Annotated in this window: 63 protein-coding genes, 4 pseudogenes and 2 other annotated features; of the genes and pseudogenes, 58 read left to right on the plus strand and 9 right to left on the minus strand. The window is 40.4% G+C overall.

All coding sequences use genetic code 11. From position 1 onward, the window contains the following. The 5 genes and pseudogenes from HMPREF9965_RS0102145 to HMPREF9965_RS03720 all read left to right on the plus strand — a co-directional run. A pseudogene (locus HMPREF9965_RS0102145) lies at positions 1 to 494 on the plus strand (hypothetical protein); the annotation flags it as partial. 89 nt (positions 495 to 583) lie between these two features. Beyond that, positions 584 to 1549 carry a hypothetical protein gene (locus tag HMPREF9965_RS03705; RefSeq protein WP_000920281.1) on the plus strand — a complete coding sequence of 322 codons (966 nt, stop codon included), beginning with the start codon at positions 584 to 586 and terminating at the stop codon, positions 1547 to 1549. Between the two features lie 490 nt (positions 1550 to 2039). Then, positions 2040 to 2291 carry a hypothetical protein gene (locus HMPREF9965_RS03710; protein ID WP_000898370.1) on the plus strand — a complete coding sequence of 84 codons (252 nt, stop codon included), beginning with the start codon at positions 2040 to 2042 and terminating at the stop codon, positions 2289 to 2291. A 14-nt stretch (positions 2292 to 2305) separates the two neighbouring features. Continuing rightward, the gene (locus tag HMPREF9965_RS03715) at positions 2306 to 2848 is read left to right on the plus strand and encodes a DUF3592 domain-containing protein (protein ID WP_000206209.1); all 543 of its coding nucleotides are present in this window, start codon (positions 2306 to 2308) and stop codon (positions 2846 to 2848) included. A 380-nt stretch (positions 2849 to 3228) separates the two neighbouring features. Next, a complete protein-coding gene (locus HMPREF9965_RS03720; protein ID WP_000611724.1) occupies positions 3229 to 3999 on the plus strand; it encodes a TPM domain-containing protein in 771 nt (256 codons plus the stop codon). 133 nt (positions 4000 to 4132) lie between these two features. On the opposite strand, the gene yidA is transcribed toward HMPREF9965_RS03720, so the two are convergent. From yidA to HMPREF9965_RS0102150, 4 genes are all read right to left on the minus strand, one after another. After that, positions 4133 to 4939, minus strand: a complete 807-nt coding sequence (gene yidA / locus HMPREF9965_RS03725; RefSeq protein WP_000023533.1) for a sugar-phosphatase — start codon at positions 4937 to 4939, stop codon at positions 4133 to 4135. Positions 4940 to 4951: 12 nt separating this feature from the next. Next, entirely contained in the window at positions 4952 to 6256 is a 1305-nt protein-coding gene (locus HMPREF9965_RS03730) for an HD domain-containing protein (RefSeq protein ID WP_001003520.1), read from the minus strand. A 249-nt stretch (positions 6257 to 6505) separates the two neighbouring features. Beyond that, positions 6506 to 7630, minus strand: coding sequence for an AAA family ATPase (locus HMPREF9965_RS03735; protein ID WP_000169365.1), 1125 nt, complete (start codon positions 7628 to 7630; stop codon positions 6506 to 6508). Next, positions 7617 to 8390, minus strand: coding sequence for a DUF6414 family protein (locus tag HMPREF9965_RS0102150; protein WP_420497888.1), 774 nt, complete (start codon positions 8388 to 8390; stop codon positions 7617 to 7619). The genes HMPREF9965_RS03735 and HMPREF9965_RS0102150 overlap by 14 nt, the downstream gene beginning before the upstream one ends. A 116-nt stretch (positions 8391 to 8506) precedes the next feature. Between HMPREF9965_RS0102150 and HMPREF9965_RS03740 the strand changes: the two genes are divergently transcribed. After that, complete coding sequence (locus HMPREF9965_RS03740; protein ID WP_100199074.1) at positions 8507 to 8884, plus strand: DUF1934 domain-containing protein; 378 nt, start codon at positions 8507 to 8509, stop codon at positions 8882 to 8884. A gap of 23 nt (positions 8885 to 8907) precedes the next feature. Here HMPREF9965_RS03740 and HMPREF9965_RS03745 read toward each other — a convergent pair whose 3' ends face one another. Both HMPREF9965_RS03745 and HMPREF9965_RS03750 read right to left on the minus strand, forming a co-directional pair. Beyond that, the gene (locus tag HMPREF9965_RS03745) at positions 8908 to 9990 is read right to left on the minus strand and encodes a DEAD/DEAH box helicase (RefSeq protein ID WP_000850566.1); all 1083 of its coding nucleotides are present in this window, start codon (positions 9988 to 9990) and stop codon (positions 8908 to 8910) included. Next, positions 9987 to 10964 carry a Gfo/Idh/MocA family protein gene (locus tag HMPREF9965_RS03750; protein WP_000915874.1) on the minus strand — a complete coding sequence of 326 codons (978 nt, stop codon included), beginning with the start codon at positions 10962 to 10964 and terminating at the stop codon, positions 9987 to 9989. The genes HMPREF9965_RS03745 and HMPREF9965_RS03750 overlap by 4 nt, the downstream gene beginning before the upstream one ends. A gap of 155 nt (positions 10965 to 11119) precedes the next feature. Here HMPREF9965_RS03750 and HMPREF9965_RS03755 point away from each other — a divergent pair, with 155 nt between their 5' ends. From HMPREF9965_RS03755 to rpmA, 4 genes are all read left to right on the plus strand, one after another. Further along, entirely contained in the window at positions 11120 to 11806 is a 687-nt protein-coding gene (locus HMPREF9965_RS03755) for a YoaK family protein (protein WP_001238356.1), read from the plus strand. A gap of 64 nt (positions 11807 to 11870) precedes the next feature. After that, positions 11871 to 11990: a sequence feature (ribosomal protein L21 leader region), on the plus strand. Positions 11991 to 12024: 34 nt separating this feature from the next. Beyond that, entirely contained in the window at positions 12025 to 12339 is a 315-nt protein-coding gene (gene rplU, locus HMPREF9965_RS03760; RefSeq protein WP_000109141.1) for a 50S ribosomal protein L21, read from the plus strand. Between the two features lie 15 nt (positions 12340 to 12354). Further along, positions 12355 to 12699, plus strand: coding sequence for a ribosomal-processing cysteine protease Prp (locus tag HMPREF9965_RS03765; protein WP_000613697.1), 345 nt, complete (start codon positions 12355 to 12357; stop codon positions 12697 to 12699). Positions 12700 to 12715: 16 nt separating this feature from the next. Beyond that, positions 12716 to 13009 carry a 50S ribosomal protein L27 gene (gene rpmA / locus HMPREF9965_RS03770; protein WP_000916509.1) on the plus strand — a complete coding sequence of 98 codons (294 nt, stop codon included), beginning with the start codon at positions 12716 to 12718 and terminating at the stop codon, positions 13007 to 13009. A gap of 145 nt (positions 13010 to 13154) precedes the next feature. On the opposite strand, the pseudogene HMPREF9965_RS13295 reads toward rpmA, so the two are convergent. Beyond that, positions 13155 to 13250 (minus strand): annotated as a pseudogene (locus HMPREF9965_RS13295) (AraC family transcriptional regulator); the annotation flags it as partial. Between HMPREF9965_RS13295 and HMPREF9965_RS03775 the strand changes: the two are divergent. The 18 genes from HMPREF9965_RS03775 to HMPREF9965_RS03860 all read left to right on the plus strand — a co-directional run bounded on the left by HMPREF9965_RS03775 (position 13243) and on the right by HMPREF9965_RS03860 (position 28378). Beyond that, on the plus strand, positions 13243 to 14151 hold the full coding sequence (locus HMPREF9965_RS03775; RefSeq protein ID WP_001025728.1) for a LysR family transcriptional regulator: 909 nt from the start codon (positions 13243 to 13245) through the stop codon (positions 14149 to 14151). The pseudogene HMPREF9965_RS13295 and the gene HMPREF9965_RS03775 overlap by 8 nt on opposite strands. Next, positions 14148 to 14615, plus strand: a complete 468-nt coding sequence (gene lspA, locus HMPREF9965_RS03780) for a signal peptidase II (protein WP_000745681.1) — start codon at positions 14148 to 14150, stop codon at positions 14613 to 14615. Before HMPREF9965_RS03775 ends, lspA begins: the two co-directional genes overlap by 4 nt. Then, entirely contained in the window at positions 14599 to 15498 is a 900-nt protein-coding gene (locus tag HMPREF9965_RS03785) for an RluA family pseudouridine synthase (RefSeq protein ID WP_000403218.1), read from the plus strand. The genes lspA and HMPREF9965_RS03785 overlap by 17 nt, the downstream gene beginning before the upstream one ends. 101 nt (positions 15499 to 15599) lie before the next feature. Further along, positions 15600 to 16709 (plus strand): glutamate 5-kinase, encoded by a 1110-nt coding sequence (gene proB, locus HMPREF9965_RS03790; protein ID WP_000875758.1) that lies wholly within the window; start codon positions 15600 to 15602, stop codon positions 16707 to 16709. Positions 16710 to 16718: 9 nt separating this feature from the next. Then, positions 16719 to 17981 carry a glutamate-5-semialdehyde dehydrogenase gene (locus HMPREF9965_RS03795; RefSeq protein WP_000255266.1) on the plus strand — a complete coding sequence of 421 codons (1263 nt, stop codon included), beginning with the start codon at positions 16719 to 16721 and terminating at the stop codon, positions 17979 to 17981. 3 nt (positions 17982 to 17984) lie between these two features. Then, positions 17985 to 18782, plus strand: coding sequence for a pyrroline-5-carboxylate reductase (proC, locus tag HMPREF9965_RS03800; RefSeq protein ID WP_000689719.1), 798 nt, complete (start codon positions 17985 to 17987; stop codon positions 18780 to 18782). A gap of 120 nt (positions 18783 to 18902) precedes the next feature. Next, on the plus strand, positions 18903 to 19541 hold the full coding sequence (gene tmk / locus HMPREF9965_RS03805) for a dTMP kinase (RefSeq protein WP_000033383.1): 639 nt from the start codon (positions 18903 to 18905) through the stop codon (positions 19539 to 19541). Beyond that, positions 19538 to 20428, plus strand: a complete 891-nt coding sequence (locus tag HMPREF9965_RS03810; protein WP_000806703.1) for a DNA polymerase III subunit delta' — start codon at positions 19538 to 19540, stop codon at positions 20426 to 20428. The genes tmk and HMPREF9965_RS03810 overlap by 4 nt, the downstream gene beginning before the upstream one ends. 36 nt (positions 20429 to 20464) lie before the next feature. Beyond that, on the plus strand, positions 20465 to 20782 hold the full coding sequence (gene yabA / locus HMPREF9965_RS03815) for a DNA replication initiation control protein YabA (protein WP_000358229.1): 318 nt from the start codon (positions 20465 to 20467) through the stop codon (positions 20780 to 20782). A gap of 2 nt (positions 20783 to 20784) precedes the next feature. Beyond that, complete coding sequence (gene rsmI / locus HMPREF9965_RS03820; RefSeq protein WP_001166900.1) at positions 20785 to 21654, plus strand: 16S rRNA (cytidine(1402)-2'-O)-methyltransferase; 870 nt, start codon at positions 20785 to 20787, stop codon at positions 21652 to 21654. Between the two features lie 87 nt (positions 21655 to 21741). Next, a complete protein-coding gene (locus HMPREF9965_RS03825; RefSeq protein WP_000837900.1) occupies positions 21742 to 22689 on the plus strand; it encodes a hypothetical protein in 948 nt (315 codons plus the stop codon). A 157-nt stretch (positions 22690 to 22846) separates the two neighbouring features. Next, positions 22847 to 24181: a methylenetetrahydrofolate--tRNA-(uracil(54)-C(5))-methyltransferase (FADH(2)-oxidizing) TrmFO gene (gene trmFO / locus HMPREF9965_RS03830; RefSeq protein ID WP_000083713.1), complete on the plus strand. Its 1335-nt coding sequence runs from the start codon at positions 22847 to 22849 to the stop codon at positions 24179 to 24181. 83 nt (positions 24182 to 24264) lie between these two features. Next, on the plus strand, positions 24265 to 25002 hold the full coding sequence (gene pyrH, locus HMPREF9965_RS03835) for a UMP kinase (protein WP_000002990.1): 738 nt from the start codon (positions 24265 to 24267) through the stop codon (positions 25000 to 25002). A 7-nt stretch (positions 25003 to 25009) separates the two neighbouring features. After that, entirely contained in the window at positions 25010 to 25567 is a 558-nt protein-coding gene (frr, locus tag HMPREF9965_RS03840; protein WP_001262235.1) for a ribosome recycling factor, read from the plus strand. 59 nt (positions 25568 to 25626) lie between these two features. After that, positions 25627 to 26481 (plus strand): RNA-binding virulence regulatory protein CvfB, encoded by an 855-nt coding sequence (gene cvfB, locus HMPREF9965_RS03845; protein WP_001095437.1) that lies wholly within the window; start codon positions 25627 to 25629, stop codon positions 26479 to 26481. 11 nt (positions 26482 to 26492) lie between these two features. After that, positions 26493 to 27050: a GrpB family protein gene (locus tag HMPREF9965_RS03850; RefSeq protein ID WP_025170812.1), complete on the plus strand. Its 558-nt coding sequence runs from the start codon at positions 26493 to 26495 to the stop codon at positions 27048 to 27050. A gap of 45 nt (positions 27051 to 27095) precedes the next feature. Continuing rightward, on the plus strand, positions 27096 to 27311 hold the full coding sequence (locus HMPREF9965_RS03855) for a YozE family protein (protein WP_001232084.1): 216 nt from the start codon (positions 27096 to 27098) through the stop codon (positions 27309 to 27311). An 80-nt stretch (positions 27312 to 27391) separates the two neighbouring features. Beyond that, entirely contained in the window at positions 27392 to 28378 is a 987-nt protein-coding gene (locus tag HMPREF9965_RS03860; protein WP_000658169.1) for a PhoH family protein, read from the plus strand. 53 nt (positions 28379 to 28431) lie between these two features. Here the strand turns inward: HMPREF9965_RS03860 and ald are convergent, their stop codons facing one another. After that, entirely contained in the window at positions 28432 to 29544 is a 1113-nt protein-coding gene (gene ald / locus HMPREF9965_RS03865) for an alanine dehydrogenase (protein ID WP_000904687.1), read from the minus strand. Between the two features lie 179 nt (positions 29545 to 29723). On the opposite strand from ald, the gene HMPREF9965_RS03870 reads away from it, so the two are divergent. From HMPREF9965_RS03870 to HMPREF9965_RS04010, 29 genes and pseudogenes are all read left to right on the plus strand, one after another. Further along, complete coding sequence (locus HMPREF9965_RS03870; RefSeq protein ID WP_000443756.1) at positions 29724 to 30293, plus strand: GNAT family N-acetyltransferase; 570 nt, start codon at positions 29724 to 29726, stop codon at positions 30291 to 30293. Between the two features lie 66 nt (positions 30294 to 30359). Next, positions 30360 to 31010, plus strand: coding sequence for a helix-hairpin-helix domain-containing protein (locus tag HMPREF9965_RS03875; protein ID WP_000387316.1), 651 nt, complete (start codon positions 30360 to 30362; stop codon positions 31008 to 31010). Beyond that, positions 30994 to 33234 (plus strand): DNA internalization-related competence protein ComEC/Rec2, encoded by a 2241-nt coding sequence (locus HMPREF9965_RS03880; protein WP_000942454.1) that lies wholly within the window; start codon positions 30994 to 30996, stop codon positions 33232 to 33234. Before HMPREF9965_RS03875 ends, HMPREF9965_RS03880 begins: the two co-directional genes overlap by 17 nt. A 185-nt stretch (positions 33235 to 33419) precedes the next feature. After that, on the plus strand, positions 33420 to 33608 hold the full coding sequence (locus HMPREF9965_RS03885; protein ID WP_050542304.1) for a hypothetical protein: 189 nt from the start codon (positions 33420 to 33422) through the stop codon (positions 33606 to 33608). A 32-nt stretch (positions 33609 to 33640) separates the two neighbouring features. Next, positions 33641 to 34234 (plus strand): ABC transporter ATP-binding protein, encoded by a 594-nt coding sequence (locus HMPREF9965_RS03890; RefSeq protein WP_000631884.1) that lies wholly within the window; start codon positions 33641 to 33643, stop codon positions 34232 to 34234. After that, complete coding sequence (locus HMPREF9965_RS03895; protein ID WP_000652061.1) at positions 34231 to 35415, plus strand: hypothetical protein; 1185 nt, start codon at positions 34231 to 34233, stop codon at positions 35413 to 35415. Before HMPREF9965_RS03890 ends, HMPREF9965_RS03895 begins: the two co-directional genes overlap by 4 nt. Positions 35416 to 35569: 154 nt before the next feature. Continuing rightward, positions 35570 to 35701: a sequence feature (ribosomal protein L20 leader region), on the plus strand. Positions 35702 to 35716: 15 nt separating this feature from the next. Beyond that, positions 35717 to 36247 (plus strand): translation initiation factor IF-3, encoded by a 531-nt coding sequence (gene infC, locus HMPREF9965_RS03900; protein ID WP_000848184.1) that lies wholly within the window; start codon positions 35717 to 35719, stop codon positions 36245 to 36247. Between the two features lie 32 nt (positions 36248 to 36279). Then, positions 36280 to 36480, plus strand: coding sequence for a 50S ribosomal protein L35 (rpmI, locus tag HMPREF9965_RS03905; protein ID WP_001125942.1), 201 nt, complete (start codon positions 36280 to 36282; stop codon positions 36478 to 36480). 51 nt (positions 36481 to 36531) lie between these two features. After that, positions 36532 to 36891: a 50S ribosomal protein L20 gene (gene rplT / locus HMPREF9965_RS03910; protein WP_000124835.1), complete on the plus strand. Its 360-nt coding sequence runs from the start codon at positions 36532 to 36534 to the stop codon at positions 36889 to 36891. Positions 36892 to 36949: 58 nt separating this feature from the next. Then, positions 36950 to 37330 carry a VOC family protein gene (locus tag HMPREF9965_RS03915; protein WP_000157158.1) on the plus strand — a complete coding sequence of 127 codons (381 nt, stop codon included), beginning with the start codon at positions 36950 to 36952 and terminating at the stop codon, positions 37328 to 37330. Positions 37331 to 37576: 246 nt separating this feature from the next. After that, a complete protein-coding gene (locus tag HMPREF9965_RS03920) occupies positions 37577 to 38377 on the plus strand; it encodes a dihydroorotate dehydrogenase electron transfer subunit (protein WP_001070108.1) in 801 nt (266 codons plus the stop codon). Continuing rightward, positions 38340 to 39326 (plus strand): dihydroorotate dehydrogenase, encoded by a 987-nt coding sequence (locus HMPREF9965_RS03925; RefSeq protein ID WP_080566864.1) that lies wholly within the window; start codon positions 38340 to 38342, stop codon positions 39324 to 39326. Before HMPREF9965_RS03920 ends, HMPREF9965_RS03925 begins: the two co-directional genes overlap by 38 nt. A gap of 131 nt (positions 39327 to 39457) precedes the next feature. Next, positions 39458 to 41481, plus strand: a pseudogene (locus HMPREF9965_RS03935) (glucosaminidase domain-containing protein). 171 nt (positions 41482 to 41652) lie between these two features. Next, positions 41653 to 42496 (plus strand): annotated as a pseudogene (locus HMPREF9965_RS03940) (DNA/RNA non-specific endonuclease); the annotation flags it as partial. Positions 42497 to 42608: 112 nt separating this feature from the next. After that, positions 42609 to 43535: an aldo/keto reductase gene (locus tag HMPREF9965_RS03945; protein ID WP_001269450.1), complete on the plus strand. Its 927-nt coding sequence runs from the start codon at positions 42609 to 42611 to the stop codon at positions 43533 to 43535. A gap of 96 nt (positions 43536 to 43631) precedes the next feature. After that, positions 43632 to 43868: a DUF2829 domain-containing protein gene (locus HMPREF9965_RS03950; RefSeq protein WP_000141913.1), complete on the plus strand. Its 237-nt coding sequence runs from the start codon at positions 43632 to 43634 to the stop codon at positions 43866 to 43868. Beyond that, the gene (locus tag HMPREF9965_RS03955) at positions 43861 to 44559 is read left to right on the plus strand and encodes a 3-oxoacyl-ACP reductase (RefSeq protein ID WP_000198464.1); all 699 of its coding nucleotides are present in this window, start codon (positions 43861 to 43863) and stop codon (positions 44557 to 44559) included. Before HMPREF9965_RS03950 ends, HMPREF9965_RS03955 begins: the two co-directional genes overlap by 8 nt. A 42-nt stretch (positions 44560 to 44601) precedes the next feature. Continuing rightward, on the plus strand, positions 44602 to 44937 hold the full coding sequence (locus tag HMPREF9965_RS03960) for a hypothetical protein (protein WP_000434268.1): 336 nt from the start codon (positions 44602 to 44604) through the stop codon (positions 44935 to 44937). A 17-nt stretch (positions 44938 to 44954) separates the two neighbouring features. Then, the gene (locus HMPREF9965_RS03965) at positions 44955 to 45377 is read left to right on the plus strand and encodes an SMI1/KNR4 family protein (RefSeq protein ID WP_000942653.1); all 423 of its coding nucleotides are present in this window, start codon (positions 44955 to 44957) and stop codon (positions 45375 to 45377) included. A gap of 17 nt (positions 45378 to 45394) precedes the next feature. Further along, positions 45395 to 45550, plus strand: coding sequence for a hypothetical protein (locus HMPREF9965_RS13305; protein ID WP_004243103.1), 156 nt, complete (start codon positions 45395 to 45397; stop codon positions 45548 to 45550). Positions 45551 to 45791: 241 nt separating this feature from the next. Beyond that, positions 45792 to 46163, plus strand: coding sequence for an Imm51 family immunity protein (locus HMPREF9965_RS03970; protein ID WP_000568346.1), 372 nt, complete (start codon positions 45792 to 45794; stop codon positions 46161 to 46163). Between the two features lie 61 nt (positions 46164 to 46224). Next, complete coding sequence (locus HMPREF9965_RS03975) at positions 46225 to 46830, plus strand: DUF6707 family protein (protein ID WP_000766554.1); 606 nt, start codon at positions 46225 to 46227, stop codon at positions 46828 to 46830. Positions 46831 to 46869: 39 nt separating this feature from the next. After that, positions 46870 to 47358: an NUDIX hydrolase gene (locus tag HMPREF9965_RS03980; protein WP_000403177.1), complete on the plus strand. Its 489-nt coding sequence runs from the start codon at positions 46870 to 46872 to the stop codon at positions 47356 to 47358. Further along, positions 47358 to 48086, plus strand: coding sequence for a GNAT family N-acetyltransferase (locus HMPREF9965_RS03985; protein WP_000418696.1), 729 nt, complete (start codon positions 47358 to 47360; stop codon positions 48084 to 48086). Before HMPREF9965_RS03980 ends, HMPREF9965_RS03985 begins: the two co-directional genes overlap by 1 nt. A 41-nt stretch (positions 48087 to 48127) precedes the next feature. Further along, a complete protein-coding gene (locus tag HMPREF9965_RS03990) occupies positions 48128 to 49012 on the plus strand; it encodes a putative PEP-binding protein (protein WP_000795801.1) in 885 nt (294 codons plus the stop codon). Next, positions 48972 to 49412, plus strand: a complete 441-nt coding sequence (locus HMPREF9965_RS03995) for an ASCH domain-containing protein (RefSeq protein ID WP_000188808.1) — start codon at positions 48972 to 48974, stop codon at positions 49410 to 49412. The genes HMPREF9965_RS03990 and HMPREF9965_RS03995 overlap by 41 nt, the downstream gene beginning before the upstream one ends. A gap of 122 nt (positions 49413 to 49534) precedes the next feature. Next, complete coding sequence (locus HMPREF9965_RS04000; RefSeq protein ID WP_001149132.1) at positions 49535 to 52081, plus strand: M1 family metallopeptidase; 2547 nt, start codon at positions 49535 to 49537, stop codon at positions 52079 to 52081. Between the two features lie 109 nt (positions 52082 to 52190). After that, positions 52191 to 52865 carry a two-component system response regulator CiaR gene (gene ciaR, locus HMPREF9965_RS04005; RefSeq protein ID WP_000590630.1) on the plus strand — a complete coding sequence of 225 codons (675 nt, stop codon included), beginning with the start codon at positions 52191 to 52193 and terminating at the stop codon, positions 52863 to 52865. Between the two features lie 39 nt (positions 52866 to 52904). Beyond that, positions 52905 to 54191, plus strand: a complete 1287-nt coding sequence (locus tag HMPREF9965_RS04010) for a sensor histidine kinase (protein WP_050542305.1) — start codon at positions 52905 to 52907, stop codon at positions 54189 to 54191. A 63-nt stretch (positions 54192 to 54254) separates the two neighbouring features. Here HMPREF9965_RS04010 and HMPREF9965_RS04015 read toward each other — a convergent pair whose 3' ends face one another. Then, on the minus strand, positions 54255 to 54539 hold the full coding sequence (locus tag HMPREF9965_RS04015) for a DUF3270 domain-containing protein (protein WP_001111507.1): 285 nt from the start codon (positions 54537 to 54539) through the stop codon (positions 54255 to 54257). A 384-nt stretch (positions 54540 to 54923) separates the two neighbouring features. Between HMPREF9965_RS04015 and HMPREF9965_RS04020 the strand changes: the two genes are divergently transcribed. Further along, on the plus strand, positions 54924 to 55979 hold the full coding sequence (locus tag HMPREF9965_RS04020) for an ABC transporter permease (protein ID WP_000280284.1): 1056 nt from the start codon (positions 54924 to 54926) through the stop codon (positions 55977 to 55979). The last annotated feature ends 11 nt before the right edge of the window (positions 55980 to 55990 follow it).

The raw sequence follows: 55990 nt of genomic DNA on the forward strand, positions 1-55990 counted from the left end.
GGAGTTTACTGGACTAAAGTCATACACTAGTGATGTTTATATAAAAAATCAAGATGAAGTCAAAAAGTATGAAGTGGACTTAGATATTAATCAATCTGACATTAAGGGAGAGTATACAATAACACTTGGGGAGGATAAAGAAACTGTTCCTGTTACATATTCTAATGGTAAGTTAAATTATGAGTCAGAGATAAATCTTTTATTTGATGAAGAAATTCTAAATTTAATGGTTTCAAGAGATTATTTCGCTTCCTTAGATGTGGAAAAAACATTTAAGAGCGCAGAAACTGAATTGAGTGATATTATTTACCAACCAGAAAATCAATCAGAGTTATATAAAAAATAGTGGAAAAGTATAACCTTCCATCTGACACAAAACTTTCAGTTAGTCTTGGATATGGTACTATGACAGATACGATATACTACTAAGTTTAGAATCTAAAGAAAAATTGGTTCAAATCAGTGCTGCAATTTATTTAGTGAAAGGAAAGTAATTTTTTTAAGTCAATCAAAAAGATTATAAGTTAAAAAGAAACATAAATACTATTTTATAACTGATTTTTAATGAGCAACAGGAGACAGTATGTTAAAATCGAACAAGTGGATATTCCTTGCGATTTCCGTTCCCTTTATTATTATTGGTTTGTCATATTTGTTAATTAGGCAACCGATTGGGAACACTGGTAAGTTTATTCATGATCATGAAGATTCTATCAAGAGAGAAATTCTTGCTGACATAGACAGTCAAGGACAGTATATAATGTCAGTGACGCTTTTACCTGGTTCAGCGAGGGGGGCTTTTGATAATGGTGGGGATGTAGGCGGAAATTATCACATTTACTTTACAGCTTATGTTAATAATAATCGCAAGCAGTCAATGAAAGTAGAATTATACTTTCCTGATGCTGGTATAGGTCCTTTTACATTTATAAAACCAAATCCTTATAAATCTCCTGAAACTATGAAGAGATGGTACTTGTCAGTGCAAGAGGTATCAAGTGACCCCTCGTGGGATTGGAAGCGAGAGCAAGATAAATTGAATGAAACGATGAATAATCTTTTGAATGTTGCTGTTAGTAAAGGCAAGGATGCATCCAGACAAGTTCAAAAAGAAATTATGATTCGTTTTCTTAACAGATGGCTACAGGAACATGAGAAAAATTTCAAACTAGCTATCCAAACAGACCTGTATCGAAATGTCCCAGAATTGGAACAGAAATTAGGAAAGATTCAAAGTATAAGTGTAAGTGAATATCAAATGTATATTCCTTCGAGAGATAGCGACATTCGTTTTGATGTTAGATTTGAGAAATATCCTGAAGATGTAGCTACTATAACCGTTCGCTTGCATTCCCAAGGGGAACAATCAGTTTTTAAGGATCCCTCAGTAGCTGCAACTATTAGTTTTGAAAGAGAACGTTTTGCTATAAAAACTGAGTATGACTCCAAGCTATTTCCTATTTTTAATCAAAGTCGATTTGGTAATAGTAATGGAGAAATATCTTATGAACTCCCAAAAGATTATGAAAATCAATTCTTAATTCCTTAACTATCAAGCAAGCTATTGTGCTTGCTTTATCTTTATCTTTATCTTTATCTTCTATCTCACAAGATGCTAATTGTGTGTTATAAGAGTATATGGAAAGAGAAAAAGAGCAAATGACCTGCTCCCCAAAAGTGAGACAGAAAAATCTAACTTTTGGGTGTAGGTTATGATCGGTGTTTTTTTCTTGTCTTAAAATGGAAACCATTTCAGATGAAAATGGAGGTGTGGTATAATAAGAGAAAGTATAAGTGCTTATTTGAAGGGGAATTCCTCTCCTTATTTTGGGATTGGATTAAGTATTAGGATCTAGATTCCTGAGAAGAATAGTGATGTTTGAGTAAAGAAGGAAATAGAATGAAAATTTCTGGGTCAAGCGGTAACATTACTTTTGACTATGAAAATGGCTATGTTTTAAAAGCAGAGGGAGAGTTGTTGACTGGAGGTAGCTTTATTGTATATAGGTCAAGCATACAGAATTGGGAGCCACCATACAATGCTCTTCAATAAAACTGACGTAGATATCAAAAAAGATTTGGAGTTTTCACTAAGTTGGTCCTATGAAGGCAAAACTATTTTTGATAATCAAAAGATTAGCTATACTATCAAGGATAGTGGTGAGTTACCTTCTTACACAACCACGTTAATTTTGTTACCACTTAACTCAGAACAATTGGAGCTTGTTGACTCAATGTCAGATCCATCCAAGATGACACTTTCAATGTCTGATGTGAAGAGCGTAGAATAAGATAGGAGTTGAATGTGACAACAGAAACCATTTTATTTTTATTTGCTACCATCGTCATTCTTTTATCCTTGATCTTTTTATCGGGTACGTATTTCTATCTTTATTTTCGGGATAAAAAGATGGTACGTCTTGCCAAATCGTCTGTTAAGGGAACGGTTGTGGGCTATAGTAATTTTCAAGCTGGGAATCCTCCAATTGTTGAATATACGGTTAATGGAACTACTTATAGCAAGCCATTACGGTATTTTATAATCAAAACGATTTCGCTTCCATGGGGTCCCATAAGCACCTCTAATAAATTTACAAGAGAGGATATGTTGGCAAATTCCCTAACCTTTTATCGTAATTCCTTTATATCCTTTAATAACTTAATGCGTACGCATTTTCCGATCTATTCGAAGATGACGGTATGGTATGATCCTGAAAGACCAAACAGAGCTTATGTGGAACGATACTGTGGGATTAACAAGCTTTATAAATGGTTTGGGATCGGAAGTGCTATATTGTTAACCATGGTCTACGCCATTGTAGTACTTGCTTATTTGTTAGGGAGATGAGGTATAGATGTCAAGCGTTAGTATAGTTGAAGCAGAAGAAATAAACTTAAGTATTTATTGGTCAAATTTGAAAGCAACATTCAGTGCTGAGATACAATATTGTTAATAAAAAATTAGAACTAGTTTTCCTATATTTTTACGTTGATTAGGTGAGATAAATAGCTTATGATGAAACTACCTTTTACGATAGATTGATAGAAAGATGACTTTATCGAAGTAATTCTATTTAAAAAAAGAATATCGTTTATTCATATTCTTATTGAAATTGTAAATTTTCAACAGAAGGAAGGTTCTACTTTCATGATGAAAAAATAGCTTTAACCTTAATATCTTTTTTTACAATCCTGTTATTTTTTATTGGATCAGCTCAAGCAGATTTAGTGATACCAGATAAACCTTCTAATGGCATTTATGATCCAAACCATTATTTATCAGGGGTTGTTTCGGATAAATTACAAGAATTAAATAGCAAATCGGAAATTCAAATTGGTATTTATATTGTTGAGAGTCTAAATGGTGAATCTTTAGAAGAATTGTCAAATACTATAGCCAGATCTTGGAAAATCGGTTATTCGGATTCAAATAAGGGTGCATTATTACTGATTGCTATAAAAGATAGAAAGTTTCGGATTGAAACTTCTAATAATCTAGCTATTACATTGACTGATACAAAGGCTAAGAAAATATTAGATGCCTCTCGTGATAAGATGCGAGCCAAAGACTATGACGGAGCTGTTATTGATATAATCCAAAACATTTCCAATCAAGAGTATAAATTAACTGATGCACCTGTAATAGAGAGAAATTATTTACTTGAAATCGCAAAAGGTATATGGGATATAATAAAAAATATTTTGTTTATTTGTGGTATAATCCTATTTGTTTTTTTGATTGATTTTATTAAGTATGGTACTACTTCAAATAGAAAAAGAAGATCTAATAAATCATATGAGGGTAATGATAAATTATTCCCCTATGATGTTGCCTTTATTAATGATGGTTCACGGTCATGTAAGGCATTGAGAGATTTCCGTATTGAAAATATAGATAAGTATCCAAAGAAAAGTAGCAGTGATTCCTCATCGTCTTGGTCGAGTGACGATTGGTCAGGTGGTGGTTTTGATGGTGGAGGATCATCAAGTGATTGGTGATTTAGCATAGTTCATAGCGATTTGCCTACCTAGATGAGCGAACTTGATCATTTTAAAAAAATGATGGGATAGAAAAACTATTGATTTGAAAAAACCGCTCTGTTGAGCGGTTTTCGTCTATTCTTGCCTTTTGCTACAATACCCACGTACGAATAGCATGGGCAACGCCAGATTCGTCATTTGTTTTGGTGATGTATTTGGCGATTTTTTTGAGTTCTGGATTTCCATTTTCCATAACAACGGGGTTACCCACGACTTCCAGCATGGCGCGGTCATTTTCTTCGTCACCGATCGCCATGGTTTCATCTTTGGTTAATCCGAGTTTTTCAGCTAGGTGAGTGATGGCTGAACCCTTGTCTACATTCTTTTTAAGGAGTTCGAGGTAGAAAGGAGCTGATTTGTTAATAGAGTAGCGCTCGTAAAATTCGGCTGGAATCTTTTCAATCGCAGCATCGAGAATCTCTGGTTCATCGATAAACATACACTTGACAATTTCCTTGTCAGACATTTCTTCGGGAGTACGGTAGAAAATGGGCATGTTGACGAGGGTTGATTCGTGCACCGTGTATTTTCCGATATTGCGATTGGCAGTATAGATACCGTCCTTGGTAATAGCGTGCATGTGAACACCGAGTTTGCGACTGAGGAATTCCATATCTAGATAATCCTCATAGGTCAAGGATTCGCTGATAATCTCATGGCCAGTAGCAGTCTCTTGGACAAGGGCACCGTTGAAGGTCACTACATAGTCACCCTCGTCTCTTAACTGCAAGTCGTCCAGAAGTTTGGCAACACCTGCGATGGGACGACCCGTTGCAATCACGACTTTGACACCAGCTTGTTTGGCGTCTTGGATGGCAGAAAAGACTTCAGGAGTGATCTCCTTTTGACTGTTGACTAGGGTACCATCGATATCGACAGCGATTAGTTTAATACTCATATATTTCCTCTTCTAGTTTTTATTTGGGGTAAAATGATCGTTCTCAATTAAGTGTAAAAATTGCTGGGTAATGCTTGCGAAGATACTGTTTTGGTCCAACATTTCTTTTGGAAAATAGAAGCGATTGTCTCCGTGGCGACTGCCAGCAAGGGATTGAACGATAGGAGACAGGCTAGAGAGTTCTGCCAGTTCTCCATTTTTTTGTAAAATCTCAATCTGTGTCCGTGGATTTTCAGATTCGGGACGATAGATATCATAAGGAAGGTCAAAGTTCTTATGAATAGCAGTATAGTAGTCTGGATCAAATCCGATGTCTTCAACCAGTTGTCTCATGGTTGCGAGTCGGTCTTGGTCTTCTTGGGAAAAGGTGATGGATTTAAAGACCTTGCGATTGACAAAGCGTTGCGACAGGTCTGCGAGAATCTTGTCAGGACTGGTCATCCAGAGTTGGAAGTAGGTATTCATCACGCCGTCATCCAGAGCCAGATAGTCAGATAGAGTAACTTTCTTTTCAAAAAAAGGTAGCAAATGAGGAGAAGTGCGTGAAAAGAAGTCCTTGTCCTCAGGATAGAGTTCCTTGGCGCGTTTGAGAAGATTCTGCAGGAGAACTTCCATGGCGCGTGTTGCTGGGTGGAAATAAACCTGCATATACATCTGGTAACGACTGAGGACGTAGTCTTCGATGGCATGCATGCCATTGCGCTGAAAGGCGATCCCATTTTCGACTGGACGAATGACTCGAAGGATCCGTGTCAGGTCAAATTCTCCATAAGATGCTCCTGTAAAATAGGAGTCGCGCAAGAGATAGTCCATGCGGTCCGCATCAATCTGACTGGAAATGAGTTGCACGACCTGCTTGTTAGGATAGGTATGATCAATGACGCTGGCCACCTTTTCTGGGAAATCTGGCGCTACTTGTAGCAGGACTTGGTGAATCTCTGTCTCAGGACTTTGGATGATTTCCTGAGTAATGGCCTCATGATCTGTATCAAAGAGATGTTCAAAAGTATGTGAGTAGGCACCATGCCCAAGGTCATGAAGGAGCGCAGCGGTCATGGTCAAGAGAGACTCAGCAGGATCCCATTCTTCAGGATATTTTTCTTCAAAAATCTCCGTGATACGACGAGCTATCTCATAGACTCCCAAACAGTGGGAAAAGCGACTGTGCTCGCCACCATGGAAGGTATAGCTGGAAGTCCCTAATTGTTTGATACGGCGCAGACGTTGAAATTCTTTTGTATTGATCAAGTCATAGATGACCTGATTATTTACATGGATATAGTTGTGAACTGGGTCACGGAATACTTTTTCGTTCATATGACCATTATAGCATACCTCACCCAGCAGTCCAATAGCTAGAAAACCTCTAACCTCAATAAAATAGCGATTTTAAGGATCGCTATTTTTCTTTTTAATTTTTACTAAGTCCATCTGTTTAACAAGATATAATATCGGACATTATAGAACTGAACGAAGATAACCATCAAATACAACTACAAACAAGTAACGTAATTAGCCAAAGTTTTAAATAGCTAATCTTTTATTTGGAGAGAAATTTATTTATTTCTATTCTAAATGGTTTAATATTGTTTGGAAAATATATTCATCAATAAATTTATCTATAGCCCTAACGTTCTTAAGGTGCTGAGCATATTCCATTAAACGTTCTAACTCTCCAAATTCATCAATTATTTTTCTGTCCGAAGAATCTAAAATATTTATAGTTGTAGCATACCTGTTCTGAATTATTTTTTCTGAAATCTCCTTGGATAGCTCGCTAAACTCAACAACTAAATCAAACCTATTATATATTGGTTCGCCTAGCACCTCTTTGATATGGGCTACAGATAAGAAATTTGAGGTGCAGATAATAAGCCCATTTTCTAAATGAACTTCATAATTTCTATCGGAATAAATTCCCTCATCAAATAGTTGATAAAATGCACTATAGAATAAATTATTTGCTTTATCAAACTCATCTAAAAGAATAACATTACTTTGTCTATCGAGTAAATCTTTAGCAAATGAGCTGGAGGTATGACTAGCACCAAATAAATAATCAGAGAACGAGTTGTTTTGGTACATAGAAAATTGTTTTCTAAACAGCTCTTGCCCAATTATTTCAGCAATGAATTTAGCTGTTTCAGTTTTTCCTACCCCAGTTGGTCCGTAAAATAAAACAGTTAGAGGCTTTTTGTTGTTATAACCTTTAGCAGTTTTATATAAGCCCCTAGATAGAGCGTCTTTAACATTTTTTTGACCTAGTATTTTATCATCAAAATGTTTTTTAAATTGTTCTAGATGATTAATATCAAATGCTTTATACTCATATCTTTCTATTTTTAAATTATATTTTTTCGATTCTTTGAATATTTTTAAGATACTTTCGGGTGGATTCTGGGCAAATATATTAGATATCTTCATTGAGCTAAGTATTGATTTGAATCCGTTCAATCCAGAGTCACTTAGCCTGAAAAACTCTGCTGAAGATATGCTCATATTCTTTATTTCTCTTATTGGTTTGGGCGTAGTATCCATAGTTTCTCCACTCTGAGTAATTTTATGTGTGTGCTGTCGACTCTCGTAGTCTATTTCATCTAGTAACCCAGAAAGAGATATAGATCCTTTAGGAAGTTGAGATATAAAATAATCTTCTGGACAGTAATAAATTTTAACATTAGTTTTCGTCATTACTTACACCTGCCAGTAATACATCATAAACATCAACTTCTTCCTCAGAATTAACAGCTCCCTCGCCATTAGCTAATCTTGCGCCGTCTAGAATTTGAGTATTTTGCTCATTCTGAAATGAAAATTCTTGCGTCATATTTAAGTTGCTAAGATTCATTTTTCCAACCTTTACTACATGATAAGTCAGAGTCATTTTTACTAAATCAGATAAAGAGTATGATGATTTAAAAGATTTTAAATTGAAACGAAGAATTTTCTTCGTTTTGTCATTCTCTAATATCATTTCAAAATAGCCACGACCTTGGTTTAGGGCGGAATCCATTTTTTGAACATTCAGCTTAAAATCACCAGCATCAATTAAGCCTTCAGTCATGGTGAGATAGGGCGTCATCAATTTATAGTATGTCATTGAATCTTTAAATGCATAAACTTTTGCTGAGGAAAATTCCTGAATACCAGTTTTTATGGACGCGTCTTTAAAAATACCTAAATAGTCTGTTAAAACAGTATTAGTAACAGCTTGATTCAATAATTTTTCAGAATTATATCCCAAATTTCCACTTATTTCACCTTTTATTCCTAAGTTTAATAGTGAGAGTATTTTAGCCCCAACACCAATCGTTGATTCAGCTTCGGTATTACCTCTTGCCCTTGTTTCAGATTGTTTTACTAACTTTTCGATTATTTGGCCTTCATTATTCATATAAATTAGATCCGTTGCCGATTCTTCATCAAAGTAAACTATTCTAGTGAATTCGATATTATTTTCTTTTTTTTAGCCATATTTACCTCCCCTAAGATTTATATTTTCATTATAGCAAAATCCTGCTCTTTTTGGTAAAATAGTAGGACAAGAGACAAGAAAGAGGATTTGATGTGAAGATTCGGATGCGAAATAGGATTCAGTTTGATGAACAGTTGGAAGTGATTGACCAGCTCTATGACGTGGAAGTGCGTGAAAAGGGAGATTATAGCTATTTGCTTTTCTACAATGAGGAAAAGGAAAAAGTGGTTCTCAAGTTTCATGAAGAAGAACTGGTGATGACCCGTTTCTCGAGTCCCAAAACCATCATGCGTTTTCTAAAGGATAGTGATAGTTTGGCCTATATTCCGACTCCAATGGGGATGCAGGAGTTTATCATCCAAACGAGTCACTATAAACTGGATGGTCAAAAGATTGAATTAGCCTATCAACTGCAAAATCAAGAGGGGAATCCTTTTGCCAGCTATCAATTAGAAATTACTTGGGGATAAGAAAAGGTTGGCGCGAGCCAACCTTATTTGATATAAAGTTCTTGGTTTTTTAGGACAATTTCACGTACATTTGCAAACTTCTTGAGTTTTTTAAGTTCTTCTGGATGGGTTACGAGAGTGATAACATAACCCTCTTTGCCCATACGACCAGTACGTCCAGCGCGGTGAGTGTAGGTTTCAGTATCTCTTGGGACGTCAAAGTTTATGACACATTCTAGGCTATCGATATCAATTCCACGTGCCAAAAGGTCTGTTGCAAGGAGCAGGGTTAGTTGCTTGTCTTTAAACTTTTCTAAGATGACTTTTCTAAACTTGACATTGACATCACTAGCAAGAGAAACAGCCAAGATATCACGATACTGTAGCTTTTCTTCTGCACTTCCTAGATCTGACAAACTATTAAAGAAGACCAGACCACGAAAATCCTCTACATGAGCCAATTTTCGAAGCATGTCCACTCGGTGACGTTGGTCTACCTGCATGTAGAAATGTTGAATGTTGTCTAACTTTTGATCAGAGAGATCAATAGTGCGCGTGTTTGGTGCAATCTTTTCTTGATCAAACTTGGTCGTCGCACTCATGTAGATGAGTTGATGGTCACGAGGCGCGTAGTGGGTGATTTTCTCGACAAAGTGAATCTGAGAATCATCGAGCAATTGGTCAAATTCATCCAGGATGATGGTTTCCACATTCATCATCTTGATTTTTTTCAATTTAATCAACTCAAAGATGCGGCCGGGAGTTCCAATCAGAATTTCTGGTCCTTTTTTGAGGCGTTCAATCTGGCGTTTCTGACTTGAACCTGATAGGAAGAGCTGAGCTGTTAAACCGATGGCTTCTGCCCACGTTTTACACACGTCAAAAATCTGTCCAGCTAGTTCTGTATTTGGTGCTAGAATCAAGAGTTGCTGGGCTTTTTTCTTTTGTAGTCTGAGAAGACTTGGAAGTAAATAAGCTAGGGTCTTACCAGTTCCTGTTGGGCTTACTCCCAGGAGGTTTTCTCCAGCAAGAATAGGCTCAAATAGTTGAGTTTGAATGGGGGTAAATTCTTGGAAACCGAGTTGGTCACTCAATTCCTGCCATTCAGTCGGTAGTTTGGTTTTCATTTTTCTGCCTCAAATCTAATGCCAGCAGTCTGGCGCATGGTATATAGTAGCTCATGAACAGAACCTGCATCATCCAGCCAGTTCTGGTAGAGCGTCTGGTCTGGTTGCTGGATCATCTGTGCAAATGCAGCAACTTCCTGAGTCATCGTATGGGGAGCTTGTTGGATAGGTAGCTGGACTTGATTTCCTTGGTGGTCGCTAAAAATAGCTGAGCGGACATGTTCAATCGTGTTAAGGGTCAAGGTTCCATCTGCTGTGTAAATCTCACAAGGAAGATTGGAAGTGATGTTTTTCCCAGCCTTGATATGAACTTGAAAGTTAGGGTAGAAGAGGATACCGTCTCCATTTAGGTCAATGCTATTGTCAAGCTGTTGAGCCTGATAGGTCGCGTCCTGAGCTTTTCCAAAGAGGCGAATGGCAGCGTAGAGGGGATAAATACCCAAGTCCATAAGTGCTCCACCAGCAAAACGATCTGAAAAAACATTTGGCGTCTGCCCAGCCAACAAATCCGGCATCTTGGATGAATACTTAGCATAGTTGAAATCAGCGCCTAAGATTTGCTTGTCTGCTAAAAAATTCTTAATAGTAGTAAAGGCTTTCTCGTGGTAATTACGAGCTGCCTCAAAGATAAAACAATTATTTTTCTCAGCCGTTTGAATCAGATTCAGCCATTCTTGTGGCTGAGTGACAGCTGGCTTTTCAAGAATGACGTGCTTACCAGCAGACAAGGCAGCCTTGGCTTGAACAAAATGCAAGGAGTTTGGACTGGCGATATAGACCACATCAAAGGAAGTCTTAAAGAAGTCTTCTAATTGATCAAAGAGTTGGATATCCTGATAACGAGAAGCAAAAGTTGTTGCTGTTTCTAGCTTTCTAGAATAGACTGCGACCAGCTGGTATTCTCCGCTAGCATGGGCTGCTTCTATGAAATGATGGCTGATAGCGCCTGTTCCGATGACACCTAATTTAAGCATAAATACTCCTTTTCCGACTTCAAATCCTTCCTTCATTATAACATAGAAAAGAAGGACTATCCAACAGATGGTAAAAATTTTCAAATGGACTACGCATTTCTTGGAGAAAGTGGTACAATATTTAGATAAGTAGATGAAATGAGAAGGGGGAGAAAATGAGATTATTACCAATAAGAAAAATATCACGTCAGTCTAAGCGACTAGCGCTTTTTTTGACTTTTTGTGCAGGGTATGTCGATGCCTATACCTTTATCGTTCGAGGGAACACCCTTGTGGCTGGACAAACTGGGAATGTGGTTTTTCTTTCTGTAGGACTCATTCAGCAGAATGTCTCGGATGCCAGTGCCAAAGTAATGACCTTGTTTTCCTTTATGATGGGTGTTTTTTTTCTGACATTGTACAAGGAAAAACTACGAATTGTTAAAAAGCCGATTTTGTCCTTGATTCCACTTGCAATCCTGTCCCTAATTATAGGTTTTGTGCCGCAAACGGTTGATAATATCTATCTCGTACCGCCATTGGCCTTCTGTATGGGACTGGTAACAACTGCTTTTGGAGAAGTGTCTGGTATTGCCTATAATAATGCTTTTATGACAGGGAATATCAAACGAACCATGTTAGCTTTTGGGGATTATTTTCGGACCAAACATACGCCTTTCCTACGAGAGGGCTTGATTTTTGTTAGCTTGCTTAGCAGTTTTGTCTTTGGAGTCATTTTTTCGGCTTATTTGACGATTTACTATCAGGAGAAGACAATTCTAGGTATTCCTCTTATGATGAGTATCTTTTACTTCAGTATGCTTTTTGCTTCTTGGAGAAAAAAAGGGAAAGAAAAAGCTTAATTTTAATTGATTTTACTTGTAAGAAAAAAGAAGATGTGCTATACTTGAAGAGTTGACTATGCACAATCCTGTGCAACCGCACGAACATCGTTGCTCGTCGTATACAAAATTTAAACTTTGTTATGCTTAGAGCTCTTCTTTTAAGTGGTTCGTCCCACGATGCTAGGCGAGTCTTCACAAAAATACGGGGAAACCCTAAAAATCATAGGAGGTGCATAATGAGCACATACGCAATTATCAAAACTGGCGGAAAACAAGTTAAAGTTGAAGTTGGTCAAGCAGTTTACGTTGAAAAATTGAACGTTGAAGCTGGTCAAGAAGTTACTTTTAACGAAGTTGTTCTTGTTGGTGGTGAAAACACTGTTGTCGGAACTCCACTTGTTGCTGGAGCTACTGTAGTTGGAACTGTTGAAAAACAAGGAAAACAAAAGAAAGTTGTTACTTACAAGTACAAACCTAAAAAAGGTAGCCACCGTAAACAAGGTCACCGTCAACCATATACAAAAGTTGTCATCAACGCGATCAACGCTTAATTTTAAGGAGAACACATGATACAAGCAGTCTTTGAGAGAGCCGAAGATGGCGAGCTGAGGAGTGCGGAAATTACTGGACACGCCGAAAGTGGCGAATACGGCTTAGATGTCGTGTGTGCATCGGTTTCTACGCTTGCCATTAACTTTATCAATTCCATTGAGAAATTTGCAGGCTATGAACCAATCTTAGAATTAAACGAAGATGAAGGTGGCTATCTAAAGGTTGAAATACCAGCGGATCTTCCTTCGCACCAGAGAGAAATGACGCAGTTATTCTTCGAATCATTTTTCTTAGGTATGGCAAACTTATCGGAGAACTCTTCTGAGTTCGTCCAAACCAGAGTTATCACAGAAAACTAACACGGAGGAAAACATTATGTTAAAAATGACTCTTAACAACTTGCAACTTTTCGCCCACAAAAAAGGTGGAGGTTCTACATCAAACGGACGTGATTCACAAGCGAAACGTCTTGGGGCTAAAGCAGCTGACGGACAAACTGTAACAGGTGGGTCAATCCTTTACCGTCAACGTGGTACACACATCTACCCAGGTGTAAACGTTGGACGTGGTGGAGACGATACTTTGTTCGCTAAAGTTGAAGGCGTAGTACGCTTTGAACGTAAAGGTCGCGATAAAAAACAAGTTTCTGTTTACCCAATCGCAAAATAAAAAGGTTCAGTGAGCCTTTTTATCCCGAGCCTTAAAATGAAAGGGCGAGGAAGCTAGAAGTAGCATTAAATAAGGCTTTCCGAGTTTTCGGAGAGCCTATTTTTTTGTTTTGATACCCATATTGAATTTAATAAAGAATAGTTAGATTTAAACTTGCGATGGACACTTTTTTCTTTTTTGGAAAAATTCTGAAATATGGTATAATGAACAGATAGAGAAGTTGGGGGTAAAAGATGAACATTCAACAATTACGCTATGTTGTTGCCATTGCCAATAGTGGAACTTTCCGTGAAGCTGCTGAAAAAATGTATGTTAGTCAGCCGAGTCTGTCTATTTCTGTGCGCGATTTGGAAAAAGAGCTAGGCTTTAAAATTTTCCGTCGGACGAGTTCGGGAACGTTTTTGACCCGTCGTGGTATGGAATTTTATGAGAAAGCGCAGGAGTTGGTCAAAGGATTTGATGTTTTTCAAAATCAGTATGCCAATCCTGAGGAAGAAAAGGATGAATTTTCCATTGCCAGTCAGCACTATGACTTCTTGCCACCAACCATTACGTCTTTTTCAGAGCGCTATCCTGACTACAAAAATTTCCGTATTTTTGAGTCTACTACAGTTCAAATATTAGACGAAGTAGCCCAAGGGCATAGTGAGATTGGGATTATCTACCTCAACAATCAAAATAAAAAGGGCATCATGCAACGGGTTGAAAAGCTTGGTTTAGAAGTTATTGAACTAATTCCTTTCCAGACTCACATTTATCTTCGTGAAGGGCATCCTTTAGCACTGAAAGAGGAATTGGTCATGGAGGACTTAGCTGATTTACCAACAGTTCGCTTTACTCAGGAAAAGGATGAGTATCTATACTATTCAGAGAACTTTGTCGACACCAGCGCGAGCTCCCAGATGTTCAATGTGACGGACCGTGCTACTTTGAATGGTATTTTAGAGCGGACAGACGCCTATGCGACAGGTTCAGGATTTTTAGATAGTGACAGTGTCAATGGCATCACAGTCATTCGTCTCAAGGATAATCTAGATAACCGCATGGTCTATGTCAAACGGGAAGAAGTGGAGCTTAGTCAAGCTGGGACTCTTTTCGTAGAAGTCATGCAAGAATATTTTGATCAGAAGAGGAAATCATGAAAAAAAGAGGAATAGTGGCAGTCATTGTACTGCTTTTGATTGGGTTGGATCAGTTGGTCAAAAATTATGTTGTCCAGCAGATTCCACTGGGTGAAGTGCGTTCGTGGATACCCAATCTTGTTAGTCTGACCTACCTGCAAAATCGAGGGGCAGCCTTTTCGATGCTACAAGATCAGCAGTGGTTTTTTGCTATCATTACCTTGGTTGTCATGGCAGGTGCCATATGGTATCTACATAAGCACATGGAGGATTCTCTCTGGATGGTTTTGGGACTGACTTTGATAATCGCGGGAGGTCTAGGCAACTTTATCGACAGAATGAGTCAAGGTTTTGTGGTGGATATGTTTCACCTAGACTTTATCAACTTTGCGATTTTCAATGTGGCTGACAGCTATTTGACAGTTGGTGTCATTGTTTTATTGATTGCAATGCTTAAAGAGGAAGTAAATGGAAATAAAAATTGAAACTGGTGGGCAACGTTTAGACAAGGCTCTGTCTGACCTGACAGAATTGTCGCGCAGTCTCGCTAATGACCAAATCAAGGCTGGACAAGTCTTGGTGAATGGGCAAGCCAAGAAAGCAAAATACACTGTCCAAGAGGGGGATATCGTCACCTACCATGTGCCAGAACCAGAGGTTTTAGAGTATGTGGCTGAGGATATTCCGCTAGACATCATCTACCAAGATGAGGATGTGGCTGTCGTTAACAAGCCTCAAGGGATGGTGGTTCATCCCAGCGCAGGTCATACAAGTGGAACCTTGGTCAATGCCCTCATGTACCATATCAAGGACTTGTCAGGTATCAATGGGGTTCTCCGCCCAGGAATCGTTCACCGCATTGACAAGGACACGTCAGGTCTCCTCATGATTGCTAAGAATGATGAGGCCCACTTAGCACTTGCCCAAGAACTCAAGGATAAGAAGTCTCTCCGCAAATACTGGGCGATTGTTCACGGCAATCTTCCTAATGATCGTGGTGTGATTGAAGCGCCGATTGGTCGGAGTGAAAAAGACCGTAAGAAACAGGCTGTGACTGCTAAAGGGAAGCCGGCAGTGACGCGTTTTCAAGTCTTGGAACGCTTTGGAGATTATAGTTTGTTAGAGTTGCAACTAGAGACAGGACGTACCCACCAAATCCGTGTCCATATGGCTTATATCGGTCATCCAGTCGCTGGTGATGAGGTCTATGGTCCCCGTAAGACACTTAAGGGACATGGGCAATTTCTCCACGCTAAAACTCTAGGATTTACCCATCCGAGAACAGGTGAAACCTTGGAATTCACAGCAGATATTCCAGAGATTTTTAAAGAAACGCTGGAAAAATTGCGTAAAAATGAGAATAGATAAAAGAGTTGAGATGCCTTGTCTCAACCTTTTTTATTTCAAGTCTTTTCTATTTTAAAGTATTCATGTTATAATGGATAAATATGAAGAATCGGAGTGAGAATATGAAGTACAAACGAATCGTCTTTAAGGTGGGGACTTCGTCCTTGACAAATGAAGACGGGAGTTTATCAAGAAGTAAAGTAAAGGTAATTACCCAACAATTAGCTATGTTGCATGAAGCTGAGCATGAGTTGATTTTGGTTTCATCTGGGGCAGTAGCGGCTGGTTTTGGAGCTTTGGGCTTTAAAAAACGTCCGACCAAGATTGCTGATAAGCAGGCTTCGGCTGCAGTTGGTCAGGGACTTTTGTTGGAGGAATACACAACCAATCTCCTCATGCGCCAAATCGTTTCTGCGCAAATTTTGCTGACACAGGATGATTTTGTAGATAAACGTCGTTATAAGAATGCCCATCAGGCCTTGTCTGTACTACTTCATCGTGGAGCGATTCCTATCATCAATGAAAATGACAGTGTTGTCATTGACGAACTCAAGGTGGGTGATAACGATACCCTGAGTGCCCAAGTGGCGGCTATGGTCCAGGCGGATCTCTTGGTTCTCTTGACAGATGTGGACGGTCTCTATACTGGCAATCCTAATTCGGATCCAACAGCCAAACGCTTGAAGAAAATCGAGACTATCAATCGTGAGATTATTGATATGGCTGGTGGAGCAGGTTCGTCTAATGGTACAGGCGGAATGTTAACCAAAATCAAGGCGGCTACGATTGCAACGGAGTCAGGGGTGCCAGTCTATATCTGCTCCTCCATGAAATCAGATGCACTGATTGAGGCAGCGGAAGAGACCAAGGATGGTTCTTTCTTTGTTGCGCAAGAGAAGGGACTTCGTACCCAGAAACAATGGCTGGCTTTCTATGCTCAAAGTCAGGGAACGATTTGGGTAGATGGTGGAGCTGCAGAGGCACTTTCAAAAAACGGGAAAAGTCTCCTTTTATCGGGTGTGGTAGAAGTGGAAGGAAACTTCTCTTACCACGATATTGTCACAGTGGCTGATAAAGAAACGGGTCAATCTCTTGGAAAGGGACGTGTCCAATTTGGCGTCTCAGCCCTAGAAGATATGCTCCGTTCTCAAAAAGCTAAGGGAGTCTTGATTCACCGAGATGACTGGATTTCAATCACTCCTGAAATCCAGCTGCTCTTTACAGAATTTTAGAGGTGAACGATGGTAAGTACACAAGAACAATTTGAACAGGTACAGGCTGTTAAGAAATCAATTAATACTGCCAGTGAAGCAGTGAAAAACCAAGCTCTGCTAGCCATGGCTGATCATTTATTGGCAGCTACTGAGGAGATTCTAGAGGCCAATGCCCTTGATATGGCAGCGGCCAAAGGTAAAATCTCAGATGTTATGCTAGACCGTCTTTATTTGGATGCGGGACGTATAGAAGCGATGGCAACTGGCATTCGTGAAGTGGTTGCTTTACCAGATCCTATTGGTGAAGTCCTAGAAACAAGTCAGCTTGAAAATGGCTTGATTATCACCAAAAAACGGGTAGCCATGGGAGTTATTGGTATTATCTATGAGAGTCGTCCAAATGTGACGTCTGATGCGGCTGCTTTGGCTCTCAAAAGTGGCAATGCGGTCGTTCTTCGTAGTGGTAAGGATGCCTACCAAACTGCTCATGCTATTGTCACAGCTTTGAAGAAGGGCTTGGAGACAACGACCATTCATCCAAATGTGATTCAACTAGTGGAAGATACTAGCCGAGACAGTAGCTATGCCATGATGAAGGCCAAGGGTTATCTAGATCTTCTCATTCCTCGTGGAGGTGCTGGCTTGATCAATGCTGTGGTTGAAAATGCTATCGTGCCTGTTATCGAGACGGGAACCGGGATTGTCCATGTTTATGTGGACAAGGATGCCGATGCGGACAAGGCTCTGTCTATCATCAACAATGCTAAAACCAGTCGTCCTTCTGTCTGCAATGCTATGGAAGTTTTACTGGTTCATGAAGACAAGGCAACAAGCTTCCTTCCTCGCTTGGAGCAAGTGCTGGTTGCAGATCGAAAAGAAGCTGGACTGGAACCAATTCAATTCCGTCTGGATAGCAAAGCAAGTCAGTTTGTTTCAGGTCGAGCAGCCGAGGCCCAAGACTTTGATACCGAGTTTTTAGACTATGTCCTAGCGGTTAAGGTTGTGAGTAGTTTAGAAGAAGCGGTTGCGCATATTGAAGCCCACAGCACCCATCATTCGGATGCCATTGTGACGGAAAATGCTGAAGCTGCAACTTACTTTACAGATCAAGTAGATTCAGCAGCGGTTTATGTCAATGCCTCAACGCGTTTCACTGACGGTGGGCAATTTGGTCTTGGATGTGAGATGGGGATTTCTACTCAGAAACTGCATGCGCGTGGTCCAATGGGCTTGAAAGAGTTGACTAGCTACAAGTATGTGGTTAATGGTGACGGACAGATAAGGGAGTAAGAGATGAAGATTGGATTTATCGGTTTGGGGAATATGGGTTCTAGCTTGGCCAAGGCTGTCTTGCAGGCCAAGACGGGTGCTCAGATTCTTCTTGCCAATCGTAGTCAAGCGAAAGTAGATGCTTTCATTGCCAACTTTGGAGGTCAGGCTTCCAGCAATGACGAAATCTTCGCAGAAGCAGATGTGATTTTTCTAGGAGTAAAGCCTGCTCAGTTTTCTGAACTGCTTGCTCAATACCAGACCATCCTTGAAAAAAGAGAGAGTCCTCTTTTGATTTCTATGGCGGCTGGATTGACCTTGGAAAAACTGGCTAGACTACTTCCAAGTCACCACCGAATTATTCGCATCATGCCCAATACTCCAGTGGCTATCGGGCAAGGAGTGATTAGTTATGCCATGTCCGCAAACTGTCGTGCTGAGGACAGTGAACTCTTTTGTCACTTATTAGCCAAGGCTGGTCTCTTAGTTGAGCTGGGAGATAGCTTAATCGATGCGGCGACAGGTCTCGCAGGTTGTGGACCAGCCTTTGTCTATCTCTTTATCGAGGCTTTGGCAGATGGGGGTGTACAGACAGGATTGCCACGAGAAATGGCTTTGAAAATGGCAGCCCAAACAGTAGTCGGCGCTGGACAAATGGTTCTCGAAAGCCAGCAACATCCTGGAGTCTTGAAAGACCAAGTTTGTAGCCCAGGAGGTTCGACTATCGCTGGTGTAGCAAGTCTGGAAGAACATGCCTTTAGAGGCACAGTCATGGACGCAGTTCATCAAGCCTATAAACGAACACAAGAACTAGGTAAATAAGAGGTTGGATGACTCCCAACCTCTTTTATGGTCGATTGAATGGAGAAGACGCAAAAAGATTGTCACAAAAACCTATTTTTTTGATAGAATAGAAGGTAGAAAAAAAGAAATGAGTTAGACATGTCAAAAGGATTTTTAGTCTCTCTTGAGGGACCAGAGGGAGCAGGAAAGACCAGTGTTTTAGAGGCTCTACTCCCAATTTTAGAGGAAAAAGGAGTAGAGGTGCTGACGACCCGTGAGCCAGGCGGAGTCTTGATTGGAGAGAAGATTCGTCAAGTGATTTTGGACCCAAGTCATACTCAGATGGATCCTAAAACAGAACTCCTTCTCTATATCGCCAGTCGCAGACAGCATTTGGTGGAAAAAGTTCTCCCAGCCCTTCAAGCTGGTAAGTTGGTTATTATGGACCGCTTCATCGATAGTTCAGTTGCTTATCAGGGATTTGGCCGTGGCTTGGATATTGATGCCATTGATTGGCTCAATCACTTTGCGACAGATGGCCTCAAACCTGACTTGACACTCTATTTTGACATCGAGGTGGAAGAAGGATTGGCTCGCATTGCTGCTAATAGCAATCGTGAGGTCAATCGTTTGGACTTGGAAGGGTTGGACTTGCACAAAAAAGTCCGTCAAGGCTATCTTTCTCTTCTGGAAAAAGAAGGAAATCGTATTGCCAAGATTGATGCCAGTCTTCCTTTGGACCAAGTTGTGGAAGCTACCAAGACTGTCTTGTTTGATAGAATGGGATTAGCCAAATGAAACAAGATCAACTCAAGGCTTTGCAACCAGACCAGTTTGACCGCTTTGTCCGTATTTTGGAACAAGACCAGCTCAATCATGCCTATCTCTTTTCAGGTTTCTTTGGAAGTTTGGAAATGGCGCAATTTTTGGCTAAGAGCCTCTTTTGTAGAGATAAGGTAGGCGTTTTACCATGTGAGAAATGCCGAAATTGTAAGCTGATTGAACAGGAAGAATTTCCCGATGTCACCTTGATTAAGCCTGTCAATCAGGTCATCAAGACAGAACGTATTCGAGAGTTGGTGGGTCAGTTTTCCCAAGCAGGGATTGAAAGCCAGCAACAGGTCTTTATCATCGAGCAGGCGGAGAAAATGCATCCTAATGCAGCCAACTCTCTGCTCAAGGTCATCGAAGAACCCCAGAGTGATGTTTACATTTTCTTCTTAACTAGCGATGAGGAAAAGATTTTACCGACCATTCGTAGTCGGACCCAGATTTTCCACTTTAAAAAGCAGGAAGAAAAGCTCATTCATCAATTAGAACAAATGGGACTGGTCAAGAAAAAAGCGACTCTCTTGGCCCAGTTTTGTCAATCACAAGCTGAAGCTGAAAAGTTGGTCAATCAGGCAAGCTTTTGGACTATAGTTGATGAAAGCGAGCGCTTACTGACCTGGTTAGTAGCCAAGAAAAAAGAGAGTTATTTGCAGGTAGCCAAATTAGCCAGCTTGGCAGATGACAAGGAAAAACAAGATCAGGTCTTGCGAATCCTCGAAGTACTCTGTGGACAGGAACTCTTGCAAGCAAGGATCCGACAGATTTTACAAGATTTGCTAGAAGCTAGAAAGATGTGGCAGGCTAATGTCAGCTTTCAAAATGTCATGGAATATCTGGTCTTGAAAGAAATATAAACTCAATGAAGGATAAAGAAAGGAAAGGGCTGGTTTATGGATAAAAAAGAATTATTTGATGCGCTGGACGATTTTTCCCAACAGTTATTGGTGACCTTAGCCGATGTGGAAGCCATCAAGAAAAATCTCAAGAGCCTGGTAGAGGAAAATACAGCTCTTCGCTTGGAAAATAGTAAGTTGCGCGAACGCTTAGGTGAGGTAGAAGCAGATACACCTGTCAAGGCCAAGCATGTTCGTGAAAGCGTCCGTAGGATCTATAAAGACGGATTTCACGTTTGTAATGATTTTTATGGACAACGTCGAGAGCAGGACGAGGAATGTATGTTCTGTGACGAGTTGTTGTATAGGGAGTAGGCATGCAGATTCAAAAAAGTTTTAAGGGGCAGTCTCCCTATGGCAAACTTTACCTAGTAGCAACGCCGATTGGTAATCTAGATGATATGACCTTTCGTGCCATCCGGACATTGAAAGAGGTGGACTGGATTGCTGCTGAGGACACGCGCAATACAGGTCTCTTACTCAAGCATTTTGATATTTCGACCAAACAGATCAGTTTTCATGAGCACAATGCCAAGGAAAAAATTTCTGATTTGATTGGTTTTCTGAAGGCGGGGCAAAGTATTGCTCAGGTTTCTGATGCGGGTCTGCCTAGCATCTCGGATCCTGGGCATGATTTGGTCAAGGCAGCTATCGAGGAAGAGATTGCTGTTGTCACAGTTCCAGGTGCCAGTGCGGGGATTTCTGCCTTGATTGCCAGTGGTTTAGCGCCACAACCACATATCTTTTACGGTTTCTTACCGAGAAAATCAGGCCAGCAAAAGCAATTTTTCGACTTAAAAAAAGATTACCCAGAAACTCAGATTTTTTACGAATCGCCCCATCGTGTGGCTGATACGCTGGAAAATATGCTAGCAGTTTACGGCAACCGCTCGGTAGTCTTGGTCAGAGAATTGACCAAAATCTATGAAGAATACCAACGAGGTACCATCTCTGAGTTATTAGAAAACATCGCTGAAACGCCACTCAAGGGCGAGTGCCTTCTTATCGTTGAAGGTGCCAGTCAGGACGTGGAAGAAAAGGATGAGGAGGACTTGTTTTCAGAAATCCAATCTCGTATCCAAGAAGGCATGAAGAAAAATCAAGCTATTAAGGAAGTTGCTAAGTTTTACCAGTGGAATAAGAGTCAGCTCTACGCTGCCTACCACGAATGGGAAGAAAATCAATAAAATGACTAAACAGGGAAGTTTGCCTTCTTCCCGAAGTGAATATAGCAATCATAAGTATTTTACTACGAATGCTTATTTGGAGGGGAAATGAAAAGCAAAGTGATTAAGAAGGTAATTGGTTTACTGTTTCCTATTCTCACATTATTTATGTTGTCTGCATGTAACAACAGAGTCGATCGTGATTTAGCTAAAACAGCTATTTCAAACATTCGTTCTGTAGTAGAAGCTGCAGGGTTAGAAGCAGAAGGATACTCGACAGCTGATACCTTTGGTTATCAGGGATCTCCAATTTACATTAAAGGAAATAAGAAATTTGTTGATGTCTATGTGGATTTTGAAAAAGATTATGTTGAGAGCACTCCAGTCCTTAAATACAATTCGAGGCTTAAAGAAGTTGAAAAGAAAAAATTCTTTGGTTTTTCCAAGAAAACAGTCTACCGTTTAGAAATGGAGTATGTTTCTGGTGATGACAACTATGACCGACTTAAGGAAGCTTATAATATATTACTTCAAAGTGGTAGCTTGACTTCAACATATTTAAGCGATGATGTGATTAGGAATCTTTATATTAAAAATTCAATTGAATTGGACTCATTTGACTCCTATTATTCTTTGGTTCCAAAAGAAGAATATAGTGGCAACCCCAAAACCCGTCTTGAAGAGAGAGATAAAAGAGAGGCAATTTTGAAGACGGATGTAGAAGAACTCACTCCCTTAATTGAGGACCTAGACTCAAGTAGAGTCAACAATCTTGATGAAGAGACGCTTGTTCGTAATCGAGATCTACTTTTAAAAAGAGTTGCTGACAATCGTTCGACCTTTAGTATTCGAATACGCATTGATATAGAGCAGGTACGAAGACAAAACCTACAAGTAACTAATGAAGATATTGACAATTGGACGGATTCTGATTTCGAATACTTACTTGCCCAAATACTTCAAAGCGATAAACTACCTAAGAATACAGAAGTACGTTTTACTATAAAATATGGAAGCAAACTGAATTGGGAGACATTCAGTTTCAATAAAGAATAATTTTCGAAAGACATTCAGGAGTTCTCTTGTTTGTCTTTTTACTTAGCTTTTTGGTATAATGAACCAAGTATTAATTTAGAAAGATTTGTGGGTGTCAAATAGTCTAGTAGCTTGTTTTTATTTGGACTTAGTTTCCACCCAAAGAGGTATTAGTGTCGTGTCTCAATCTTATATCAATGTTATCGGTGCTGGTTTGGCAGGTTCTGAAGCAGCCTACCAAATCGCAGAACGTGGTATTCCAGTTAAACTATATGAAATGCGTGGTGTCAAATCAACTCCTCAGCATAAAACAGATAATTTTGCTGAGTTGGTTTGTTCCAATTCCTTACGTGGGGATGCTTTGACCAATGCAGTTGGGCTTCTCAAGGAAGAAATGCGTCGCTTGGGTTCTGTTATCTTGGAATCAGCAGAAGCTACACGTGTTCCTGCAGGCGGTGCGCTTGCGGTGGACCGCGATGGTTTCTCCCAAATGGTGACTGAGAAAGTGGCCAACCACCCCTTGATTGAGGTGGTTCGTGATGAAATTACAGAATTGCCGACGGATGTTATTACGGTTGTAGCGACTGGTCCTTTAACCAGCGATGCCCTAGCTGAGAAGATTCATGCCCTTAATGATGGGGATGGATTCTATTTCTACGATGCGGCGGCGCCGATTATTGACGTTAACACCATCGATATGAGCAAAGTTTATCTCAAGTCTCGTTATGATAAGGGAGAAGCTGCCTACCTCAACGCTCCAATGACCAAACAAGAGTTTATGGATTTCCATGAAGCCTTGGTCAATGCGGAAGAAGCACCGCTCAATTCGTTTGAAAAAGAAAAGTACTTTGAAGGTTGTATGCCGATCGAAGTCATGGCTAAGCGTGGCATTAAAACCATGCTTTATGGTCCTATGAAACCAGTTGGTCTGGAGTATCCATACGATTATACAGGCCCTCGTGACGGGGAGTTCAAAACACCGTATGCAGTTGTCCAGCTTCGTCAGGATAATGCGGCTGGTAGCCTCTACAATATCGTTGGTTTCCAAACCCACCTCAAATGGGGAGAACAAAAGCGTGTCTTCCAAATGATTCCAGGTCTTGAAAATGCGGAGTTTGTTCGTTATGGGGTCATGCATCGCAATTCTTATATGGATTCACCAAATCTTCTTGAACAGACTTACCGTTCTAAGAAACAACCCAACCTCTTCTTTGCTGGTCAAATGACGGGTGTGGAAGGCTATGTTGAGTCAGCAGCGTCAGGCTTAGTTGCGGGTATTAACGCAGCTCGACTCTTCAAGGGTGAAAGTGAGGCCATCTTCCCAGAGACCACAGCGATCGGAAGTCTAGCTCATTACATCACTCATGCAGACAGCAAACATTTCCAACCGATGAACGTCAATTTTGGGATTATCAAGGAATTGGATGGCGAGCGTATCCGTGATAAGAAGGCTCGTTATGAAAAAATTGCAGAGCGTGCCCTGAGTGACTTAGAGGAATTTTTAACTGTCTAATTTTTTTGAAAGAATTGCTCATGATACTATAAAAATCTTAGAAATTGTGATAAAATAGGTAGGATAAAAAAAGGAGAGTAAAAATGGCGAACCCCAAGTATAAACGTATTTTAATCAAGTTATCAGGTGAGGCTCTTGCAGGTGAACGTGGCGTAGGGATTGATATCCAAACAGTTCAAAAAATCGCAAAAGAGATTCAAGAAGTTCATAGTCTAGGTATCGAAATTGCCCTTGTTATTGGTGGAGGAAATCTCTGGCGTGGAGAACCTGCTGCAGAAGCAGGAATGGACCGTGTTCAGGCAGATTACACTGGAATGCTTGGGACCGTTATGAATGCACTTGTAATGGCAGATTCATTGCAGCAAGTTGGTGTTGATACGCGTGTACAAACAGCTATTTCTATGCAACAAGTGGCTGAGCCTTACGTTCGTGGACGAGCTCTTCGTCACCTTGAAAAAGGCCGTATCGTTATCTTTGGTGCTGGGATTGGTTCACCTTACTTCTCAACAGATACAACAGCGGCCCTTCGTGCAGCTGAAATTGAAGCGGATGCCATTCTTATGGCTAAGAATGGCGTAGATGGTGTTTACAATGCCGATCCTAAGAAAGACAAGACAGCCGTTAAGTTTGAAGAATTGACTCACCGTGACGTTATCAACAAAGGTCTTCGTATCATGGACTCAACAGCTTCAACCCTCTCTATGGATAATGACATTGACTTGGTTGTCTTCAACATGAACCAACCAGGTAACATCAAACGTGTCGTATTTGGTGAAAATATCGGAACAACAGTTTCAAACAATATCGAAGAAAAGGAATAAGAAAATTATGGCTAACGCAATTGTAGAAAAAGCTAAAGAGAGAATGACCCAGTCTCACCAATCACTTGCTCGTGAATTTGGTGGTATCCGTGCCGGTCGTGCCAATGCAAGTTTGCTAGACCGTATTCACGTAGAATATTATGGAGTCGAAACTCCTCTTAACCAAATCGCTTCAATTACCATTCCTGAAGCGCGTGTCTTGTTGGTAACACCATTTGACAAGTCTTCGTTGAAAGATATCGAACGTGCCTTAAACGCTTCTGACCTTGGTATCACACCAGCTAATGATGGTTCTGTGATCCGTTTGGTTATCCCTGCTCTTACAGAAGAAACTCGTCGTGACCTTGCTAAAGAAGTGAAGAAGGTCGGTGAAAATGCTAAAGTGGCTGTCCGCAATATCCGCCGTGATGCTATGGACGAAGCCAAGAAACAAGAAAAAGCAAAAGAAATCACTGAAGACGAATTGAAGACTCTTGAAAAAGATATTCAAAAAGTAACAGATGATGCTGTGAAACACATCGACGACATGACTGCCAACAAAGAAAAAGAAATCTTGGAAGTCTAAAAATAAACAGAAAAACTCAGTTGGCATTGCTGGCTGAGTTTTATTCGAAAGAAGGAAATATGAATACAAATCTTGCAAGTTTTATCGTTGGACTTATCATCGATGAAAATGACCGTTTTTACTTTGTGCAAAAGGATGGTCAAACCTACGCTCTTGCTAAGGAAGAAGGTCAACACACAGTAGGGGATACGGTCAAAGGTTTTGCCTACACGGATATGAAGCAGAAACTCCGCTTGACCACTCTAGAAGTGACTGCCACTCAGGACAAATTTGGTTGGGGAACGGTAACGGAAGTTCGTAAGGACTTGGGTGTTTTTGTGGATACAGGCCTGCCTGATAAGGAAATCGTTGTGTCACTCGATATCCTCCCTGAGCTCAAGGAACTCTGGCCTAAGAAGGGTGACAAACTCTACATCCGTCTTGAAGTGGACAAGAAAGACCGAATATGGGGACTCTTGGCTTATCAAGAAGATTTCCAACGTCTGGCTCGTCCCGCCTACAACAACATGCAGAACCAAAACTGGCCAGCCATTGTATATCGTCTCAAGCTATCAGGGACCTTTGTTTATCTGCCAGAGAATAACATGCTTGGTTTTATCCATCCTAGTGAGCGCTACGCAGAGCCACGTTTAGGGCAAGTGTTAGATGCGCGTGTGATTGGTTTCCGTGAAGTGGACCGTACTCTTAACCTCTCGCTCAAACCACGTTCTTTTGAGATGTTGGAGAATGATGCCCAGATGATTTTGACCTACTTAGAAAGCAGTGGCGGTTTTATGACCTTGAATGATAAGTCGTCTCCTGAGGACATCAAGGCAACCTTTGGCATTTCTAAAGGTCAGTTCAAGAAAGCACTCGGTGGCTTGATGAAAGCTGGCAAAATCAAGCAGGACCAGTTTGGTACAGAGTTGATTTAGACCTTATAGACATGATAAAGAAACTTGAAGAAATGAGTTTAGAGGAACTCTGGCAACTTTTTCCTATTTTTCTAGTAGAGCACAAATCAGAGTGGAAAGACTGGTATGAATCGGAAAAAGCAAATCTGAAAAAAATATTGGGTGCAAATGTTATTAAAAGAATAGAACATATCGGTAGCACTGCTATCCCTAATATTTGGGCCAAAAATATCGTTGATATTCTGTTAGAAGTAGGTAGAATAGAGGATTTAGCAAGAGTTAGGGATTTATTGGTGAAGAATGGTTGGCTAGTGATGTCGGAGAGTCCTAACAGGATTTCGCTAAATAAAGGATATACAGAGCAGGGATTTGCTGAGAAAGTTTTTCATTTACATTTGCGAATGACGGGAGATCATAACGAGATTTATTTTAGAGATTATCTCTGCCAGCATCCAGATATCGCCCAAGCGTATCAGGAATTAAAACTCAGTTTGTGGAAAAAATTTGAACACAATCGAGACGCATATACAGATGCGAAAACGGATTTTATAAACCACTATGTGTCAGAGGCTAAGTCCAGTAATTTTTAAAAATCAGAAAAGTTTCATCAAAAAAAGTCTTGATAGGAGAAAGAATTGAGAAAATCATTTTACACTTGGCTCATGACCGAGCGCAATCCTAAAAGTAACAGTCCCAAAGCTATCTTGGCAGACCTCGCTTTTGAAGAGTCAGCCTTCCCAAAACATACAGATGATTTTGATGAGGTGAGTCGCTTTTTGGAGGAGCATGCCAGTTTCTCTTTTAACTTAGGAGACTTTGATGCCATCTGGCAAGAGTATTTAGAACACTAGAGACAATGAGATAAGGCTAGTATTTTATTGTTCTCTTTGCTATAATAAAAAGAAATAAACGGATTAGAGAGGTTCTTTATTTGAAGGAACATTCAATAGACATTCAACTGAGTCATCCAGATGACTTGTTCCATCTTTTTGGTTCCAATGAGCGCCATCTTCGTTTGATGGAAGAAGAGCTCGATGTGGTGATTCATGCCCGTACGGAAATTGTCCAGGTTATCGGAGAAGAGTCTGCCTGTGAGGAAGCCCGTCAGGTTATCCAGGCTTTGATGGTCTTGGTGAATCGAGGAATGACCGTTGGCACGCCAGATGTGGTGACTGCGATTAGCATGGTCAAAAACGATGAAATCGACAAGTTTGTCGCCCTTTACGAAGAAGAAATTATCAAGGACAATACTGGGAAACCGATCCGTGTCAAAACCTTGGGTCAAAAACTTTATGTGGACAGTGTCAAACAGCATGATGTGACCTTTGGAATCGGACCTGCCGGGACAGGGAAGACCTTTCTTGCAGTGACCTTGGCAGTGACTGCCCTTAAACGTGGGCAAGTCAAGCGGATTCTCCTGACTCGTCCAGCAGTGGAAGCAGGAGAAAGTCTAGGATTTCTTCCGGGTGATCTTAAGGAGAAGGTGGATCCTTATCTTCGACCTGTTTACGATGCCTTGTATCAGATTCTGGGGAAAGATCAAACGACCCGTCTCATGGAGCGTGAAATAATCGAAATAGCGCCCCTTGCCTACATGCGTGGACGGACCTTGGATGATGCCTTTGTCATTCTAGATGAGGCGCAAAATACGACCATCATGCAGATGAAGATGTTCCTGACACGTTTAGGTTTTAATTCGAAGATGATTGTCAATGGAGATATCAGTCAGATTGACCTGCCGCGAAATGTCAAGTCCGGTTTGATTGATGCCCAAGAAAAGCTTAAGAACATTCACCAAATCGACTTTGTTCATTTTTCAGCTAAGGATGTGGTTCGTCATCCAGTTGTCGCTCAGATTATCCGAGCTTATGAACCAGCTCCAGTTAAAAATGAAGAAAAGGGCCAAGAAACAGAATAGCAAAAAAGAGCAGTTCAGATGTGAACTGCTCTTTTTTTACTGAGTGTCTAGCTTTAAACAAGCTCGTCGATAGAAGTATGATCTTTATCAAGGCCTTGAGCAACTGGAAGACTAGTCAAGTAACCTTGATAAGTTGTAACTCCTTCGCGCAAACCTTGGTCTTCAGTGATTGCCTTCTTAAAACCTTTTCCTGCTAAGGCTTCGATGTAAGGAAGGGTGACATTGGTCAGGGCAATGGTCGAAGTACGGGCAACCGCACCAGGGATATTGGCAACGGCATAGTGGAGAACACCATGTTTTTCATAGACGGGTTCATCATGCGTGGTCACACGGTCAGCTGTTTCGATAACACCACCTTGGTCAACAGCAACGTCAACGATGACAGATCCTGGACGCATTTGTTTGACCATCTCATCTGTCACCAATTTCGGTGCTTTGGCACCAGGGATGAGAACTGCACCAATCACCACATCAGCATCTTTCACACTTGCTTCGATATTGAATGAATTGGACATAAGAGTTTGGATTTGGTTTCCGAAGACTTCCTCTAAGACTGAGAGTCGTTTAGCACTGATATCTAAAATAGTTACTTGAGCACCAAGTCCAAGGGCGATGCGGGCAGCATGTGTCCCGACGACACCGCCACCGATGATGGTTACTTTTCCTTTTGGAACACCCGGTACACCACCAAGTAGAACACCAGAACCGCCAGCTTGTTTGGTAAGGAAGTGAGCTCCGATTTGAACTGCCATACGACCAGCAACCTCACTCATAGGAACGAGGAGTGGCAGATGTCCTTGGCTGTCACGGACAGTTTCATAGGCAATTCCTGTTGTTTTTGCTGCTAACATAGCATCTGCTAATTCTGGAGCAGCGGCCATGTGCAAGTAGGTGAAGAGGAGAAGGTCGTCGCGCAAGTACCCATATTCAGAAGCTAGTGGTTCTTTTACTTTCACGACCAACTCAGCTGCCCAGGCTTCGTCAGCAGTAGCGACAATCTCAGCACCTTGCTTTTGATAGTCAGCATCAGTAAAGCCTGAACCGAGTCCAGCGTTTGTCTCGATGAGGACACGATGACCACGACCAACTAAGCTATGGACACCAGCAGGTGTCAGGGCAACACGGTTTTCATTATTCTTAATTTCTTTTGGAATTCCGATTAACATATAGGTTTACTCCATTTTCTAAATTCGGGTCTTTAAAATCAAACATCACAGAGAAACCCGATTATCGTGATGTTTTTATTTTATATAAAACTGTTTCGAAAATCAAGAAAAACTTTTGCTTTGATGAGCTTTTTTTGATAAGCTAGTAGGAAAATACTTGTAAATAGGGGGAAGTGTGTATGGAATCAATATTTGTGAAATTTGCCCAGTATCCATCTATAGAAACGGAACGTTTATTGCTTCGACCCGTAACCTTAGATGATGCGGAAGCTATGTTTGAGTATGCCTCAGACAGAGAAAATACACGCTACACTTTTCCAACCAATCAAAGCTTAGAAGAAACTAAGAACAACATCGCTCAGTTATACTTGGCCAATCCCTTGGGACGGTGGGGAATAGAATTAAAAAGCAATGGTCAGTTTATTGGAACCATTGATTTGCACAAGATTGATCCTGTTCTTAAGAAGGCGTCTATTGGCTACATTATCAATAAAAAGTATTGGAATCAAGGATTAACGACAGAAGCCAATCGTGCCGTGATTGAGCTGGCTTTTGAGAAGATTGGAATGAATAAGTTGACCGCCCTTCACGATAAGGACAATCCTGCATCTGGAAGAGTCATGCAGAAATCAGGCATGCGCTTTTCCCATGCAGAACCATATGCTTGTATGGATCAACATGAAAAAGGTCGAATCGTTACAAGAGTTCATTATGTCTTGACCAAGGAAGACTATTTTGCAAATAAATAAGCAGTTGAAAAGAAATTTTCGACTGTTTTTTCTTCCTCTTACGAATAATCTAAGAGAGGAGAAAATATGGAAGCAATTATCGAGAAAATCAAAGAGTATAAAATCATTGTCATCTGTGCAGGTCTGGGCTTGCTTGTAGGCGGATTTTTCCTGCTAAAGCCAGTTACACAAACATCTGTGAAAGAAACAAATTTGCAGACCGAAGTTGCAGCTGTTTCAAAAGATTTATCGGCTGAAAAAGAAGTGAAGAAGGAGGAAAAGGAAGAGCCTCTGGAACAAGATCAGATCACTGTAGATGTAAAAGGTGCTGTCAAATCGCCAGGGATTTATGATTTGCCAGTAGGGAGTCGGATTCATGATGCCGTTCAGAAGGCGGGTGGATTGACAGAGGAGGCAGATAGCAAGTCGCTCAATCTAGCTCAGAAAGTCAGTGACGAGGCTCTGGTCTACGTCCCGAGTAAGGGAGAAGAAGCAGTGAGTCAGCAGACTGGTTCTGGAACGACTGCTTCGACAAGTAAAGATAAGAAAGTCAACCTCAATAAAGCCAGTCTGGAAGAACTCAAACAGGTCAAAGGATTGGGAGGAAAACGAGCCCAGGATATTATCGACCATCGTGAGGCGAATGGCAAATTCAAGTCGGTAGATGAATTAAAGAAAGTCTCTGGCATTGGCGCTAAGACCATAGAAAAGCTAAAAGACTATGTTACAGTGGACTAAGAGTTTCCCTATCCCCCTAATCTATCTGACTTTTCTGTTACTTTGGCTTTACTATGCCATTTTCTCAGCGTCCTATCTCGCACTGCTAGGTTTTGTTTTTTTGCTGGTCTGCCTCTTTTTCCAATTTCCTTGGAAATCTGCTGGCAAAGTTTTAGCGATTTGTGGCTTCTTTGGCTTCTGGTTTCTGTTTCAAACTTGGCAACAGACACAAGCGAGTCAAGACTTAGTCGCTTATGTTGAAAAGGTGAGGATTTTACCAGATACCATCAAGGTCAATGGAGATAGTCTGTCCTTTCGGGGCAAGGCTGACGGCCGTACCTTCCAAGTTTACTATAAACTTCAGTCCGAGGAAGAGAAAGAGCATTTCCAGATCTTGACAGACCTTCATGACTTGGAACTAGAAGGGAAGCTTTCAGAGCCAGAAGGCCAGAGGAATTTTGGTGGTTTTGACTACCAAGCCTATCTGAAAACTCAGGGGATTTACCAAACTTTGACTATCAAAAGAATCCAGTCCCTCAAAAAAGTTAGCAGTTGGGATATAGGTGAAAACCTGTCGAGCTTACGTCGAAAGGCTGTTGTTTGGATCAAGACACACTTTCCAGATCCTATGCGCAACTACATGACGGGGCTCTTGCTAGGACATCTGGATACGGACTTCGAGGAGATGAATGAGCTCTATTCTAGTCTAGGAATTATCCACCTTTTTGCCTTGTCAGGTATGCAGGTAGGATTTTTTATGGATGGGTTTAAGAAGCTCCTTTTGCGATTGGGCTTGAGCCAAGAAAAGTTGAAGTGGCTGACTTATCCTTTTTCCCTTATCTATGCAGGTCTGACAGGATTCTCAGCTTCGGTCATTCGCAGTCTCTTGCAAAAGTTACTGGCCCAACATGGCTACAAGGGCTTGGACAATTTTGCCTTGACGGTGCTTGTCCTCTTTATCATCATGCCCAATTTTTTCCTGACAGCAGGAGGGGTCTTGTCCTGTGCCTACGCCTTTATCTTGACCATGACAAGTAAAGAAGGCGAGGGGCTCAAGGCTGTTGCCAGAGAAAGTCTGGTCATTTCTTTAGGAATATTGCCCATTTTATCCTTCTATTTTGCAGAATTTCAACCTTGGTCAATTCTTTTGACCTTTGTCTTTTCCTTTCTGTTTGATGTGGTATTCTTACCGCTTTTGTCCATCTTATTTATTCTCTCTTTTGTTTACCCAGTCACTCAGTTTAACCTTATCTTTGAGTGGTTGGAGAACATCATTCGCTTGGTATCGCAGCTGGCAAGTAGGCCCCTGGTCTTTGGACAACCCAATGCATGGCTTTTAATCTTATTGTTAATTTCCTTGGCTTTAGTTTATGATTTTAGGAAAAACATCAAAAGGGTAGCAGGATTAAGCCTCCTTATCGTGGGGCTCTTTTTCCTGACCAAGCATCCACTTGAAAATGAAATTACCATGCTGGACGTTGGGCAAGGTGAAAGTATTTTCCTACGGGATGTAACTGGTAAAACCATTCTCATAGATGTGGGAGGAAAGGCAGAGCCTGATAAGAAAATCGAGTACTGGCAAAAAAAGGCGACGACCAGCAATGCCCAGAGGACCTTGATTCCCTATCTTAAAAGTCGCGGAGTAGACAAGATTGACCAGCTGATTTTGACCAACACAGAGAAGGAGCATGTTGGAGATTTACTGGAGGTGACCAAGGCTTTCCATGTAGGGGAGATTTTAGTATCAAAAGGAAGTTTGACACAGCAGGAATTTGTAGCGGAACTACAAGCGACTCAAACCAAGGTGCGCAGTGTGGCAGCAGGGGAGAACTTGCCGATTTTTGGCGGTTACTTAGAAGTCCTATCTCCAAGGAAGATTGGAGATGGAGGTAATGAGGATTCTCTCCTTCTTTATGGAAAACTTCTGGATAAGCACTTTCTCTTCACTGGAAACTTGAAAGAGAAGGGAGAGAAGGAACTTTTAAAGCAATACCCTAACTTCGAGGTGGATGTCTTGAAAGTCGGTCAACATGGTTCTAAAGCATCATCAAATCCAGTTTTCCTAGAAAAACTCAACCCAGAGCTTTCTCTCATCTCAGTTGGAAAGAACAATCGTGCGAAACTCCCCCATCAGGAAACCTTGATTCGACTAGAGACCATCAAGAGTAAGATTTACCGAACTGACCAGGACGGAGCTATTCGCTTTAAAGGATGGAATAGTTGGCAAATCGAAAGTGTTCGTTAGGAAGAAAGTGTTATATATTAGTAAAATAAACTAAAATCTGTTGCATCATAGTGAGAAAAACGATATAATGAAAGCGTCTTCAATACTAATGATATAAATGCAATGAAAACCATGAAAAATCAGCAAAAGTCGCTTTCTTAGCTAGTTTATACTCTATTGGTCTTTTTCAGTTCAGTGTATCTGCTGTGACAGTCACTAAAAGTTATCGGTATGATTGGAATACTGTTTGGAAGTATAGTACCAACTATCACAACCATCAATACATTTCTATCCCGTCATGGTCTCGTTATGACAGCTACGATGAATATAAAGTTGGTACTGGCTGGAATTACGATCGTTATGAGGTCATAAACTACTATACTTACGGATATTAATAGTTAAACGTTTAGAAGAAGGAGGGCTGGATATGATAACTCTTACTCATGTTACCTTAAAAACGCGACAAGTCATCTTGCAAGATGCGGATTTTACCTTTAAAAAGGGTAGGATTTATGGCCTTCTTGCTATCAATGGCTCGGGAAAGACGACACTATTCCGAGCTATGAGCAAGTTGCTTCCCCTTAGTAGTGGACACATCGCAGTTCCTCCTTCTTTGTTTTATTATGAGAGCGTTGAATGGCTGGATGGAAACTTAAGTGGGATGGACTACCTTCGTCTCATAAAAAACATCTGGAAGTCAGACCTAAACTTGAGGGATGAAATCGCCTACTGGGAAATGGCTGACTATATCAGTCTTCCCATCCGCAAGTATTCCTTAGGGATGAAGCAACGCTTGGTGATTGCTATGTATTTTCTCAGTCAGGCGAAATGCTGGCTCATGGATGAGATTACAAATGGCTTAGACGAGTATTATCGACAGAAGTTTTTTGATAGACTGGCACAAATCAATAGACAAGAACAGATGGTTCTTTTGAGTTCCCACTACAAAGAGGAGTTAGTGGAGATTTGCGATAGCATGGTAACCATTCATCAGGGGCAGATAGAAGAGGTTCCGTTATGAAAGATATTAGCCTATTTTTGTTAAAGAAAGTTTTCAAAAGTCGTTTAAACTGGATTATCTTAGCTTTATTTGCATCTGTACTCGGTGTTACCTTTTATTTAAATAGTCAGACTGCAAACTCACACAGCTTGGAGAGCAGGTTGGAAACTCGTATTGCAGCCAACGAGAGAGCTATCAATGAAAATGAAGAGAAACTCTCCCAAATGTCTGACACCAGCTCGGAGGAATACCAGACTGCTAAAAGTGATTTAGACTTGCAAAAAAATCTTTTGACGCGAAAGAAAGAAATTCTGACTTTATTAAAAGAAGGGCGCTGGAAAGAAGCCTACTATTTGCAGTGGCAAGATGAAGAGAAGAATTATGAATTTGTATCAAATGACCCGACTTCTAGCTCTGAATTAAAAATGGGGGTTGACCGCCAACGGAAGATTTACCAAGCCCTGTATCCCTTGAACATAAAAGCACATACTTTGGAGTTTCCTACCCACGGGATTGATCAGATTGTCTGGATTTTAGAGGCTATCATCCCAAGCTTGTTTGTGATTGCTATTATTTTTATGCTAACACAACTGTTTGCAGAAAGATATCAAAATAATCTTGATACAGCTCAGTTATATCCTTTTTCAAAAGTGACATTTGCCATGTCCTCTCTTGGAGTTGGGATGAGCTATGTAACCGTGCTGTTTATCGGAATCTGTGGCTTTTCTTTTCTAGCAGGAAGTCTGATAAGTGGTTTTGGACAGTTAGATTATCCCTACCCGTTCTATAGCTTAACGAATCAAGAAGTAACTATTGGAAAGATACAAGATGTGTTATTTCCTAGCTTGCTCTTAACTTTCTTAGCCTTTATCGTCATTGTGGAAGTCGTCTACTTGATTGCTTACTTTTTCAAGCAAAAAATGCCTGTCCTCTTTCTTTCACTCATTGGGATTGTTGGCTTGTTGTTTGGTATCCAAACGATCCAGCCTCTTCAGAGTATTGCACATCTGATTCCCTTTACATACTTGCGTTCAGTGGAGATTTTATCTGGCAGACTACCTAAGCAGATTGATAATGTCAATCTGAATTGGAGCATGGGGATGGTCTTACTTCCTTGCCTGATTATCCTTTTGTTAGTTGGGATTCTATTTATCGAAAGATGGGGAAGTTCACGTAAAAAGGAAGTTTTTAATAGGTCTTAGTATTCCTATACGGAAGGTGAGGAAAAAACTAACACAGGGAGGGAACCAACTAGGTTCTCTCTTTTTGATGTCATCAAGAAGAAAACAGAAAGTTTTTTGAAAAAACGACTTTTTATCTTGACAAGGGATAGAAAACTTGGTATCATATAAAAGTTGAGAAAAGCAGAAGTGAGAGCTTCTCGCCTTGTGACATCAAGTTGCCTGGCCCTACGGATGAAAAGTTTCTAAGAAACGCTATCATAACGTGCGGGCTTGTATCATTACGAGTCCGCTCTTGTTTTTCTCTAATAATAAAAAAGAGGTGAAAACCATAGCAAAGCAAGACTTATTCATCAATGATGAAATTCGTGTACGTGAAGTTCGCTTGATCGGTCTTGAGGGAGAACAGCTAGGCATTAAGCCACTCAGCGAAGCGCAAGCATTGGCTGATAGTGCAAATGTTGACTTAGTATTGATTCAACCCCAAGCAAAACCGCCTGTTGCTAAAATTATGGACTACGGTAAGTTCAAATTTGAGTACCAGAAAAAGCAAAAAGAACAACGTAAAAAACAAAGTGTTGTTACTGTGAAAGAAGTTCGTCTGAGTCCAACTATTGACAAGGGAGACTTTGACACAAAACTTCGCAATGCACGTAAATTCCTTGAAAAAGGAAATAAAGTTAAGGTATCTATTCGCTTTAAGGGTCGTATGATTACCCATAAAGAGATTGGTGCAAAAGTTTTAGCCGAGTTTGCTGAAGCAACACAAGATATTGCGATCATCGAACAACGAGCTAAGATGGATGGACGCCAAATGTTCATGCAGTTGGCGCCAGCAACTGACAAAAAATAATTGTCAGAAAGTTAAATAAAGGAGAAAAAATCATGCCAAAACAAAAAACACACCGCGCATCAGCTAAACGTTTCAAACGTACAGGTTCTGGTGGACTTAAACGTTTCCGTGCTTACACTTCTCACCGTTTCCACGGAAAAACTAAGAAACAACGTCGTCATCTTCGTAAAGCATCTATGGTGCATTCAGGAGATTTCAAACGTATCAAAGCAATGCTTACTCGCTTGAAATAATAGCCTAATAGTAAGTAAACAATTCTAGGAAATATTTGGAGGAAATAAAACATGGCACGTGTTAAAGGTGGCGTTGTATCACGCAAACGTCGTAAACGTATTCTTAAATTAGCAAAAGGTTACTATGGAGCTAAACACATCTTGTTCCGTACTGCAAAAGAACAAGTAATGAACTCTTACTACTATGCATACCGTGACCGTCGTCAGAAAAAACGTGACTTCCGCAAATTGTGGATCACTCGTATCAATGCGGCAGCTCGTATGAACGGACTTTCATACTCACAATTGATGCATGGTTTGAAATTGGCTGAAATCGAAGTTAACCGTAAAATGCTTGCTGACTTGGCTGTTAACGATGCAGCAGCTTTCACAGCTCTTGCAGATGCAGCTAAAGTAAAACTTGGTAAATAATTACTTTTAAGACTGGAACAGGATTGTCCCAGTCTTTTTAGAAATAAAGGAGAAAGCTATGGCTTCAAAAATGCTACACACTTGCTTGCGAGTAGAAAACCTTGAAAAATCAATCGCATTCTATCAAGATGCTTTTGGTTTTAAAGAATTGCGTCGCAGAGATTTTCCAGATCATGCTTTCACCATTGTCTATCTAGGACTTGAGGGGGATGACTATGAGTTGGAGTTGACTTATAACTATGATCACGGTCCCTACGTGGTAGGAGATGGTTTCGCCCATATTGCCCTCAGTACACCTGACCTTGAGGACCTACATCAAGAACATAGCGCTAAAGGCTATGAGGTTACAGAGCCCAAAGGCCTACCAGGTAACCCACCAAACTATTACTTTGTCAAGGATCCTGATGGCTACAAGGTCGAAGTGATTCGTGAAAAATAATCCAGTACAGTCAAGTAGAATGTTCGTTTTCTACTTGACTTTTTTACTTTGAAAGAGTATACTAATACAAATTTAACCTTTAAGGGGAGTCCAGAGAGACTCACAAGGTGTCAGATAAAAGGAATAGGGGATTCTCTGTGGAGACTTTTTAGGTGTGTCCATGAGTTCTGTCCTATCTCGACTGAGACCTTGCAATAGCAAGGTCTTTTCTTTATCTGGTCCCCTTAAAATTTAAGGAGGAAAATCATGAATCCCACATGTAAGAAGCGTATGGGTGCGATTCGTTTGGAAAGCATGAAGGTGGTCGCACAGGAGGAAATCGCGCCAGCAATCTTTGAATTAGTCCTAGAAGGGGAGATGGTTGAAGCCATGCGAGCAGGCCAATTTCTCCATCTTCGCGTGCCTGATGATGCCCATCTCTTGCGTCGTCCAATTTCAATTTCGTCTATTGACAAGGCTAAGAAGCAGTGTCGCCTCATTTATCGGATTGAAGGTGCTGGAACCGCTATTTTTTCAACCTTAAGTCAGGGTGATAGTCTTGATGTGATGGGACCTCAGGGAAATGGTTTTGACTTGTCTGACCTTGACGACCAGAGCCAAGTTCTCCTCGTTGGTGGTGGGATTGGTGTTCCACCCTTGCTTGAGGTAGCCAAGGAATTGCATGCGCGTAGGGTGAAACTAGTGACAGTCCTCGGTTTTGCTAATAAGGATGCTGTCATCCTCGAAAAGGAATTGGCCCAATATGGTCAGGTCTTTGTAACGACAGATGATGGTTCATATGGTATCAAGGGAAATGTGTCAGTCGTCATTAATGACTTAGACAGTCAATTTGATGCTGTTTACTCATGTGGAGCTCCAGGAATGATGAAGTACATCAATCAAAGGTTTTCTGACCACCCAAGAGCCTATCTATCTCTAGAATCTCGTATGGCTTGCGGGATGGGGGCCTGCTATGCCTGCGTTCTAAAAGTGCCAGAAAGTGAGACAGTCAGTCAACGTGTCTGTGAAGATGGCCCTGTTTTCCGTACAGGAACAGTTGTGTTATAAGGAGAAAGTCATGACTACAAATCGCTTACAAGTTTCTCTACCGGGTTTGGACTTGAAAAATCCCATCATACCAGCATCAGGCTGTTTTGGTTTTGGCCAAGAGTATGCCAAGTACTATGATTTAGACCTTTTAGGATCTATTATGATCAAGGCGACGACCCTTGAACCGCGTTTTGGCAATCCAACTCCCAGGGTTGCAGAGACACCTGCTGGTATGCTCAATGCAATCGGCTTGCAGAATCCTGGTTTAGAAGCTGTTTTAGCTGAGAAATTGCCTTGGCTGGAAAGAGAATACCCAACACTTCCTATCATCGCAAATGTAGCTGGCTTTTCAAAACAAGAGTACGCTACCGTTTCTCGAGGAATTTCCAAGGCAACTAATGTAAAAGCTATCGAGCTCAATATCTCTTGTCCGAATGTGGATCACGGCAATCATGGACTTTTGATTGGGCAAGATCCTGACTTGGCTTATGAAGTGGTAAAGGCAGCTGTGGAAGCCTCTGATGTGCCAGTTTATGTCAAGCTAACTCCTAGTGTAACGGATGTTGTCACCATTGCCAAAGCCGCAGAAGATGCAGGAGCAAGTGGCTTAACCATGATCAATACCCTTGTCGGTATGCGCTTTGACCTCAAAACTAGAAAACCAATCCTAGCCAATGGAACAGGTGGAATGTCAGGTCCAGCAGTCTTTCCAGTAGCCCTCAAACTCATTCGCCAAGTCGCCCAAACAACCGACCTTCCCATCATCGGAATGGGGGGAGTGGATTCGGCTGAAGCTGCTTTAGAAATGTATCTGGCTGGTGCCTCTGCCATCGGAGTTGGAACAGCCAACTTTACCAATCCATATGCCTGTCCTGACATCATCGAAAATCTGCCAAAAGTCATGGACAAATATGGCATTAGCAGTTTGGAAGCTCTCCGTCAGGAAGTCAAAGCGAATCTGAGATAGGCTAGACCTTTCTTATCGTCAACAAGACATAGAATCTTCATCAATTTGTAATATTTCCGTTAGTTAACTATGTTACAATAGGTTTTATAAACTAGTAATAGTGTAGATAGTTTTCTACTGAGGAGAATAAAATGAAGAAGATACTACTTGCAAGTACTGTCGTTCTTTCTATGGCAGGATTTGCAAAGACATCTGTATATGCTGAAGAATCTCAGGTTACGAAAAAAACTCAGACCACAGATGTAGTCGAGAAAAAAGAAGAAGTTGCTCCCAAGAAAGAAGTTCCTAAAGTCGAGGCGAAGAAAGAGCCAGCTGTAAAAGAGGAAAATCCTTCTAAAGATGACTCATCCAAAAAGGAAAAAAAGAGGAAGTTATCAAGGAAGGTTGGCAGAAAGAACAAGGAAACTGGCGTTTTTATGAAAATAACCAGCCTGTCGTAAACTGGAAAAAAATTAGTGGCACTTGGTATTACTTTGACAAAAACGGTATTATGCTCAGTAATAGCATAGTTGATGATTACCTTGTCAAAGGTAACGGTGCCATGGCGGAAAACGATTGGGTGAAAATATCTGACAAGTGGTACTATGCCACAGCTTCAGGCAAGATTTCTCGCGACAAATGGGAAAAGATTGAAGGTAGCTGGTATTACTTTGATAAAGATGGTGTCATGCTTAGTCGCACCATCTATAATGACTATCTCTTCCAAGGTAGTGGTGCCATGGCAGAAAATGATTGGGTGAAAATATCTGACAAGTGGTACTATGCCACAGCTTCAGGCAAGATTTCTCGCGACAAATGGGAAAAGATTGAAGGTTCTTGGTATTACTTTGATAAGGATGGTGTCATGCTTAGTCGCACCATCTATAATGACTATCTCTTCCAAGGTAGTGGTGCCATGGCAGAAAATGATTGGGTGAAAATATCTGACAAGTGGTACTATGCCACAGCTTCAGGCAAGATTTCCCGCAATAAATGGGAAAAAATCAAAGGAACATGGTACTACTTTAATAGCGATGGAGTGATGGCAAGTAGCCAGTGGAAAAGTGACTACTATCTGAAAGATAGTGGCGCTATGGCGGAAAAAGAGTGGATTTTTGATAAATCCTACAATAGCTGGTTCTACTTGAAGTCAGGTGGGGCCTACGCTTCCCGTGAATGGATTGGATCATACTACCTTAAATCTGGTGGCTATATGGCCAAAAATGAATGGATTTTTGACAAAGATTACGATGCTTGGTACTATCTAAAAGATGATGGTCGATATGTAACGGGTACTTTTACGATCAAAGGTAAAGAGTATTCCTTCCAGAATAATGGGAAGTGGATCTCAGAGGCAAAATATTACAAAGTAAAACCGATTATTGCTTATGTTTATAGCGCTTCTGGTGAAAGATTGAGTTATGTATCCAAAGGAACTATCGTCTCACTTGGAGATGTCCAATCTAAAAAAGATAGTCAAATACCAGTCAATGTTTCTGGTTTATCTGGCTTCATGAATAAAAGTGATTTAGAAGCTATTGATAAAGATAGTGAATTTGTCCCTCATTATACAAGTGATGGCAAGTATTTTTACCATGAGTTATCACCTTATGTAAGTCTCCGTGTTGCGCCACATAGCTCAGCTATGACTATTGGTAAGAAATATTATTCAACTGATGGAATTCATTTTGATGGCTTTACCATTGAAAACCCCTTCCTCTTTAGAAATTTGACTAAACCAAGTAATTACAGCGCAGCTGAATTGAATAAAGTTTATTCTTTGATGAATATTAGGGATAGTCGCCTCGCTGGTAAGGGTGCTATTTTTAAGGAAGCTGAGGAACGATATGGTGTGAATGCTCTTTATTTAATGGCTCATAGTGCACTTGAGAGTGCTTGGGGACGGAGCCAGATTGCCAAGGATAAGAATAACTTCTTTGGAATTGCGGCTTATGATTCGAGCCCATATGCCTCAGCCAAAAAATTTGATGATGTGGACAAGGGGATTCTCGGTGCGGCTAAGTGGATTCGTGAAAATTACATTGACTATGGCAGAGACCACCTTGGAAACAAAGCGACAGGAATGAATGTTCTCTATGCTTCTGACCCATACTGGGGAGAGAAAATTGCCAGCATCATGATGACCATCAACAGCAAACTTGGTGGGAAAGACTAATCAAAAGAACTCAACGGTAACTACTGAAAAGTGGTTATCGTTTTTGTTTTGAACATTGGAGGAATAATAGTATAATAACAGTCTCTTTAGTCTTGAATAATTAACAAAATGATAGTAGAATGAAAGAGGAGATATTAATCTAATCACTATATAAAAATAAAGAAGATTTTTATGAAAAAGCTACTATCCTTCTCAATTGCCTTGTTTTCGATCACAACACTAGTTGCGTGTTCTGTACATAAGGTAGAATCAAAGGTTCCAGAAGAAAAAGTCGAGCAGAAGCAAGTCAAGTTCGATGAAAAGTTGTTTAAAGAAGCTGGACTCTTGCCTTTTAAAAATGAGAAGCAACTAGAACTTGGGGAATTGGATTCTAAATCACGCGCAACGGGTGCTCATATTCAACTTAAGGACAGCGATGAGCCAGAAGAGAGAGTCTAAGTTGACTTATGATCCAGTTGGATGGCACAACTATAAATTCTTTTATGGTGATGGTAAAAAAGAAGCTTGGCTGATGAGTCAAGGGCATTTGATAGGGTATCAATTTAGTGGATTGAATGATGAAAAGAAAAACTTGGTTCCTATGACTAATTGGCTAAATGCTGGAACTTATTATGGTACAGATAATACTAATCAAGAAAGTATGCTTTACTATGAGAATCGATTGGACTCTTGGTTGGCCAATCATCCGAACTACTATCTTGACTACAAGGTGACCCCAATCTATCAAAAGGACGAATTGATCCCGAGACAGATTGAGTTGCAGTATGTGGGAATAGATGAAAAAGGCAAACTCTTGGAAATCAAGGTGGGTGGTAGTAAAGAAAAGGTTGATCAGTATTCAGTGACGCATGTCGTTTTAGACAATGTTTCAGCTAATGCGGAAATCAATTACTTGGACGGTACAGCTAAAAATACAGTCGAAAACAAAGAAGAAAAAGCTAAGAAGGAAGCTGAGGAAAAAGCCAAGAAAGAGGCTGAAGAAAAAGAAGCCGCTGAAAAGAAAGAAATCAGAGAAGCCGGATTGCAGTGGTAGTAAGAATTTAGTAGATATACAGTCAAAAAAACGTTGGAAAACGGTTTTTTGTTATAATTAAATTAAGAATGTAGAATTAAAGGAGAAAAATTTGATGAGATACATAACTCTTGGTCAAGATGACAAAGAATTATCAGAAATTGTTCTCGGAATGATGAGAATAAAAGATAAGTCTGTAAAAGAAGTTGAAGAGCTTGTAGAAACAGCACTTTCTGTTGGAATCAATGCTTTTGACTTGGCTGATATTTATGGTCGTGGTCGTTGTGAAGAACTGTTAGGTATTGTCCTAAAAAATCGTCCAGATTTAAGAGAAAAGATGTGGATTCAGTCCAAATGTGGCATTCGCATTGAAGAATTTACCTATTTTGATTTTTCTAAGGACTATATTATAAAATCAGTTGACGGAATTTTGCAAAGATTGAAGATTGATCATCTAGATAGCTTGCTTCTTCATCGACCAGATGCTTTGATGGAATCTGACCAAGTAGCAGAAGCCTTTGATCTTCTTTATAAACAAGGTAAGGTCCGAGATTTTGGAGTTTCTAATCAAAATCCTATGATGATGGAGTTGCTTAAAAAAGATGTCAAGCAGCCGTTAGCTGTTAATCAGCTACAATTGAGTGCGGCTTTTACTCCAGGATTCGAATCAGGTTTTCATGTTAATATGGAATATAGTCAAGCAACTATGCGAGATGGCAGCGTTTTTGAATATTGCAAATTACACGATGTGGTCATTCAAGCATGGTCTGTCTTACAATTCGGGTATTTTAAAGGGAACTTTGTTGGTAATGAGAAATTTCAAGCTTTGAATCAAGTACTTGATCGTCTAGCTTTTAAATATGGAGTAACCCCTTCAACTATTGCCATTTCTTGGATATTGCGTTATCCAGCAAAAATGCAGGCAGTCGTAGGTACAACAAATCCTAAGCATTTGAGAGAAGTTAGCCAAGCGGCAAACTTTAGCTTAACAAGAAAAGAATGGTATGAAATTTATCTTGCAGCAGGGAATAATTTGCCGTAAGTAGAAGCAGATTTAAATAAATCACAGTCAAAAAGCCGTTGGAAAACGGTTTTTTGTTATAATTAAATGAAGAATATAGAATTAAAGGAGAACATCATGACATTTGAAGAAATCCTGCCTGGATTAAAGGCTAAGAAAAAATATGTACGAACTGGTTGGGGAGGGGCTGAAAACTATGTGCAGCTTTTTGACACCATCGAGCAAAACGGGGTTGCACTTGAAGTGACGCCCTATTTCCTAATCAACGTGTCTGGAGAAGGGGAAGGTTTTTCCATGTGGAGCCCGACACCTTGTGATGTTTTGGCGACGGATTGGGTAGAAGTGCATGACTAGACGTGTATTGATTACGGGAGTGAGTTCAGGGATCGGTTTGGCTCAAGCTCGCCTCTTTTTAGAGAGTGGCTATCAAGTTTATGGAGTTGACCAAGGCGAAAATCCACTTTTACAGGGTGATTTCCACTTTTTACAGAGAGATTTGACCTTGGACTTGGAGCCGATTTTTGACTGGTGCCCTCAGGTGGATGTTTTGTGTAATACGGCCGGTGTATTGGATTATTACAAACCACTTTTGGAGCAAACAGCTCAGGAAATTCAAGAGATTTTTGAAATCAACTACATAACTCCTGTTGAGCTAACTCGACATTATTTGACACAAATGCTGGAAAGTAAAAAAGGGATCATCATCAATATGTGCTCCGTTGCTTCTAGTCTAGCTGGCGGAGGTGGTCACGCCTATACCTCGTCTAAGCACGCCTTAGCTGGCTTTACCAAGCAGTTGGCTCTAGACTATGCTGAAGCTGGAATTCAGGTCTTTGGGATCGCTCCAGGAGCTGTTAAGACAACTATGACCGCTTCCGACTTTGAACCAGGAGGCTTGGCAGACTGGGTAGCTAGTGAAACACCCATCAAGCGCTGGATTGAACCAAGTGAGATTGCTCAAGTTAGCCTTTTCTTGGCTAGCGGTCAGGCATCTGCCATGCAAGGACAAATCCTGACAGTGGATGGTGGCTGGAGTTTGAAGTGATGCTTTGGTACAGTTTGCATTGTTCACTATTGGAGGTTAAAGATGGAACAAGATATATTTGGATTTGAGTTTCCAAGTTTCTACCATCAGTTTTTATTGGAATGGGACGAAGTGGATCCTTATGAGATTGGTGACTCAGGTATCTGTTTATATGCTAAGGAGGATCTCTTAGAGCGTAATGAGACCTATCAGATAGAAGTAGATGAACCAGACTTCTTTATGATTGGTCAAGAGGGAGATTTGGCCTACTTTATCAAGAAAAATGCTGATGATTGCATTTATGAAAATGATTTGGGTGCTTTGGACTCTTTAGAAATGCAAAAAGTTGCTGCAACTGTCTATGACTTTATTGACAAGGTCTTAGAAGAAAGATTGTAAAAACCGGAGGGATAATTATGCTGAGAGCAACAGATGCGAATGAGCCAATTACAAGAGAAGAACTTTTACAATTTGAGGAGAAGCTTGGAAAGAAATTGCCGGAAGCCATGTTAAACTTTTATCTCAAGTACAATGGTGGTCAATCTTGTGTGTCTGGTGTTCATGATGACAAACATCTCTTTCCTTTCAATGCTTTTTATTCATTAGAGGAGATGGAGAAGGCCCTCAACTGGTTTGACGATGAGGTTGTTCCTGCTGGATTTCAGGCTAAAGACCTCCTTCATTTTGCCTATGATCCTGGGTCTGGAAACTATGCTCTGTCTCTAAGGGAAGAAGATTATGGCAAGGTTTACTACTATGTTTTAGAAGAAAGAGCTGAGATTTTTGGTCAATGGCTTTCATTTGAGGCTTTTCTGACTAGTTTTGTGGAAGGTGAGTAGAAATAAAAGGAGCAATCATGCGTAAACACCAATTCTTTTCACTAGCAGATATTTTAGAGCAAGTTAAGTTAGAACAATGTACTCAAGATGACTTTTGCCTCTATGGCAATGATGAAGGGAATTTGACTCTCGATAGCCTTTATTTTGGTGTCGGATTATCCAGTTGTAGTTGATGATAAAGATGTCTACCCTGTGGAAGTAGTAGAGAGAAATCTTAATCTGGTATATTATGGTGAGCATCTGATAGATGTCCTTCTAGTGCATTGGATGAAAAGCCAGATGCAAGCCCTGAATACTTGGTCGATGCCTTAATTTATTATAATCAACATGATACTTTTATTCCCTTTGCCCAGTAACTAAGCTGGATTTGCATAGTTCTATTAAACATAAGCGAATACAGTAAGGAGTCAAGAAATGATAGATTACAAAATGGTAAATAAAAAAATTTCACCTTTTAAATTTTTAGTCCATGATGAAGAGACACAAAGTGTTCGAGGGTCGCTCATTTATTATCCTGATGGAGAATACAGACAGGAAGTATTCGACACTCGGGAAGATGAGGGATTCGAAGGAAATGGATACGATTGGGCATCTCTTGCTTTGATATTTTTAGAGGAAAAAATGCCTGAATTAAGCGAATCTATTGACTTTGATCCAGAAGGAAGTATGTTTTGTGCCTATTCTTCCAATATTGATGCCTTAGCAACATTTGCTTTAGGTTTTAAGGAGTTTTGCGACGATTCTGAGTCTATGATAGACTTGTTTAGTCGAGCAGAGTTAGATTAGCTGATTAGAAAAGCTTTAACTACTAGATATTTGACTAGGGAAAAAACACAAAGGAGTTAAGATGAAGCTGATAGAAGTATTTGAGCTAGTGGAAAATCATTCTGATTTAAAACCCTATGTAGAAAAAATATTAAAAAAGTACAAGAAGACCAACTGTTCCTATCTTGAGTCTCTTAATCACCTTGCTTATTTACTCTATCTAGATGGTCAAAAAGAACTAGCTAAAAAGTTGTTAGATATTTTGCTACAAATTCCCTTTGAAGGAGATTATAATAGTTGGACCTTTGTTGAGAGTTCGATAGTCTTGTTGGCCTATATGGAAAAGCAGACGGAAAATCAGGTATCCATCTATCAAAATCTCCTTTTAAGTCCACTAGATTCTGGGGAGAAATCAACTAGAAAAATAAGAAGGAGAGTACATCAGAGATTTTTGAATGGTGATACTTTGGAACAAAAGCTTGCAAAAATCGAGCAAGCTTCAAGTCCTGAATCAGAAATGGGACGCCGTCTGCTGTACCTGACAGATTTATTGAAGATTCACCTTTTTATTGCTGAGTCAACTTGTGAAGAGACAGATATCCAGACAAAAATCGAAGAGAACATGAAGATATTAAAGAAGTATATCAAGGAGCATGAAACTTATAGCCTCTTTCCTTTTAAAGGATAAGGTGAGCTAGCAATCTTGAACTTTTAGAAAGAGTAGAAAATGGAAATCAAACATCACTTTGGTGTCTATGGCGTTTGCTATGAGAATGGGAAATTGCTTTGCATTGAGAAAACGAGAGGCCCTTATCAACATCGTTATGATCTACCTGGTGGTAGCCAGGAAGTAGGTGAAGGGCTGACAGAAACCCTTAAGAGAGAAGTTTTGGAAGAGACAGGATATAAGCTAAAGGGTTACGCTAATCCTAGGATTTATGATGTGCTGGTTCAAGAAGATGAGCAAGACTTCGCAGTACACCATATCATGGCCTTTTATGATATAGTACTTGATTTTGAACACTCTCAAAATTCAATTTCTCAGGAGGTTCTTGATGGAAGTAATGATTCAGCAAATGCACTTTGGTTGAATTTGGAAGAAATTACTGCCGATAATGCTTCTCCTTTAGTGTTGCAGGTTAAGGCAGAGTTACTAGGATTTCCAGAATTAGATATGACAAGTTATAGAAATTGGAAGGTGAAGAAGGGGGGATAATGGAATTATTTAAAACATGGAAGAAAAATATGGTTCTCTATGGTCTTAAATCTCAAATCGGAACTGTCTACCGAAACAGGGATAGGACAACAAGCTTTTATGATGTTGGGAATTTTCTATACTTAGCAGGGGAGTTGAGTTCCAGATTTTGGGAAGATTTTGTTAGGAAATATGGTTTAGATTATAAGATTATTATTTCAGAAAATACTAATTGGCAAGATTTTCTGCATCGGAAAGCGGGGCTAATTTCTTTTACTCGCTATTCTTTTAAAGATAGGGCAAATTTTCAAGTTGAATTTCTAAATGATCTAGTTAGTCAGTTAGAGGAAGGTTACAATATTGTGCCTATTGATAATCATATTTATAACTGCTTTTCTGAGGAAGAATGGTCACAAGATTTACAGGGCGATTTTAAGTCCTATCAGGATTTTGCTTTAAAAGGTGGATTTGGCTTTGTGGTTCTTAAAAATAATGAACTGATTGCTGGGATTTCCTCAGGGTTAGTTTACCGTGGAGCAGTTGAAGTGGAAGTTGCAACTAGACCAAACGAACAAGGAAAAGGATTTGCTAAAAAGCTTGGTGCTGCAATGATTCTAGAGAGTTTAAATAGAGATATGTTTCCTCTCTGGGATGCTCATAACGAGGCTTCCAAAAAAGTAGCAGAATTTTTAGGATATGAGTTAGTTGAACCTTATGAAGCTTTTGAACTGGAAGAAAGTTTCATATAATGATATCTGATATTGTATCTTTTAAGACGAGGTGAATGGCTATGAAAAACCAGCTAGCCCTTAGTGGCGAAAAAATTGTTGAAAAAGTTTACCCTCAATTATTGCCTCATGTTGGTATGATTCGTGGAGAATACTTACTGAGAGAGCTCAATCAAAACATCCTGTTACCAAGTTGTCAGCAATTTGTAAAAGATTATCTAGATACCATTTGCTCCTTGTACTCAGATGAAGAGGTTTGGTATCGTTTTTCAGAGTTAACAAATACAGAAGCTAATTGTTTAGAGGGGACTAAAGAGCATTTTGATGAAAATCATCCCTTGTTTGGTTATAGAGGAACTAGGCGCTTGCTGGCGTGTCCTGATGAATTTCAGGCTGAAGCACATGTCGTTACAGAAGTTTATCAAACAAATCCCAATCTGTCTGTTATTTTTCCTTTTGTCAATGATGCCGACCAATTAAAACAAGCTATTACAGTATTACGTCAGCATGGTTTTACTGGGAAAGTCGGCACAATGATTGAATTACCTTCAGCTTATTTTGACTTGGACAGAATAATGAAAACGGGCATTTCAAAGATTGTAGTTGGAATGAATGATTTGACTTCTTTTGTTTTTGCGACTGTGAGAAACAGTCAATGGCATGATATGGAAAGTTCAATAATGTTAGATATGCTAAGACAGATGCAGGAAAAAGCAAGGATGAAAAAGATTGACTTTGCTGTAGCAGGCTATCTGAATGCTTCTTTCATACAAAAAATGAATCAGATGGGTATCAAGTGTATTATCCACTACAGTTCTATTCCAGAGATTTTTAATTTAGAGATTAACCATCCAGACCATCTCAAACACATAAAAGAAAAAGTAAAAAATTACAAAGGAGCAACCTATGACACCGCAAGAAATGTGGAATGCCTACAAGAAAATTAACCCTTCTATCGGAGATGAGATAGATGCCTGGGCTTTTGGAGTAGAGCCAGACCTCTTGGCAGAACTAGTTTTAAAAGGCGAAAAGACGGCAACCGCCTCAGCCTACGACCTCTACGCAATAGAGGATGAACCCCTTCCGCAAAAAGGGACCTTTGACGTCATTTTAGATAGTCAAAATCAGGCTGTCTGCATTGTCGAAATTACAAAGGTTTCCGTTCAGCCCTTTCATCAAGTTTCTGCTGACCATGCCTTTAAGGAAGGGGAAGGTGACAAATCCCTAGCCTATTGGCGTCAGGTTCATGAGGACTGTTTCGCTGACTGGCTGAGAGAGGCAGGACTAACTTTTACGCCTGACAGCAAGGTCGTTTTGGAAGAGTTTCGCAAGGTCTACCCTCTGTAGACAGATAGAAGGAAGAAAGTTTTGGAAATCACCGTCCAATCCTTTTTTCTTAAGCAAAACATGATATAATAAGTTTGTTTGAAGAAGAGCAGCAGCTCTTAAACTTAGAATAGGAGAAAACTATGCAAGCAGTTGAACATTTTATTACGCAATTTGTTCCTGAACACTATGATTTATTTTTAGACTTGAGTCGTGAGACCAAGACCTTTTCTGGGAAGGTGACCATCACTGGTCAAGCGAAAAATGATCGTATTTCCCTTCACCAAAAAGACTTGAAAATCGCTTCTGTAGAAGTCGCGGGTCAAGCTCGTCCATTTACAGTTGACCATGAAAACGAAGCCCTTCATATCGAACTGGTTGAGGCAGGTCGAGTTGAATTGGTTATCGCTTTTTCAGGAAAAATCACAGACAACATGACAGGGATTTACCCCTCTTACTACACTGTTGATGGAGTGAAGAAGGAAGTCTTGTCTACTCAGTTCGAGAGCCATTTTGCGCGTGAAGCCTTCCCATGCGTGGACGAGCCAGAAGCCAAAGCAACCTTTGACCTCGCTCTTCGTTTTGACCAAACAGAAGGTGAAGTGGCCTTGTCAAACATGCCTGAGATTGACGTTGAAAACCGCAAGGAAACAGGTATCTGGAAGTTTGAAACGACACCTCGCATGTCTTCCTACTTGTTGGCTTTTGTTGCTGGTGATTTGCAAGGGGTAACGGCTAAAACGAAAAACGGTACCCTCGTAGGTGTCTACTCTACCAAAGCCCACCCACTATCTAATCTTGATTTCTCATTGGACATCGCTGTTCGCTCGATTGAGTTTTACGAAGATTACTACGGAGTTAAATACCCAATCCCTCAATCGCTCCATATCGCCCTTCCTGACTTCTCAGCGGGTGCTATGGAAAACTGGGGTCTGGTAACTTACCGTGAAGTATACTTGGTTGTGGATGAGAACTCTACCTTTGCCAGTCGTCAACAGGTAGCCCTTGTCATTGCCCACGAGCTTGCTCACCAATGGTTTGGTAACCTCGTAACGATGAAATGGTGGGATGACCTCTGGCTCAATGAAAGCTTTGCCAACATGATGGAATACGTCTGTGTGGATGCCATCGAGCCAAGTTGGAATATCTTTGAAGACTTCCAAACAGGTGGTGTGCCGGGAGCACTTAAACGTGATGCGACTGATGGCGTTCAGTCTGTCCACGTCGAAGTTAAACACCCAGATGAAATCAATACCCTCTTTGACGGAGCTATCGTCTATGCCAAAGGAAGCCGTCTCATGCATATGCTTCGTCGTTGGCTAGGTGATGCTGATTTCGCTAAAGGTTTGCATGCCTACTTTGAAAAACACCAGTATGGAAATACCATTGGTCGTGACCTTTGGAATGCCCTTGGACAAGCGTCAGGACGTGATGTGGCGGCCTTCATGGATTCTTGGTTGGAACAACCTGGTTACCCAGTTCTCACTGTCAAAGTTGAAAATGATGTCTTGAAGATTTCACAAAAACAATTCTTTATCGGTGAGCACGAAGACAAGAACCGACTCTGGGTTGTGCCACTCAACAGCAACTGGAAAGGCCTACCAGATACACTCGAAACTGAAAGTATCGAAATCCCTGGCTACGCCGCTCTTCTTGCTGAAAATGACGGAGCTCTTCGTCTCAACACAGAAAATACGGCCCACTACATTACCGACTATCAAGGAGACTTGTTAGAAGCTGTTCTTGCTGAGTTAGAGACACTTGATAACACAAGCAAATTACAAATCGTTCAAGAACGTCGTTTGCTTGCTGAGGCAGGTCACATTTCTTATGCTGACTTGCTACCTGTGCTTGATAAACTTGCTAATGAAGAGTCTTACCTTGTCGTTTCAGCAGTTTCTCAAGTGATTGCAGCCCTTGAGCGCTTTATCGATGAAGGAACAGAAACTGAGAAATCCTTTAACCGTCTGGTTGCTAAATTGGCTCGCCACAATTATGACCGTCTTGGTTTTGAAGCTAAAGATGGTGAATCAGATGAAGATGAATTGGTTCGTCAGTTGACCATTTCCATGATGATTCGCTCCAATGATGCAGAAGCTAGTCAAGTCGCTAGCCAAATATTTGCAGCTCACAAGGAAAATCTTGCAGGACTTCCAGCAGCCATCCGTGCTCAAGTTCTCATCAATGAGATGAAACACCATGAGACCAAGGACTTGGTCGCAACTTATCTGGACCTCTACACTCATGCCACAGATGCTGTCTTCAAACGTCAGTTGGCAGCTGCTCTAGCATACAGCATAGATGCAGAAAATATCCAAACCTTAATTGGCTCATGGAAGGATAAATTTGTGGTGAAACCACAAGACTTGTCTGCTTGGTATTACCAGTTCCTAGATCATCAAACAACTCAAGAAACTGTTTGGGTTTGGGCGCGTGAAAACTGGGCTTGGATCAAGGCAGCTCTTGGTGGGGATATGAGCTTTGATAGCTTTGTTATCCTACCTGCCCATGTATTTAAGACTGAGAAACGCTTGGCAGAGTACAAGGAATTCTTTGAACCACAACTCTCTGACCTAGCGCTTAGCCGTAACATTAGTATGGGAATCAAGGATATCGCAGCGCGTGTTGACTTGATCAAGCGTGAGAAAGCAGCAGTCGAAGCTGTTGTAGCCCAATATGCCAAAGCTTAATTCGTTCAAAATGTAAACAAAAACTCAACTTTCTATCTGAAAACAAGAGAGAGTTGAGTTTTTTTTAAGGCAATTTTGGTATAATAATCATAACAAGGAGGAGTTTCTGATGATAAAAATCTTATTAGTAGAAGATGACCTAGGTCTGTCAAACTCAGTATTTGACTTTTTAGATGATTTTGCAGATGTCATGCAGGTCTTTGATGGAGAAGAAGGTCTCTACGAAGCTGAAAGTGGCGTCTATGACTTGATTTTGCTTGACCTGATGTTGCCTGAAAAAAATGGCTTCCAAGTCTTGAAAGAGTTGCGCGAAAAAGGAATTACGACACCAGTCCTTATCATGACTGCCAAAGAGAGTTTGGATGACAAGGGACATGGTTTTGAGTTGGGAGCAGATGATTATCTGACCAAGCCTTTCTACCTAGAAGAACTCAAAATGCGGATCCAAGCCCTTCTCAAACGTTCAGGTAAGTTTAATGAAAACACCCTGACCTATGGAGATATTGTCGTCAACCTTTCAACGAATGAAGTAAAAGTGGAAGATACTCCTGTTGAATTGCTCGGAAAAGAGTTTGAGTTATTGGTTTACTTCCTTCAAAATCAAAATGTCATTCTTCCCAAGACGCAAATTTTTGACCGCCTATGGGGATTTGATAGCGATACGACTATTTCCGTTGTAGAAGTCTATGTCTCAAAAGTTCGTAAGAAATTGAAGGGAACAGCCTTTGCTGAAAATCTTCAAACCTTGCGTAGTGTCGGGTATATTTTAAAAGATGTTCAATAAACTAAAAAAACATGGTATGCGGATGATTTCAGCTATTTCATTCGAAACTTTGGAGTGTTCACCCTGATCTTCTCTGCTATGACCTTGATTATCCTCCAGGTCATGCACTCGAGTCTCTATACTTCTGTAGATGAAAAACTCCAAGCTCTTAGTAGTAGTCCCCAAGCAGTTATCCAGTTAGCCCTGAATCGGGCAACTGAAGAAGTCAAGGATATTCAACCCGCAACTGCGGATGCCAGCAAGGCTGAAATCAAGCCCAATGTCAGCTCCAATACGGAAGTCTTGCTCTTTGACAAGGATTTTAATCAGCTCTTACTGGGCAATCGTTTTTTAGGTTTAGACAAGATCAAACTGGACAAGAAAGAATTGAATCACATTCGGCAAATCCAAGTTGTCAATAGCTACGGTCAGGAAGAAACCTACCGAATGATCTTGATGGAAACAAATTCGTCCACTGTTTCAAGCAACGTCAAATATGCGGCGGTTTTAATCAATACTAGCCAGCTTGAGCAAATCAGCCAAAACCACGAGCATTTAATTGTTGTAGTCATGGCTAGTTTCTGGCTTCTATCTTTAATTGCTAGTGTTTACCTTGCTCGTGTCAGTGTCAAACCCTTGCTGGAAAGTATGCAAAAGCAGAAGTCCTTTGTTGAAAATGCGAGCCACGAACTGAGAACACCTTTGGCTGTTTTACAAAATCGTTTAGAGACTCTCTTTCGAAAACCAGAAGCGACGATCATGGAATCCAGCGAAAGCATTGCTTCTAGCCTCGAAGAAGTTCGCAACATGCGCTTCCTTACAACCAACCTTCTCAATTTAGCACGTCGAGATGATGGACTTAAGCCAGAAATAGCAGAAGTTTCTCCACAATTCTTTACAACCACCTTTACAAACTATGAGTTAATTGCTTCTGAAAATGATCGAGTTTTTGACTATGAAAATCGGATTTATCGTCCCTTCATGACCGATCAGTTGCTCTTAAAACAACTCATGACCATCTTGTTTGATAATGCCATCAAGTATACCGAAGAAGATGGGAAAATTGAGTTTTTGGTTTATGCTACAGATCGCCACCTCTATCTAACAGTAGCGGATAATGGGATTGGAATCTCAGCTGCTGACAAGAAGAAAATCTTTGACCGTTTTTACCGTGTAGACAAGGCGAGAACCCGTCAGAAAGGTGGCTTTGGCTTGGGACTTTCTTTGGCCAAGCAGATTGTTGATGCCTTACGAGGAACGATTAGCGTAAAAGATAACAAACCTAGAGGGACGATTTTTGAAGTTAAAGTTGCTATCCAATCTCCTCCCAAACGTAAGAATAAATAAAAAGACAGTTTTACAACTGTCTTTTCAGATAACTAGAGAAGAGGTTGGTAGTAGTACCAACCTTTATTTTGAAAATTTTCGTTTAATAATCTTTCGTTGAAGTTGTAAAAGTACGAAGCTTGTTCCCATAGCAACAATAAATGATAAAGCTGTATTTAATTTTAAGGCCAAAAAGATAAAACTAAAAAGTACCATAAAAATACAAAAACAAGCAATATTTACAAAAAATAAAATCTCTTTTAGGTTAGGGCCGACTGGGGCTTCAGATGTATAATCTTGATAAAGCGGAGTTTGTTTCGATTCGGGAGCTTGTTCAAACTCATAAGCTTCTAATTTTCTTGCGGGCATGATTCTCTCCTTAACAGTACCTAACTATTTTATCATTTTTTATGCAGAGAATTGTTACAGAATGGTTACAAAACAACTAAAGTCTCTTATCATTATCTAAGTCGCTCTTCTTGACACCTACTAGGGAAAGTGATAGCATGGATGTTACACTTGAAACAGATGACCTGACCTTCTCTATTATAAATATACTGAGAAAGGAAAGGATAACTTATATAAATTGATAGCAAGCAAGGGCTTTTCCTAATATAATTTGTTGAGTTGCTACCGTGATTCATTTTAAAAGAATAGGTAGGAGTTGTTTTGAATGGATGGAAGGACAGAGATTCTGTCTATTGGATTGGGTGGCCTTCTTGCTACCTCTGGGGAAAGTTAAAGGAGATAAGCATGTATCTTGCTATCAAAGAAATAGTACGAAATAAACTTCGATATAGTTTGATTCTAACTACCATTTTTCTTATCGCTTTTATGGTCTTTTTTATGACCAGTTTAGCTCTTGGTCTTGTGCGAAACAATCGAGCCGCTATTGATAACTGGCAAGCGACGGGTGTGGTTTTATCTGACTACGCAAATGATAATTTGACGGCATCTTTTATTCCTGAAAAGGACTACAAGGATAAGAATTCAGAAGAGGCTGCTCCATTGGGCTATATGTTCGCTGTGACCAATCTAGTCGATGGTAGTGAAAAGGTCAATGTTTCCATCTTTGCTCAAGACTGGGACGCTTTTATCTCACCTAGTTTGATGGAGGGTCGTTATCCTGAAGGAGATGATGAGGTTGTCGTGGATCAGTCTTTTGAGAACTATGGGATTAAGCTAGGCGATGCCATTCAGCTCAATGGAAGCGAGGCAAGTTACAAGATTGTAGGCCTGACTCAAGGAAATAAATTTTTCACTGAGCCTGTTGTCTTTACGAGTCTATCAACTTATTGGACCTTACAAGGAACCTTGAAAGCCAATCGTTCCATCTCTGCCTTGGTATTGAAAAATGACATAGAAGTGGTCGGGGATGGACTGAAACAGATTTCCATCCCAAAAATGATATCGAAAATTCCTGGTTACACACCTCAGGTTAATGTATTTTCAGGAATGATTCTCGCTATGATTGTTATCACAGGCTTGATTGTGGGTATTTTTGTTTATATCATTACCATACAAAAATTAGGACTTTATGGAATAATGCGAGCTCAAGGGATACAGATCAAAACCATTGTATGGTCTCTGTTCTGTCAAATCTTCCTCCTAGCTGGTATGGGGATTGCTTTAGCCTTGCTGGCTATTGGAGGAGTGATTTTAGTCTTACCAGCTACCTTCTTTTTCTACCCAAGTTGGATAGCCTACTCTGGCCTAAGTTTGGTAATTTGCTTGATGGCCCTTCTAGGTGGTGTCATTTCACTTCCACGCTTGCTAAAGGTGGACCCGATTACTGCGATTGCAGAGTGATAAGGAGAATA

It is taken from the genome of Streptococcus mitis bv. 2 str. SK95 (genome assembly GCF_000222705.1).
Taxonomy (GTDB): Bacteria; Bacillota; Bacilli; order Lactobacillales; family Streptococcaceae; genus Streptococcus; species Streptococcus mitis_AY.

Excerpts from the sequence above, each read along its gene's own strand:
- HMPREF9965_RS03825 (WP_000837900.1), top strand. The coding sequence starts at position 21,742 with ATGAAAAGCAAAGTGATTAAGAAGGTAATTGGTTTACTGTTTCCTATT.
- HMPREF9965_RS03980 (WP_000403177.1), top strand. The coding sequence starts at position 46,870 with ATGGAAATCAAACATCACTTTGGTGTCTATGGCGTTTGCTATGAGAAT.
- HMPREF9965_RS03970 (WP_000568346.1), top strand. The coding sequence starts at position 45,792 with ATGATAGATTACAAAATGGTAAATAAAAAAATTTCACCTTTTAAATTT.
- rsmI (WP_001166900.1), top strand. The coding sequence starts at position 20,785 with ATGCAGATTCAAAAAAGTTTTAAGGGGCAGTCTCCCTATGGCAAACTT.
- HMPREF9965_RS03745 (WP_000850566.1), bottom strand. The coding sequence starts at position 9,990 with ATGAAAACCAAACTACCGACTGAATGGCAGGAATTGAGTGACCAACTC.
- HMPREF9965_RS03990 (WP_000795801.1), top strand. The coding sequence starts at position 48,128 with ATGAAAAACCAGCTAGCCCTTAGTGGCGAAAAAATTGTTGAAAAAGTT.
- HMPREF9965_RS03795 (WP_000255266.1), top strand. The coding sequence starts at position 16,719 with ATGGTAAGTACACAAGAACAATTTGAACAGGTACAGGCTGTTAAGAAA.
- HMPREF9965_RS03765 (WP_000613697.1), top strand. The coding sequence starts at position 12,355 with ATGATACAAGCAGTCTTTGAGAGAGCCGAAGATGGCGAGCTGAGGAGT.
- HMPREF9965_RS03960 (WP_000434268.1), top strand. The coding sequence starts at position 44,602 with ATGGAACAAGATATATTTGGATTTGAGTTTCCAAGTTTCTACCATCAG.
- HMPREF9965_RS04015 (WP_001111507.1), bottom strand. The coding sequence starts at position 54,539 with ATGCCCGCAAGAAAATTAGAAGCTTATGAGTTTGAACAAGCTCCCGAA.
- HMPREF9965_RS04020 (WP_000280284.1), top strand. The coding sequence starts at position 54,924 with ATGTATCTTGCTATCAAAGAAATAGTACGAAATAAACTTCGATATAGT.
- yabA (WP_000358229.1), top strand. The coding sequence starts at position 20,465 with ATGGATAAAAAAGAATTATTTGATGCGCTGGACGATTTTTCCCAACAG.
- ciaR (WP_000590630.1), top strand. The coding sequence starts at position 52,191 with ATGATAAAAATCTTATTAGTAGAAGATGACCTAGGTCTGTCAAACTCA.
- HMPREF9965_RS03925 (WP_080566864.1), top strand. The coding sequence starts at position 38,340 with ATGGCCCTGTTTTCCGTACAGGAACAGTTGTGTTATAAGGAGAAAGTC.
- HMPREF9965_RS03920 (WP_001070108.1), top strand. The coding sequence starts at position 37,577 with ATGAATCCCACATGTAAGAAGCGTATGGGTGCGATTCGTTTGGAAAGC.
- HMPREF9965_RS03985 (WP_000418696.1), top strand. The coding sequence starts at position 47,358 with ATGGAATTATTTAAAACATGGAAGAAAAATATGGTTCTCTATGGTCTT.
- HMPREF9965_RS03870 (WP_000443756.1), top strand. The coding sequence starts at position 29,724 with ATGGAATCAATATTTGTGAAATTTGCCCAGTATCCATCTATAGAAACG.
- HMPREF9965_RS03850 (WP_025170812.1), top strand. The coding sequence starts at position 26,493 with ATGATAAAGAAACTTGAAGAAATGAGTTTAGAGGAACTCTGGCAACTT.
- HMPREF9965_RS03810 (WP_000806703.1), top strand. The coding sequence starts at position 19,538 with ATGAAACAAGATCAACTCAAGGCTTTGCAACCAGACCAGTTTGACCGC.
- frr (WP_001262235.1), top strand. The coding sequence starts at position 25,010 with ATGGCTAACGCAATTGTAGAAAAAGCTAAAGAGAGAATGACCCAGTCT.
- HMPREF9965_RS03730 (WP_001003520.1), bottom strand. The coding sequence starts at position 6,256 with ATGAACGAAAAAGTATTCCGTGACCCAGTTCACAACTATATCCATGTA.
- HMPREF9965_RS13305 (WP_004243103.1), top strand. The coding sequence starts at position 45,395 with ATGCGTAAACACCAATTCTTTTCACTAGCAGATATTTTAGAGCAAGTT.
- HMPREF9965_RS03945 (WP_001269450.1), top strand. The coding sequence starts at position 42,609 with ATGAGATACATAACTCTTGGTCAAGATGACAAAGAATTATCAGAAATT.
- yidA (WP_000023533.1), bottom strand. The coding sequence starts at position 4,939 with ATGAGTATTAAACTAATCGCTGTCGATATCGATGGTACCCTAGTCAAC.
- lspA (WP_000745681.1), top strand. The coding sequence starts at position 14,148 with ATGAAAAAAAGAGGAATAGTGGCAGTCATTGTACTGCTTTTGATTGGG.
- HMPREF9965_RS03750 (WP_000915874.1), bottom strand. The coding sequence starts at position 10,964 with ATGCTTAAATTAGGTGTCATCGGAACAGGCGCTATCAGCCATCATTTC.
- HMPREF9965_RS03890 (WP_000631884.1), top strand. The coding sequence starts at position 33,641 with ATGATAACTCTTACTCATGTTACCTTAAAAACGCGACAAGTCATCTTG.
- HMPREF9965_RS03775 (WP_001025728.1), top strand. The coding sequence starts at position 13,243 with ATGAACATTCAACAATTACGCTATGTTGTTGCCATTGCCAATAGTGGA.
- ald (WP_000904687.1), bottom strand. The coding sequence starts at position 29,544 with ATGTTAATCGGAATTCCAAAAGAAATTAAGAATAATGAAAACCGTGTT.
- HMPREF9965_RS03710 (WP_000898370.1), top strand. The coding sequence starts at position 2,040 with ATGCTCTTCAATAAAACTGACGTAGATATCAAAAAAGATTTGGAGTTT.
- HMPREF9965_RS04000 (WP_001149132.1), top strand. The coding sequence starts at position 49,535 with ATGCAAGCAGTTGAACATTTTATTACGCAATTTGTTCCTGAACACTAT.
- HMPREF9965_RS03915 (WP_000157158.1), top strand. The coding sequence starts at position 36,950 with ATGGCTTCAAAAATGCTACACACTTGCTTGCGAGTAGAAAACCTTGAA.
- HMPREF9965_RS03965 (WP_000942653.1), top strand. The coding sequence starts at position 44,955 with ATGCTGAGAGCAACAGATGCGAATGAGCCAATTACAAGAGAAGAACTT.
- HMPREF9965_RS03895 (WP_000652061.1), top strand. The coding sequence starts at position 34,231 with ATGAAAGATATTAGCCTATTTTTGTTAAAGAAAGTTTTCAAAAGTCGT.
- HMPREF9965_RS03955 (WP_000198464.1), top strand. The coding sequence starts at position 43,861 with ATGACTAGACGTGTATTGATTACGGGAGTGAGTTCAGGGATCGGTTTG.
- HMPREF9965_RS03735 (WP_000169365.1), bottom strand. The coding sequence starts at position 7,630 with ATGACGAAAACTAATGTTAAAATTTATTACTGTCCAGAAGATTATTTT.
- HMPREF9965_RS03785 (WP_000403218.1), top strand. The coding sequence starts at position 14,599 with ATGGAAATAAAAATTGAAACTGGTGGGCAACGTTTAGACAAGGCTCTG.
- proB (WP_000875758.1), top strand. The coding sequence starts at position 15,600 with ATGAAGTACAAACGAATCGTCTTTAAGGTGGGGACTTCGTCCTTGACA.
- HMPREF9965_RS03995 (WP_000188808.1), top strand. The coding sequence starts at position 48,972 with ATGACACCGCAAGAAATGTGGAATGCCTACAAGAAAATTAACCCTTCT.
- cvfB (WP_001095437.1), top strand. The coding sequence starts at position 25,627 with ATGAATACAAATCTTGCAAGTTTTATCGTTGGACTTATCATCGATGAA.
- tmk (WP_000033383.1), top strand. The coding sequence starts at position 18,903 with ATGTCAAAAGGATTTTTAGTCTCTCTTGAGGGACCAGAGGGAGCAGGA.
- rpmA (WP_000916509.1), top strand. The coding sequence starts at position 12,716 with ATGTTAAAAATGACTCTTAACAACTTGCAACTTTTCGCCCACAAAAAA.
- HMPREF9965_RS03975 (WP_000766554.1), top strand. The coding sequence starts at position 46,225 with ATGAAGCTGATAGAAGTATTTGAGCTAGTGGAAAATCATTCTGATTTA.
- rplU (WP_000109141.1), top strand. The coding sequence starts at position 12,025 with ATGAGCACATACGCAATTATCAAAACTGGCGGAAAACAAGTTAAAGTT.
- HMPREF9965_RS03875 (WP_000387316.1), top strand. The coding sequence starts at position 30,360 with ATGGAAGCAATTATCGAGAAAATCAAAGAGTATAAAATCATTGTCATC.
- HMPREF9965_RS03755 (WP_001238356.1), top strand. The coding sequence starts at position 11,120 with ATGAGATTATTACCAATAAGAAAAATATCACGTCAGTCTAAGCGACTA.
- pyrH (WP_000002990.1), top strand. The coding sequence starts at position 24,265 with ATGGCGAACCCCAAGTATAAACGTATTTTAATCAAGTTATCAGGTGAG.
- HMPREF9965_RS03950 (WP_000141913.1), top strand. The coding sequence starts at position 43,632 with ATGACATTTGAAGAAATCCTGCCTGGATTAAAGGCTAAGAAAAAATAT.
- proC (WP_000689719.1), top strand. The coding sequence starts at position 17,985 with ATGAAGATTGGATTTATCGGTTTGGGGAATATGGGTTCTAGCTTGGCC.
- rpmI (WP_001125942.1), top strand. The coding sequence starts at position 36,280 with ATGCCAAAACAAAAAACACACCGCGCATCAGCTAAACGTTTCAAACGT.
- HMPREF9965_RS03705 (WP_000920281.1), top strand. The coding sequence starts at position 584 with ATGTTAAAATCGAACAAGTGGATATTCCTTGCGATTTCCGTTCCCTTT.
- HMPREF9965_RS03880 (WP_000942454.1), top strand. The coding sequence starts at position 30,994 with ATGTTACAGTGGACTAAGAGTTTCCCTATCCCCCTAATCTATCTGACT.
- rplT (WP_000124835.1), top strand. The coding sequence starts at position 36,532 with ATGGCACGTGTTAAAGGTGGCGTTGTATCACGCAAACGTCGTAAACGT.